The sequence below is a fragment of the Aurantimonas sp. NFXS3 genome (genome assembly GCF_049132005.1).
Classification (GTDB): domain Bacteria; phylum Pseudomonadota; class Alphaproteobacteria; order Rhizobiales; family Rhizobiaceae; genus Aurantimonas; species Aurantimonas coralicida.
Window position 1 is genome coordinate 904,139 of the sequence record NZ_JAGDDZ010000002.1, and the last position, 55,990, is coordinate 960,128.

Annotated in this window: 52 protein-coding genes and 1 pseudogene (2 of these 53 cut by a window edge); 32 read left to right on the forward strand and 21 right to left on the reverse strand. The window is 68.3% G+C overall.

Annotated elements, in window-relative coordinates; genetic code table 11:
• From J3367_RS09440 to J3367_RS09455, 4 genes are all read right to left on the reverse strand, one after another.
• Window positions 1-251: the beginning of an esterase-like activity of phytase family protein gene (locus J3367_RS09440; protein WP_024349878.1), read on the reverse strand. 772 nt of this gene lie to the left of the window's left edge; the window shows 251 of its 1,023 coding nt (coding positions 1-251); it begins with the start codon at window positions 249-251; its stop codon lies off the left edge, out of view.
• A complete protein-coding gene (gene cobT / locus J3367_RS09445) occupies window positions 251-2,161 on the reverse strand; it encodes a cobaltochelatase subunit CobT (RefSeq protein WP_421460752.1) in 1,911 nt (636 codons plus the stop codon). Before cobT ends, J3367_RS09440 begins: the two co-directional genes overlap by 1 nt.
• A gap of 6 nt (window positions 2,162-2,167) precedes the next feature.
• Window positions 2,168-3,154: a cobaltochelatase subunit CobS gene (cobS, locus tag J3367_RS09450; protein ID WP_024349880.1), complete on the reverse strand. Its 987-nt coding sequence runs from the start codon at window positions 3,152-3,154 to the stop codon at window positions 2,168-2,170.
• Window positions 3,155-3,316: 162 nt separating this feature from the next.
• On the reverse strand, window positions 3,317-3,946 hold the full coding sequence (locus J3367_RS09455) for a J domain-containing protein (protein WP_009210722.1): 630 nt from the start codon (window positions 3,944-3,946) through the stop codon (window positions 3,317-3,319).
• Between the two features lie 142 nt (window positions 3,947-4,088).
• Here J3367_RS09455 and J3367_RS09460 point away from each other — a divergent pair, with 142 nt between their 5' ends.
• A complete protein-coding gene (locus J3367_RS09460) occupies window positions 4,089-4,391 on the forward strand; it encodes a BolA family protein (protein ID WP_024349881.1) in 303 nt (100 codons plus the stop codon).
• A gap of 377 nt (window positions 4,392-4,768) precedes the next feature.
• Here the strand turns inward: J3367_RS09460 and J3367_RS09465 are convergent.
• The 3 genes and pseudogenes from J3367_RS09465 to J3367_RS09475 all read right to left on the reverse strand — a co-directional run.
• Window positions 4,769-6,025 (reverse strand): annotated as a pseudogene (locus J3367_RS09465) (HlyC/CorC family transporter); the annotation flags it as partial.
• Window positions 6,022-7,179 (reverse strand): 3-dehydroquinate synthase, encoded by a 1,158-nt coding sequence (gene aroB / locus J3367_RS09470; RefSeq protein ID WP_421460755.1) that lies wholly within the window; start codon window positions 7,177-7,179, stop codon window positions 6,022-6,024. The gene aroB and the pseudogene J3367_RS09465, both read right to left, overlap by 4 nt.
• Window positions 7,176-7,757 (reverse strand): shikimate kinase, encoded by a 582-nt coding sequence (locus tag J3367_RS09475; RefSeq protein ID WP_024349884.1) that lies wholly within the window; start codon window positions 7,755-7,757, stop codon window positions 7,176-7,178. Before J3367_RS09475 ends, aroB begins: the two co-directional genes overlap by 4 nt.
• Window positions 7,758-7,927: 170 nt before the next feature.
• On the opposite strand from J3367_RS09475, the gene J3367_RS09480 reads away from it, so the two are divergent.
• From J3367_RS09480 to J3367_RS09495, 4 genes are all read left to right on the forward strand, one after another.
• On the forward strand, window positions 7,928-8,098 hold the full coding sequence (locus J3367_RS09480; RefSeq protein ID WP_169513621.1) for a hypothetical protein: 171 nt from the start codon (window positions 7,928-7,930) through the stop codon (window positions 8,096-8,098).
• Window positions 8,095-9,081, forward strand: coding sequence for a site-specific tyrosine recombinase XerD (locus J3367_RS09485; RefSeq protein ID WP_024349885.1), 987 nt, complete (start codon window positions 8,095-8,097; stop codon window positions 9,079-9,081). Before J3367_RS09480 ends, J3367_RS09485 begins: the two co-directional genes overlap by 4 nt.
• A 180-nt stretch (window positions 9,082-9,261) precedes the next feature.
• Window positions 9,262-10,212: an acetyl-CoA carboxylase carboxyltransferase subunit alpha gene (locus J3367_RS09490; RefSeq protein ID WP_024349886.1), complete on the forward strand. Its 951-nt coding sequence runs from the start codon at window positions 9,262-9,264 to the stop codon at window positions 10,210-10,212.
• Between the two features lie 346 nt (window positions 10,213-10,558).
• Window positions 10,559-11,506 (forward strand): L,D-transpeptidase family protein, encoded by a 948-nt coding sequence (locus J3367_RS09495; protein WP_306302715.1) that lies wholly within the window; start codon window positions 10,559-10,561, stop codon window positions 11,504-11,506.
• A gap of 270 nt (window positions 11,507-11,776) precedes the next feature.
• Here the strand turns inward: J3367_RS09495 and secA are convergent, their stop codons facing one another.
• Window positions 11,777-14,506: a preprotein translocase subunit SecA gene (secA, locus tag J3367_RS09500; RefSeq protein ID WP_024349888.1), complete on the reverse strand. Its 2,730-nt coding sequence runs from the start codon at window positions 14,504-14,506 to the stop codon at window positions 11,777-11,779.
• Window positions 14,507-14,810: 304 nt separating this feature from the next.
• Between secA and J3367_RS09505 the strand changes: the two genes are divergently transcribed.
• The 7 genes from J3367_RS09505 to J3367_RS09535 all read left to right on the forward strand — a co-directional run bounded on the left by J3367_RS09505 (window position 14,811) and on the right by J3367_RS09535 (window position 20,422).
• Window positions 14,811-15,695 (forward strand): peptidylprolyl isomerase, encoded by an 885-nt coding sequence (locus tag J3367_RS09505; protein WP_244495381.1) that lies wholly within the window; start codon window positions 14,811-14,813, stop codon window positions 15,693-15,695.
• 16 nt (window positions 15,696-15,711) lie between these two features.
• Window positions 15,712-16,959 (forward strand): bifunctional glutamate N-acetyltransferase/amino-acid acetyltransferase ArgJ, encoded by a 1,248-nt coding sequence (argJ, locus tag J3367_RS09510; RefSeq protein ID WP_024349890.1) that lies wholly within the window; start codon window positions 15,712-15,714, stop codon window positions 16,957-16,959.
• Window positions 16,940-17,728: a GNAT family N-acetyltransferase gene (locus J3367_RS09515; protein ID WP_421460759.1), complete on the forward strand. Its 789-nt coding sequence runs from the start codon at window positions 16,940-16,942 to the stop codon at window positions 17,726-17,728. The genes argJ and J3367_RS09515 overlap by 20 nt, the downstream gene beginning before the upstream one ends.
• Window positions 17,725-18,138 (forward strand): (deoxy)nucleoside triphosphate pyrophosphohydrolase, encoded by a 414-nt coding sequence (locus J3367_RS09520; protein ID WP_009210710.1) that lies wholly within the window; start codon window positions 17,725-17,727, stop codon window positions 18,136-18,138. Before J3367_RS09515 ends, J3367_RS09520 begins: the two co-directional genes overlap by 4 nt.
• A gap of 136 nt (window positions 18,139-18,274) precedes the next feature.
• On the forward strand, window positions 18,275-18,586 hold the full coding sequence (locus J3367_RS09525; protein WP_024349892.1) for a hypothetical protein: 312 nt from the start codon (window positions 18,275-18,277) through the stop codon (window positions 18,584-18,586).
• A gap of 157 nt (window positions 18,587-18,743) precedes the next feature.
• Window positions 18,744-19,670: a class I SAM-dependent methyltransferase gene (locus J3367_RS09530; RefSeq protein WP_024349893.1), complete on the forward strand. Its 927-nt coding sequence runs from the start codon at window positions 18,744-18,746 to the stop codon at window positions 19,668-19,670.
• Window positions 19,667-20,422 (forward strand): pseudouridine synthase, encoded by a 756-nt coding sequence (locus J3367_RS09535; protein ID WP_421460762.1) that lies wholly within the window; start codon window positions 19,667-19,669, stop codon window positions 20,420-20,422. The genes J3367_RS09530 and J3367_RS09535 overlap by 4 nt, the downstream gene beginning before the upstream one ends.
• Before the next feature lie 157 nt (window positions 20,423-20,579).
• Here the strand turns inward: J3367_RS09535 and J3367_RS09540 are convergent, their stop codons facing one another.
• Entirely contained in the window at window positions 20,580-20,813 is a 234-nt protein-coding gene (locus J3367_RS09540; protein WP_024349895.1) for a tautomerase family protein, read from the reverse strand.
• Between the two features lie 164 nt (window positions 20,814-20,977).
• On the opposite strand from J3367_RS09540, the gene J3367_RS09545 reads away from it, so the two are divergent.
• A complete protein-coding gene (locus J3367_RS09545) occupies window positions 20,978-22,525 on the forward strand; it encodes a winged helix-turn-helix domain-containing protein (protein WP_024349896.1) in 1,548 nt (515 codons plus the stop codon).
• A gap of 48 nt (window positions 22,526-22,573) precedes the next feature.
• Here J3367_RS09545 and J3367_RS09550 read toward each other — a convergent pair whose 3' ends face one another.
• Complete coding sequence (locus tag J3367_RS09550) at window positions 22,574-23,470, reverse strand: methyltransferase domain-containing protein (RefSeq protein WP_024349897.1); 897 nt, start codon at window positions 23,468-23,470, stop codon at window positions 22,574-22,576.
• 162 nt (window positions 23,471-23,632) lie between these two features.
• On the opposite strand from J3367_RS09550, the gene J3367_RS09555 reads away from it, so the two are divergent.
• From J3367_RS09555 to J3367_RS09570, 4 genes are read left to right on the forward strand one after another with little or no spacing between them, the layout of a single operon-like run.
• Window positions 23,633-24,382, forward strand: a complete 750-nt coding sequence (locus J3367_RS09555) for a ComF family protein (protein ID WP_024349898.1) — start codon at window positions 23,633-23,635, stop codon at window positions 24,380-24,382.
• A gap of 40 nt (window positions 24,383-24,422) precedes the next feature.
• Window positions 24,423-24,680, forward strand: a complete 258-nt coding sequence (gene grxC / locus J3367_RS09560) for a glutaredoxin 3 (protein WP_024349899.1) — start codon at window positions 24,423-24,425, stop codon at window positions 24,678-24,680.
• A gap of 59 nt (window positions 24,681-24,739) precedes the next feature.
• Window positions 24,740-25,618: a carbon-nitrogen hydrolase family protein gene (locus J3367_RS09565; protein WP_024349900.1), complete on the forward strand. Its 879-nt coding sequence runs from the start codon at window positions 24,740-24,742 to the stop codon at window positions 25,616-25,618.
• Window positions 25,615-26,091, forward strand: a complete 477-nt coding sequence (locus tag J3367_RS09570) for a DUF1178 family protein (RefSeq protein WP_024349901.1) — start codon at window positions 25,615-25,617, stop codon at window positions 26,089-26,091. The genes J3367_RS09565 and J3367_RS09570 overlap by 4 nt, the downstream gene beginning before the upstream one ends.
• Window positions 26,092-26,124: 33 nt before the next feature.
• Here the strand turns inward: J3367_RS09570 and J3367_RS09575 are convergent, their stop codons facing one another.
• Both J3367_RS09575 and ubiG read right to left on the reverse strand, forming a co-directional pair.
• Window positions 26,125-26,475 (reverse strand): hypothetical protein, encoded by a 351-nt coding sequence (locus J3367_RS09575; RefSeq protein ID WP_009210701.1) that lies wholly within the window; start codon window positions 26,473-26,475, stop codon window positions 26,125-26,127.
• A gap of 144 nt (window positions 26,476-26,619) precedes the next feature.
• Window positions 26,620-27,369, reverse strand: a complete 750-nt coding sequence (gene ubiG / locus J3367_RS09580; protein ID WP_024349902.1) for a bifunctional 2-polyprenyl-6-hydroxyphenol methylase/3-demethylubiquinol 3-O-methyltransferase UbiG — start codon at window positions 27,367-27,369, stop codon at window positions 26,620-26,622.
• A 254-nt stretch (window positions 27,370-27,623) separates the two neighbouring features.
• Between ubiG and J3367_RS09585 the strand changes: the two genes are divergently transcribed.
• The 6 genes from J3367_RS09585 (at window position 27,624) to clpB (ending at window position 37,610) form a co-directional block, all read left to right on the forward strand.
• Complete coding sequence (locus tag J3367_RS09585) at window positions 27,624-28,877, forward strand: aspartate kinase (RefSeq protein ID WP_024349903.1); 1,254 nt, start codon at window positions 27,624-27,626, stop codon at window positions 28,875-28,877.
• 256 nt (window positions 28,878-29,133) lie between these two features.
• On the forward strand, window positions 29,134-31,335 hold the full coding sequence (gene ptsP, locus J3367_RS09590; protein WP_373279273.1) for a phosphoenolpyruvate--protein phosphotransferase: 2,202 nt from the start codon (window positions 29,134-29,136) through the stop codon (window positions 31,333-31,335).
• An 83-nt stretch (window positions 31,336-31,418) separates the two neighbouring features.
• The gene (prfA, locus tag J3367_RS09595; RefSeq protein WP_024349905.1) at window positions 31,419-32,498 is read left to right on the forward strand and encodes a peptide chain release factor 1; all 1,080 of its coding nucleotides are present in this window, start codon (window positions 31,419-31,421) and stop codon (window positions 32,496-32,498) included.
• Complete coding sequence (prmC, locus tag J3367_RS09600) at window positions 32,491-33,387, forward strand: peptide chain release factor N(5)-glutamine methyltransferase (protein ID WP_024349906.1); 897 nt, start codon at window positions 32,491-32,493, stop codon at window positions 33,385-33,387. The genes prfA and prmC overlap by 8 nt, the downstream gene beginning before the upstream one ends.
• Before the next feature lie 356 nt (window positions 33,388-33,743).
• Complete coding sequence (locus J3367_RS09605) at window positions 33,744-34,712, forward strand: DUF4167 domain-containing protein (RefSeq protein ID WP_051141529.1); 969 nt, start codon at window positions 33,744-33,746, stop codon at window positions 34,710-34,712.
• Between the two features lie 273 nt (window positions 34,713-34,985).
• Window positions 34,986-37,610, forward strand: coding sequence for an ATP-dependent chaperone ClpB (gene clpB, locus J3367_RS09610; protein ID WP_024349908.1), 2,625 nt, complete (start codon window positions 34,986-34,988; stop codon window positions 37,608-37,610).
• Window positions 37,611-37,683: 73 nt separating this feature from the next.
• Here the strand turns inward: clpB and J3367_RS09615 are convergent, their stop codons facing one another.
• Window positions 37,684-38,055 (reverse strand): PRC-barrel domain-containing protein, encoded by a 372-nt coding sequence (locus J3367_RS09615; protein ID WP_024349909.1) that lies wholly within the window; start codon window positions 38,053-38,055, stop codon window positions 37,684-37,686.
• Window positions 38,056-38,333: 278 nt separating this feature from the next.
• On the opposite strand from J3367_RS09615, the gene J3367_RS09620 reads away from it, so the two are divergent.
• The 3 genes from J3367_RS09620 to J3367_RS09630 all read left to right on the forward strand — a co-directional run bounded on the left by J3367_RS09620 (window position 38,334) and on the right by J3367_RS09630 (window position 39,575).
• On the forward strand, window positions 38,334-38,669 hold the full coding sequence (locus J3367_RS09620) for a hypothetical protein (protein ID WP_024349910.1): 336 nt from the start codon (window positions 38,334-38,336) through the stop codon (window positions 38,667-38,669).
• A 26-nt stretch (window positions 38,670-38,695) separates the two neighbouring features.
• Window positions 38,696-39,055 carry a hypothetical protein gene (locus J3367_RS09625; RefSeq protein WP_024349911.1) on the forward strand — a complete coding sequence of 120 codons (360 nt, stop codon included), beginning with the start codon at window positions 38,696-38,698 and terminating at the stop codon, window positions 39,053-39,055.
• 79 nt (window positions 39,056-39,134) lie between these two features.
• Window positions 39,135-39,575: a hypothetical protein gene (locus J3367_RS09630; protein ID WP_024349912.1), complete on the forward strand. Its 441-nt coding sequence runs from the start codon at window positions 39,135-39,137 to the stop codon at window positions 39,573-39,575.
• Between the two features lie 55 nt (window positions 39,576-39,630).
• Here the strand turns inward: J3367_RS09630 and J3367_RS09635 are convergent, their stop codons facing one another.
• Window positions 39,631-39,870: a DUF3297 family protein gene (locus tag J3367_RS09635; RefSeq protein WP_024349913.1), complete on the reverse strand. Its 240-nt coding sequence runs from the start codon at window positions 39,868-39,870 to the stop codon at window positions 39,631-39,633.
• A gap of 322 nt (window positions 39,871-40,192) precedes the next feature.
• On the opposite strand from J3367_RS09635, the gene J3367_RS09640 reads away from it, so the two are divergent.
• The 5 genes from J3367_RS09640 (at window position 40,193) to J3367_RS09660 (ending at window position 46,506) form a co-directional block, all read left to right on the forward strand.
• Window positions 40,193-41,668, forward strand: a complete 1,476-nt coding sequence (locus J3367_RS09640) for a L,D-transpeptidase family protein (RefSeq protein ID WP_024349914.1) — start codon at window positions 40,193-40,195, stop codon at window positions 41,666-41,668.
• Between the two features lie 73 nt (window positions 41,669-41,741).
• Window positions 41,742-42,644, forward strand: coding sequence for an alpha/beta fold hydrolase (locus J3367_RS09645; protein WP_421460769.1), 903 nt, complete (start codon window positions 41,742-41,744; stop codon window positions 42,642-42,644).
• Window positions 42,645-42,851: 207 nt separating this feature from the next.
• Complete coding sequence (egtB, locus tag J3367_RS09650) at window positions 42,852-44,120, forward strand: ergothioneine biosynthesis protein EgtB (RefSeq protein WP_024349916.1); 1,269 nt, start codon at window positions 42,852-42,854, stop codon at window positions 44,118-44,120.
• Between the two features lie 2 nt (window positions 44,121-44,122).
• On the forward strand, window positions 44,123-45,079 hold the full coding sequence (egtD, locus tag J3367_RS09655; protein WP_024349917.1) for an L-histidine N(alpha)-methyltransferase: 957 nt from the start codon (window positions 44,123-44,125) through the stop codon (window positions 45,077-45,079).
• 167 nt (window positions 45,080-45,246) lie between these two features.
• Complete coding sequence (locus J3367_RS09660) at window positions 45,247-46,506, forward strand: NAD(P)/FAD-dependent oxidoreductase (protein ID WP_024349918.1); 1,260 nt, start codon at window positions 45,247-45,249, stop codon at window positions 46,504-46,506.
• A 25-nt stretch (window positions 46,507-46,531) separates the two neighbouring features.
• Here the strand turns inward: J3367_RS09660 and J3367_RS09665 are convergent, their stop codons facing one another.
• The 7 genes from J3367_RS09665 to J3367_RS09695 all read right to left on the reverse strand — a co-directional run bounded on the left by J3367_RS09665 (window position 46,532) and on the right by J3367_RS09695 (window position 53,224).
• On the reverse strand, window positions 46,532-46,900 hold the full coding sequence (locus J3367_RS09665; protein WP_024349919.1) for a YbaN family protein: 369 nt from the start codon (window positions 46,898-46,900) through the stop codon (window positions 46,532-46,534).
• 168 nt (window positions 46,901-47,068) lie between these two features.
• A complete protein-coding gene (locus J3367_RS09670) occupies window positions 47,069-48,283 on the reverse strand; it encodes a CaiB/BaiF CoA transferase family protein (protein ID WP_024349920.1) in 1,215 nt (404 codons plus the stop codon).
• A complete protein-coding gene (locus tag J3367_RS09675; RefSeq protein ID WP_024349921.1) occupies window positions 48,283-49,065 on the reverse strand; it encodes an enoyl-CoA hydratase/isomerase family protein in 783 nt (260 codons plus the stop codon). Before J3367_RS09675 ends, J3367_RS09670 begins: the two co-directional genes overlap by 1 nt.
• 4 nt (window positions 49,066-49,069) lie before the next feature.
• Window positions 49,070-50,350, reverse strand: a complete 1,281-nt coding sequence (locus J3367_RS09680; RefSeq protein ID WP_024349922.1) for a TRAP transporter large permease — start codon at window positions 50,348-50,350, stop codon at window positions 49,070-49,072.
• Window positions 50,347-50,880: a TRAP transporter small permease gene (locus J3367_RS09685; protein ID WP_024349923.1), complete on the reverse strand. Its 534-nt coding sequence runs from the start codon at window positions 50,878-50,880 to the stop codon at window positions 50,347-50,349. The genes J3367_RS09680 and J3367_RS09685 overlap by 4 nt, the downstream gene beginning before the upstream one ends.
• Window positions 50,881-50,990: 110 nt before the next feature.
• Window positions 50,991-51,962, reverse strand: coding sequence for a TRAP transporter substrate-binding protein (locus tag J3367_RS09690; protein WP_024349924.1), 972 nt, complete (start codon window positions 51,960-51,962; stop codon window positions 50,991-50,993).
• Between the two features lie 65 nt (window positions 51,963-52,027).
• Window positions 52,028-53,224, reverse strand: a complete 1,197-nt coding sequence (locus J3367_RS09695) for a pyridoxal-phosphate-dependent aminotransferase family protein (protein ID WP_024349925.1) — start codon at window positions 53,222-53,224, stop codon at window positions 52,028-52,030.
• A gap of 158 nt (window positions 53,225-53,382) precedes the next feature.
• On the opposite strand from J3367_RS09695, the gene J3367_RS09700 reads away from it, so the two are divergent.
• Window positions 53,383-55,990: the 5' portion of an FAD-binding and (Fe-S)-binding domain-containing protein gene (locus tag J3367_RS09700; RefSeq protein WP_024349926.1), read on the forward strand. 497 nt of this gene lie beyond the right edge of the window; 2,608 of the gene's 3,105 nt are visible here — the first part of the coding sequence; its start codon is at window positions 53,383-53,385; the stop codon falls past the right edge of the window.

Genomic DNA, 55,990 nt, shown 5'->3' on the forward strand with positions numbered 1-55,990 from the left:
GCGAGGAAGCGGCTGCCGCCGTCGCGGAACCGGAAGGCGGACAGGCCCATCAGCCGGCTGTCATCGGACCAGAAGGAAAAGCCGCCGACGAAGTCGAGCGCGCCGAAGCGGACGCGGTCGGAGTTCTTGTCGAACCGCGCGACGGGCTTGGCAGCGATGTCGAGGCCGCTGCCCGCGGCGACGGGCGCGGTGGTGGCCAGGAGGAGGGCGCAGAGCGCCGTGGCACTGATGCGCCGGCTGCGCCCGCCCATCAGCGTCCGGCGCCGCCTGCACGGCGCCGCTGTCCGCGCCGGCCGCCGGCCTTCTCGTCCTCGAAGAGATCGGCGAGCTGCTCGGTCATGGCGCCGGCCAGTTCCTCGGCATCGACGATGGTCACGGCGCGCCGGTAGTAGCGGGTGACGTCGTGGCCGATGCCGATCGCCAGGAGCTCGACCGGCGAGCGGGTCTCGATCTGCTCGATGACCGCCCGCAGATGCCGTTCGAGATAGTTGCCGGGATTCACCGACAGGGTCGAATCATCCACCGGCGCGCCGTCCGAGATCATCATCAGGATGCGGCGCTGCTCGGGCCGGGCGAGAAGCCGGTTGTGGGCCCAGATCAGCGCCTCGCCGTCGATGTTTTCCTTCAGCAGCCCCTCGCGCATCATCAGGCCGAGATTGCGCCGCGAGCGGCGCCACGGCGAATCGGCGGATTTGTAGATGATGTGGCGCAGATCGTTGAGGCGGCCGGGCTTCTGCGGCTTGCCGGCCTTCAGCCAGGCCTCGCGCGCCTGCCCGCCCTTCCAGGCGCGGGTGGTGAAGCCGAGCACCTCGACCTTGACGCCGCAGCGCTCCAGCGTGCGCGCCAGGATGTCGGCGCAGGTGGCCGCGACGGTGATCGGACGGCCGCGCATGGAGCCGGAATTGTCGATCACCAGCGTCACGATCGTGTCGCGGAAGTCGGTGTCGCGCTCCATCTTGAAGGACAGCAGCTGCATCGGGTCGATGACCATCCGGCTGAGCCGGGCGGGATCGAGATAGCCTTCCTCCAGGTCGAAGTCCCAGGAGCGGTTCTGCTGGGCCATCAGGCGGCGCTGCAGCCGGTTGGCCAGCCGGCCGACGACGCCCTGCAGGGTCGAGAGCTGCTTGTCGAGAAAGGCCCGCAGCCGATCGAGCTCGGCCTCGTCGCACAATTCCTCGGCGCCGATGGTCTCGTCGAAGGCCTGGGTGAAGACCTTGTAGTCGCTGTCGAGATTGAAGCCGTGCTGCGACTGGTTGGGGCGCCGCGACTCGCCCGGCGTCTCGGTGTCCTGGCTGTCCTCGTCGGAGGGATCGTCGGCGGTCGCCTCGGAGGATTCGGCCTCGGCCGCCTCCTGGTTCTCGCCTTCGCTCTCGTTCTCCTGGGCCTCGGCCTCGTCGGTGCCGCTCTCCTTCTCGGAGCCGCCCTCGTCGGAATCGCGGGTCTGGTTGTCGCCCTGCTCTTCCTCGCTGTCGGTGTCGTCGCTCTCGTCCTCGTCGCCGAGGCTCTCGGCCATCTCCAGCGAGACCAGCATGTCGCGCATCGCCCGCGCAAAGGCCTGCTGGTCGCCGACAGTCTCGCTGAGCCGGTCGAACTTCGCGCCGGCCTTCTCGTCGATGAAGTCGCGCCACACGTCGACCAGCGCCTCGGCGCTGGGCGGGATCGGGCGGCCGGTCAGCTTCTCGCGCACCATCAGCGCCACCGCGTCCTCGATCGGCGCCTCGGCGCGGTCGGTGACGTCGGCGAGGTTGGAGCGGAAATACTTGTCCTCGAGCATCGTCGCGAGATTGTCGCCGACGCCGCGCATGGCATTGGCGCCGATCGCCTCGCAGCGGGCCTGCTCGACGGCGTCGTAGACGGCGCGGGCGCTGCGGCCGTCGGGCGACAGGCTGGAATGCAGCCGCGAATCGTGGCGCGCCTTGCGCAGCGCCATGGCGTCGGACAGGCCGCGGGTGACGCCGAGATCGGTCTTGGAGACGCGCTTGGGCAGGTCCGGCAGGCGGGCGCGCTGGCCGCTGAGACCCGGACGCTCGGAGGCGTAGGTGACCTCGAGCTCGGCATCGCCGGCGATCGCCCGCAGGCAGCCGGCGACGGCGCGCCGGAACGGCTCGCTATCGGCCGGCTTGCGGTCCACAGGACGCGTGTTGTCGCCGATCTTGGCCATGGCCGCCTAGTCCAGAACGAGGTTGGCGGCGCTCTCCGGCAGTTCCTCGCCAAAGGCGCGCTGGTAGAACTCGGCGACGAGCGGGCGCTCCAGATCGTCGCACTTGTTCAGGAAGGTGAGCCGGAAGGCAAAGCCCAGATCGCCGAAGATCTCGGCATTCTCGGCCCAGGTGATCACCGTGCGCGGGCTCATCACCGTCGAGAGGTCGCCATTGACGAAGGCCGAGCGGGTGAGGTCGGCGACGCGGACCATCTGGGAGACGGTCTCGCGGCCTTCCTTGGTGGCGTAGGTCTTGGCCTTGGACACGACGATCCCGACCTCGTGGTCGTGGGGCAGATAGTTCAACGTCGTGACGATGGACCAGCGGTCCATCTGCGCCTGGTTGATCTGCTGGGTGCCGTGATAGAGGCCGGTCGTGTCGCCGAGGCCGACGGTGTTGGCCGTGGCGAACAGGCGGAAGGCCGGATGCGGGCGGATGACGCGGCTCTGGTCGAGCAGGGTCAGCCGGCCGGAGGATTCCAGCACCCGCTGGATGACGAACATCACGTCGGGGCGACCGGCGTCGTATTCGTCGAACACCAGTGCGACGTTGTTCTGGTAGGCCCAGGGCAGGATGCCGTCCTTGAACTCGGTGACCTGCATGCCGTCGCGCACGACGATGGCATCCTTGCCGACGAGATCGATGCGGCTGACATGGCTGTCGAGATTGACGCGCACGCAGGGCCAGTTGAGGCGGGCCGCGACCTGCTCGATATGGGTCGACTTGCCGGTGCCGTGATAGCCCGAGACCATGACGCGCCGGTTCTTGGCGAAGCCGGCGAGGATCGCCAGCGTCGTCGGCTTGTCGAACAGATAGTCCGGGTCGATCTCTGGGACGTGCGGGTCGGACGCGGAAAAGGCCGGGACCGTCAGGTCGCTGTCGAACCCGAAGGTGTCACGCACCGAGACCGTGGTATCGGGCAGGGGGGCCACGTGATGTTCCGCTGCACTCATACTACCTCCAACGGTCCGGCGGCTCTCCGGCGAGCCTCGGGGACCAAGTCATCACTGTCGGTTTGCGGGCGAGAGGGCGGGGCCCCGACGGGCTCCGCGATCATCGCCGCATGGCGTTTGCGCACGCTGGTTTTCGGGGTGGCCGGCGCGTTCCCCTCGCGCTTAGCAAAAACCTGACTGTTTCAAAAGTTTGTAGGCCTGGATCACTTCGCGCAGCTTGTCCTCGGTGCCGCGGTCGCCGCCATTGGCATCGGGATGCAGCTGCTTGACGAGTTGTTTGTAGCGCGTGCGGATCGCTTCGCCACTCGCCTCGTCGGTGAGGTCCAGCGTCTCGAACGCCTTGTGCTCCAGCGAGCGGACCTTGGGGCGCCGCGGCTGCGGGCGCCCGCCACCCTCCTCCGGGAACAGGTCGAAGGGGTCGCGCATGCGGCTGTTCCAGCGCTTGGCCCGCGCGGCGCTGGCCGCCTTGGCGCCGTTGCCGGCGGCCGTGCCATTATGCCCCATGGTCCATGTCGGCCGGTGGCCGGTCATGGAATCCTTGAGGTGCTGCTGGATGTCCTTGTCGTTCAGACCGGAGAAATAATTGTAGGACTTGTTGTACTGGCGCACGTGATCGACGCAGAAATGCAGGTACTGCCCTTCGTGATCACGGCCCATCGGCGCCTTGTAGGAGCCCGGCTCGTTACAGCCTTCCCACGCGCAGACTTCGGCCCGGCGTGGCTCCGCCTTGCCCTTGGTCTTGCGCTTCCCCTTGACGCGGATCGCATCGAAATATTCGGAGTCGAGTTTCATCGCGTCCAATAATGGTGCCCGGGACCGGTGCGGACAAGAATTGACATCCCGGAAAAAGCCCGAAAATGCAGAGGGTCCGCCTGCTTCGCGCAAGCTTCGCTTGGCGCGGTGCGGCGACCGCTACTACAGGAGAGTGACTGCCATGAACACCAGGGCGACAATCGAGACCAAGCTGGCCGAGGCGTTTGCGCCGGAGCATCTGGAGATCATCGACGAGAGCCATCTGCATGCCGGTCACCACCACGCCGACAGCGACCATCACGCGACATTCGACGGATCGGGCGAGACGCATTTCCGGGTGCGACTCGTGAGCGCGGCCTTTGCCGGCCAAAGCCGGGTGGCGCGCCACCGCGCGATCAACCGGGTGCTGCAGGACGAGCTGGACGCCGGCGTCCATGCCCTCGCCATCGAGGTTTCGGCGCCGGGCGAGGCGCGTCGCCGCTGAGCGCGGGCCGGCAAAGCGGCGAGCGCGGCGCCTGACAGGAGACCCGACGCCCGGTGCGCCCGCCTGATACCGGCAGGCTGTGCCGCTCAGTCGCGGCGCGTCGCCTCGGGATCGGAGACCGTATCGGCGGCGTCGGACGAGGCGGGCATGTCGTCGGTGTTCGTCAGGTCGGCGTCGACCGGGCGCGGTCCGGGCGACCATTCGTCCCGATCCGCCGTTTCGGTGACGACCTCGCCAGTCTCGAAATCCGTCGCGTCCGGCTCGATCGTCTCGATGCCGTAATCGTAATCGTCGATCTCCGGCTCCAGCACGGGCGCGACCTCGCCGCTCGCCAGGGCATGATGGCCACCCTTCTTGGGCGGAACCAGGATGGTGGCCGGCCGGATGCGCAGCTTGGCGATGCGGTTCTTCTCGCGCTTCAGGACAGTGAAGCGCTTGTGGAAGAAGGTGAAGGCCTGCCGCTCTTCCGGAATCGTCTGGGTCTCGTGGATGACCAGCCCGGCGATCGTCACCGCCTCCTCGTCCGGCAGGTTCCAGTCCAGCGCCCGGTTGAGATCGCGGATCGGCACCTGGCCGTCGACGATGACCGAGCCATCCGCCTCGATCTTGACGCCCTGCATGTCGACATCGTGCTCGTCGGCGATGTTGCCGACGATCTCCTCGAGAATGTCCTCCAGGGTGATCAGGCCTTCGACCTCGCCATATTCGTCGACGACGATGGCGAAATGGGTCTTGCGGCGCAGGAAGGCGTTGAGCTGGTCCTGCAGCGTCGTCGTCTCGGGCACGAACCAGGGCTGGGCGCAGATCTTGAGGATGTCGACCTTGGCCGGGTCGTTGTCGACCTCGTGCAGCGCCCGCAGGATGTCCTTGGCATGCACCACGCCGACGATGTTGTCGTAATGGGTCCGCCAGACCGGCATGCGGGTATAGGGGCTTTCCAGGATCTGCCGCACCACCTCGATCGGCCCGTCATCGACATTGACCTGCCGCATGGCGGTGCGGTGGACCATGACGTCGGAGACCTCCAGCTCGTGCAGGTCGAGCAGGCCGCCGAGCCGGTTGCGGTCAGCATTGACCAGCGAACCCTCGCGGTGGAGCACCTCGACGGCGCCGCGCAGTTCCTCGTGGGCGGTCAGGAGCGAGGCGCCGGATTCGAGACTCACCCCGAACAGCGCCAGGATGCGGCGGACGATCCAGTTGACCACCCGGGTCAGCGGCCCGAGCAGCGCCACCACCCAGCTCACCGGCCGCGAGACGGCCAGCGAGAAGCCGTCGGGCCGGGCGATCGCCGCGGATTTCGGCAGCACTTCGCCGAAGATCACCACGATGACGGTCATGCCGATCGTCGCGTAGACGACGCCGGCCTGGCCGAACAGGCCGAGAAAGGCCGTGGTCGCCAGCGACGAGGCGAGGATGTTGACGAGGTTGTTGCCGATGAGAAGGGCGCCGATCAGCCGGTCCTTCTTCTCGATCAGCGTCTGGACGAGCGTGGCGCGGGCGTCGCCATTCTTCTCGTAGCTCATCAGCCGGGCCCGCGAGACCGCGGTCAGCGCCGTCTCCGAGCCCGAGAAGAAGGCGGAGATGGAGACGAGGACCAGGACGATGCCGAGGAGAATCCAGAGGGTCACGCTCATCGGGTCAACTCTTCAGTCAGGAAGGCCTCGACGGCGGCCGGGTCGACGTCGCTGGCGATGAAGGCCTGGCCGATGCCGCGGGTGAGGATGAAGGTGAGGCTGCCGCGCCGGACCTTCTTGTCCTGACCGATGCCGGCCATCAGCGTCGCCACGTCGAGCGGCGCACCGGGAATCTCGGCAATGCGTGTGGGCAGGCCGACGGCGGCGAAATGCGCCGCGCAGCGCTCGGCATCGGCGGGCGGGCAGAGGCCGAGCCTGGCCGAGAAGCGATGCGCCAGGACAGTGCCGATGGCGACGCCCTCGCCATGGACGAGGCGCTTTGCGTCGTAGCCGACCGCCGCTTCCAGCGCGTGGCCGAAGGTGTGGCCGAGATTGAGCAGCGCGCGGCTGCCTTCCTCGCGCTCGTCGGCGGCGACGACGGCGGCCTTGGCGATGCAGCTCTGGCGCACCGATTCGACCCGCTCCGGCCCGCCGGTGAAGATCGCCTCGCGGTTGGCGTCGAGCCAGTCGAAGAAGTCCGGCCGGTCGATCAGCGCCATCTTGGCGATTTCCGCGTAGCCGGCGGCGAACTCGCGCGGGCTCAGCGTGTCGAGGAGGGCGGTGTCGGAGAGGACGAGGGCCGGTTGGTGGAAGGCGCCGATCAGGTTCTTGCCGCGCGGCGAATTGATGCCGGTCTTGCCGCCGACGGAGGAATCCACCTGCGCCAGCAGCGTCGTCGGCATCTGCACGAAGCCCATGCCGCGGCGCACGATGGCGCTGGCGAAGCCGGCGAGGTCGCCGATCACGCCGCCGCCGAGCGCGATGACCACGTCGCCGCGCTCGAGGCGGGCGCCGATGATCTGGTCGACGACGTCGGTGAGCTGCGCGAAGGACTTGGTCGTCTCGCCGGGCGGCACGACGATCTGCACGTGGTCGATGCCGGCGGCCCTGAGCGCAATGGACAGCCGCTCGTAATGCAGGCCGGCGACCGTCGCGTCAGTGAGGACGGCGGCGCGCACGCCGGGCAGGCGCCGGGCGATCTCCTCGCCGGCGACGTCGATCAGGCCGGGGCCGATGACGATGTCATAGCCGCGGTCGCCGAGCTCGACCCTAACATGGCTGCGGGGCGCGGCCGGCGCGTCGGTGGTGGCAGGGGCGGCGGGAACACTGCTCATCGGTCGGTCTCCGTGGCGAGGTGGCGGTCCAGCGCCTCGATGATTTCCTGGGCGATCACGTCCCGCTTCACGTTGCGCGTCGGGATGGTGATGTCGGCTTCGGCATAGATGGGATAGCGGGTCTCGATCAGGCCGCGCATCACGGCGCGCGGATCGTCCTGCTTGAGCAGCGGGCGGTTGGCCCGGCGCCGGACGCGATCCATCAGCGTGTCGAGATCGGCCTTCAGCCAGACGGTGATCGCCGACTGCTGGAGAAGGCTGCGGGTCTCCTCGTGCATGTAGGCGCCGCCGCCGGTGGCCACGACCTGCGGGCCCTCGCCGATGAGGCGGCCGACGACGCGGGCCTCCAGCGCCCGGAACTCGGGCTCGCCATAGGCCTCGAACAGCTCAGGGATCGACATGCGCGAGACCAGCTCGATCTCGTGGTCGGTGTCGTGGAAGGGCAGGTCGAGAAGCGCCGCGACCCGGCGTCCGACCGTGGTCTTGCCGGCGCCCATCAGGCCGACGAGGGTGACGGAACGCGTGCCCAGGCGGTCCTGGATGGTGTCGGTTCCGCCCGATGGCAATTCGCTTCTCATTGCGCCTTTCGCAGCCGTCCCACCCTTGCCGTATGCAAACATGAGGAAATCTTAAAGTTCGCCGTTTACCCCGTCAGGGGCTGCCCGTCTCGCTTGCGTTGCGTCCCGTTCGCGTTAGAAGCGGGCGATTGCAAGGGACGCCCACACCAAGGTGAGTTCGCCAGACCGCGATGCCGACACTCGTCCGCCTCCTGACGACGCTCCTGATCCTTGCGGCCATCATCTACGGCATCATGGCGGCGCTCGTCTACTTCGTCGATCCGACCCGCCGGGAAACCACCGTCGAGATTCCGATGCCGTCCACCGAGCCCGCCGGCACGGGCGGCGGCCTGCGGCCATGAGCCCGGCGCCGGCCCCCGGCGCGCCCGCCGCCACGGGGCTTTCGGCCCGCGAGGGCGCCGACATCGAGACCTTCCTGGAGATGATGGCGGTCGAGCGCGGCGCGGCCGACAACACCGTTGCCGCCTATCGCCGCGACCTCGAGGACGCCAGCGGCTTCATGGCCGGGCAGGGCGGCTCGCTGATGACCGCCACCACCGAGGACATCCGCGCCTATGTCGGCCGGCTCGCCGCCCGCGGCTTTGCCGAGACCAGCCGCTCGCGCCGGCTGTCGGCGCTGCGCCAGTATTACCGCTTTCTCTATGTGGAGGGCCGGCGCGGCGACGATCCGACCGGTCCGATCGAGGGCGCCCGCCGCAAGCGGCCGCTGCCCAAGGTGATGAGCGAGGACGAGGTCGACCGGCTGCTCGACCGGGCCGCCGCCGAGGCGGTCGATCCCGAACAGTCGCCCGCCCGGCTGGTGCGGGCCGCGCGCATGCATGCGCTGGTCGAACTGCTCTACGCCACCGGCATGCGCGTCTCCGAACTGGTCAGCCTGCCGCGGGCCGTGCTGCGCGGCCGCCAGCGCATGATCGTCGTGCGCGGCAAGGGCGACAAGGAGCGCATGGTGCCGATCGGCGAGGCGGCGCGCGATGCGCTGACCCGCTTCGCCGAGGCTATGAAGCTCGCCGGCGTCGGCGAGGAGGGGCGCTGGCTGTTCCCGGCCCTGTCGGAGACCGGCCATCTGACCCGCCAGGCCTTCGCCCGCGACCTGAAGGCGCTGGCCGCCCGCGTCGGCATTCCGGCCGAACGGATCTCGCCGCATGTGCTGCGCCACGCCTTCGCCAGCCATCTCCTGCAGAACGGCGCCGATCTGCGGGCGGTGCAGGAGCTGCTCGGCCATGCCGACATCTCGACCACCCAGATCTACACCCATGTCCTGGAAGAGCGGCTGATCCGGCTGGTCACCGACCATCATCCCCTGTCGGACGAGAGCCGGCATTGATGCGCCGCACGGTTTTCTTGACAAGGGTGCGGCGCATGGCCAGTTTCCGCCGCAACACAGACGTTGCGCCGCGGGCGGGGCGCATGCGGGCCAGACCCACGTGCGCCGCGCGCCCTGCGGTCAGTCGGCCGTCGCGTCCGGTCGCCAAAATCTCGAAGGACGGCTCGACGCCGCGCACCCATGCATAATTATCTCGATTTCGAAAAACCCGTCGCCGATCTCGAAGGCCAGATCCTGGAACTCAAGAAGATCGAGGGCAAGGACGCCGTCGACGTCACCGACGAGATCCAGCGGCTGGAGAAGCGCTCCCGCGAGGCGCTGGCCGATCTGTATCGCAAGCTGACGCCGTGGCAGAAGACCCAGGTCGCCCGCCATCCCGACCGGCCGCACTGCCTCGACTACATCGCTGCCCTGATCACCGACTTCGTGCCGCTGGCCGGAGACCGCTTCTACGCGGAAGACCACGCCATCATCAGCGGCTTCGGCCGCTTCGACGGCCAGTCCGTCGCGGTCATCGGCCAGGAGAAGGGCTCCGACACCCAGACCCGCCTGAAGCACAATTTCGGCATGGCCCGGCCCGAGGGCTACCGCAAGGCGGTGCGGGTGATGGAACTTGCCGAGCGCTTCCAGATCCCGGTGCTGACCTTCGTCGACACCGCCGGCGCCTATCCGGGCATCGGCGCCGAGGAGCGCGGCCAGGCCGAGGCGATCGCCCGCTCCACCGAGGCCTGCCTCAATCTGCGCGTGCCGATGGTCTCGCTGGTCATCGGCGAGGGCGGTTCGGGCGGCGCCATCGCCATCGCCACCGCCAACAAGGTGCTGATGCTCGAGCACGCCATCTATTCGGTGATCTCGCCGGAGGCCGGCGCCTCGATCCTGTGGCGGGACGCGACCCGCGCCCGCGACGTGGCGCAGGCGATGAAGATCACGGCGCAGGATCTCGCCGGCTTCGGCATCATCGACGGCATCGTCGAGGAGCCGCTGGGCGGCATCCACCGGGCACCCGCCGAGGGCATCGCGGCCGCCGCCGAGCGCGTGCGCGCCGCCTTCGCCGAACTGGCCGAGCTCGACGGCGACGGCCTCCGCCGCCAGCGCCGCGAAAAGTTCCTCGCCATCGGGCGGAATCTCTAAAGCCTGTTGCCTGGCGGCAACGCCCTCCCGTTCCCTTGGGCTTCAAGCTCTGCAAGGATGCTCCCGGACGACGTAAGGTGAGGGGCGAAATCAACGCAGCCTGTCGTCGTCCGGCCTGTCGTCGGCAATCGATCTAATTTTGAACATTAACGATTGCTTAACGACGGTTGCGGCAGAACGGGGAAAGGCATGCGACGGGATATCCGACTGGGATATGGCCGCCGCGATGGTCCGGGCGCTTCGCAGGCGCCGGTCCGAGTGGGGACGGCCGATGTGCCGTCAATGCGATGGGGATGAGGGGATGTTGTTTCGACGCCTCGTGACGGCCGCCGCGCTTGCGACAGCCATGTTCGCAGTTTCCGCCTGCCAGTACGAAGATCTGCTGCCCGCCGAAGCGCCGCTGCCGGCCGCTCTCGTGCAGGCGATCAAGTCCAACGGGATGGGCGTCAAGTCGCCGATCCTCGTCCGCCTCTACAAGGAAGAGTCGGACCTCGAGGTCTGGAAGCAGAAGACCGACGGCACCTACGCGCTCCTGAAGACCTACGAGATCTGCGCCTGGTCCGGGAAGCTCGGCCCGAAGAAGAAGGAAGGCGACCGTCAGGCGCCAGAGGGCTTCTACACGGTGACGCCGGCGCAGCTGAACCCGAATTCCAATTTCCATCTCGCCCTCAACATGGGCTATCCGAACACCTATGACCGGGCCAATGGCCGGACCGGCTCGCATCTGATGATCCACGGCTCGTGCAACTCGTCCGGCTGCTATGCCATGGACGACGAGCAGGTGCAGGAAATCTATTCGCTCGCCCGCCATTCCTTCGAGGGCGGCCAGCGCGCCTTCCAGATCCAGGCCTATCCCTTCCGCATGACGCCGAAGAATATGGCGCGGCACCGCAATTCCGAGCATTACGACTTCTGGAAGATGCTGAAGAAGGGCTCGGACTATTTCGAGATGACCCGCCAGCAGCCCAATGTCGGCGTCTGCGACCGCCGCTACGTCTTCGACCAGAGCGCCGAGACGGTCGCCGGCCTGTCGGCCACGGGCGCTTGCCCGGACTTCTCCCTGCCGGCGCAGGTCGTCGCCAAGGTGGAAGCCGACCATGCAGAGGAGGAGAAGATCGCCTCGAGCTTCTCGCCGAGCGACTTCGCCGAGACCTCGACCTTCAGCTACCGCACCGGCCAGCCGATCACGCCCGAGGCCTATGCCCAGGAGCAGCATCGCCGCGAGGGCTATGACCGCGAAGGCAACCGCGTCGGCGGCGGTGGCGGCTCGATCTTCTCGAGCTTCCTGAAATAGCGCAGCCGGACGGCGGCGGGGCGATCAGGCCCTGCCGAACCATCCGGTTTAGGAAAAGCCCGCGGCATCCGTCGCGGGCTTTTTCGTGTTCGGGCAGGAGCCGCAGGGCCATTCGGAGGCGCGGCCACGGTCGGTGAGAGCGGGCTGCCTGGTGGGGTCTGTACCGCGACCCTCACGGCGACGCGCGCCCCAGCGCAAGACACACAAGGCACGAAAAAGGCCGCCGGACCTTTCGGATCCGGCGGCCTCGATGTGTCGCTGCGGTCTGCCTCAGACGAAGGCGCCGTGGCAGTGCTTGAACTTCTTGCCGGACCCGCAGGGGCAGGGCTCGTTGCGGCCGACCTGGCCCCAGCTGTCCGGGTTCTCCGGATCGCGGCGCAGGCCGTCGGCGGCGGCCGGGGTGAAGTTGGCGGTCAGCCGCGCGGCGCCATCGCCCATCTCGTCCACGCCGGTCGTGGCGTCGACATGATGCGCCTCCATCGGCGGGACCTGCGGCGCCGGCTGGCGCTGCTCCGGCTGGACGATCTCGACCCGGGTGAGCTGCGAAGTGGTGCGCTCGCGCAGATTGCCCAGCATCGCCTCGAACAGCTCGAAGGATTCCGACTTGTACTCGTTCAGCGGATCGCGCTGGGCGTAGCCGCGGAAGCCGACGACCGAACGCAGATGGTCGAGATTGACCAGATGCTCGCGCCACAGGGCGTCCAGCGTCTGCAGGACGATGTTGCGCTGGACATAGGTCATCACCTGCGGGCCGAAGCGCTCGGCCTTCTCGGCGGCGGCGCGGTCGGCATGCTCGCGGATGCGCTCGCGGATGTCGTCCTCGGCGATGCCTTCCTCGTTCGCCCATTCCGTGATCGGCAGGTCGAGATTGAGGTATTCCAGCGTCTCCGCCTTCAAAGCCTCGGTCTCCCACTGCTCGGGATAGGCCTTTTCCGGAATGTGACGCGAGACGATGCCCTCGATCGTGGCGTGGCGCATGTCCGCCACGGCCTCGTCGAGTTCCTCGGAATCCATCAGCTCGATGCGCTGCTCGAAGATGACGCGACGCTGATCGTTCATCACGTCGTCGTATTTCAACAGGTTCTTGCGGATGTCGAAATTGCGCGCCTCGACCTTCTTCTGGGCCTTTTCCAGCGCCTTGTTGATCCACGGATGGACAATGGCCTCGTCCTCCTTGAGACCCAGCTTGGTCAGCATCGAATCCATGCGGTCGGACCCGAAGATGCGCATCAGGTCGTCCTGCAGGGACAAATAGAACTTGGAGCGGCCCGGATCGCCCTGGCGGCCGGAGCGGCCGCGCAGCTGGTTGTCGATGCGCCGGCTTTCGTGGCGCTCGGTGGCCAGCACGTAGAGGCCGCCGGCCTCGATGGCGATTTCCTTCAGCCGCTTGATGTCGGCCTTGATGGCCTCTTCCCTGGCGGTGCGCTCCGGTCCCTCGGCCATGTCGGCGAGTTCGCGGTCGATGCGCATCTCGGCATTGCCGCCGAGCTGGATGTCGGTGCCGCGGCCGGCCATGTTGGTGGCGATCGTCACCGCGCCCGGCACGCCGGCCTGGCTGACGATATAGGCCTCCTGCTCGTGGTAGCGGGCGTTGAGGACCTGGAAGTCCTTGAGCCCATCCTTGCGCAGGCGCTCGGCCAGAAGCTCGGACTTCTCGATCGAGGTCGTGCCGACGAGGATCGGCTGGCCGCGCTTGGCGCAGTCCTGGATCTCGCGGCTGATCGCCCGGAACTTCTCCTCGACCGTGCGGTAGACCTCGTCGTCCTCGTCGATGCGCTGGATCGGCAGGTTGGTCGGGATCTCGATGACGTCCAGGCCGTAGATGTCGCCGAACTCGGCCGCTTCCGTCTGGGCCGTGCCGGTCATGCCGGCCAGCTTGTCGTACATGCGGAAATAGTTCTGGAAGGTGATCGAGGCCAGCGTCTGGTTCTCGGGCTGGACGGTCACGCCTTCCTTGGCTTCCAGCGCCTGGTGCAGGCCTTCCGAGAAGCGGCGGCCCGGCATCATGCGGCCGGTGAACTCGTCGATGATGACCACTTCGTCGTTGCGCACGATGTAGTCCTTGTCGCGCTGGAACAGCGCGTGGGCCTTCAATGCGTTGTTGACGTGGTGGACGATGGCGACGTTCTCGATGTCGTAGAGCGAATCGCCGACGAGATGGCCGGCGGCCTCCAGAAGCCGCTCCAGCTTCTCGGTGCCGTCCTCGGTGAAGGTCACCGTGCGCTGCTTCTCGTCGATGTCGTAGTCGCTCTTGTCGAGCTGCGGGATGAACCCGTCGATCGTCATGTAGAGCTCGGACCGGTCGTCGAGCGGACCGGAGATGATCAGCGGCGTGCGCGCCTCGTCGATGAGGATCGAATCGACCTCGTCGACGATGGCGTAGCGATGGCCGCGCTGGACCATCTGGCTGCGCTCGTACTTCATGTTGTCGCGCAGATAGTCGAAGCCGAGCTCGTTGTTCGTCGCGTAGGTGACGTCGCAGGCATAGGCCGCGCGGCGCTCCTCGTCGGACATGCCGTGGACGATGATGCCGACGGTCAGGCCGAGGAAGCGGTAGAGACGCCCCATCCATTCCGCGTCGCGGCGGGCGAGGTAGTCGTTGACGGTGACGACGTGGACGCCCTTGCCCTCGAGCGCGTTCAGATAGACGGCGAGGGTGGCGACGAGGGTCTTGCCTTCGCCGGTCTTCATCTCGGCGATGGCGCCCGAATTGAGCACCATGCCGCCGATCATCTGGACGTCGAAATGGCGCATGCCGAGGGCACGCTTGGCGCCCTCGCGCACCACGGCGAAGGCCTCGATCAACAGATCGTCGACGGTCTTGCCGGCGGCGATCTCGCTGCGGAACGTCTCGGTCCGCGCCCGCAGCTCGTCGTCGGTGAGGGCGGCGATGTCGGCTTCGCGTGCCGCGACCGCCTTGACCCGGGCGTCGTAGCGTCGAACGACCCGGTCGTTCGCCGAACCCAACAACTTACGGGCGAGCCCGCCAATACTGACCATAACCGGTCCTTCCAAAAGATATCGCACCGTCGATGCCGTGGCCGGCTTGCAGGCCGATGCCACCGATCCTACCAACTTGCAGAATTTCGGGAGGCTTCAAACTTTGCGGAAGTCGGCTGGACTTTCGGTTGGCGCGAGAGATAAGAGGGGGCCAAACCGATGTCAACGGCGCGCCCGGGAGGCGACCGCGCCGTCGAGGCGGGACGAACAGAAGCGGCTGCATCTCTTGCCGCAGGCACCTTCGGCCCTCTCTCCCGTTCCCTCGGACTGCCCATCCAACGCTATCGCAAGGACGTTCTTTGCCATGAACACCGCTTTTCGTTCGACCCTTCTGGCCGGCGCGCTGGTCTTCGCCGCATTCGGCACCGCTGCCCATGCCGCCGACGAGGACGTCGTCGCCCGGGTCGGATCGGAAGAGATCACCGAGCGCGACCTGAAGGCGGCCGCGGCCGAGGTCGGCGAGCAGTTCGCCCGCCTGCCGGCCGACCAGCGCAAGCTCGCCGTCCTGTCGGCGCTGATCGACATCAAGGTGCTGGCTCGCCAGGCCGAGGCCGAGACGCTGCAGGACGATCCCGAGGTCGCCGCGCAGATCGACTTCCTGCGCGAGCGCACGCTGCACAACGCCTATTTCGCCCGCAACGGCGTCGCCAACATCACCGAGGAGGAGCTGAAGGCGCGCTTCGACAAGGAAGTCGCGGCGATGCCGGCGACCGAAGAGGTCCATGCCCGCCACATCCTCCTGAAGACCGAGGAAGAGGCCAAGGCGGTGATCGGCAAGCTCGACGGCGGCGCCGACTTCGTCGAGCTCGCCAAGGAAAGCTCCACCGGTCCGTCGGGCCCCGAGGGCGGTGACCTGGGCTTCTTCAGCGCCGGCCAGATGGTGCCGGAATTCGAGAAGGTGGCCTTCACCATGGAGCCGGGCACCTACACCAAGGAGCCGGTCCAGACCCAGTTCGGCTGGCACGTGATCAAGGTCGAGGAGAAGCGCGAGGCGCCGAAGCCCGAATTCGACGCGGTGAAGGACCAGGTCCGCCAGGTCGTGCTGCGCGAGAAATATATGGGCCTCGTCCAGAAGGCCCGCGACGAGCTGCCGGTCGAATATGTCGACCCGGCGATGAAGAGCCAGGTCGAGGCGCTGGAGAAGTCGATGGATCCCGCGGCCGCTCCGGCCGCGCCCGCCGAGCAGTAAGCGGTCGGCGATCCCCATGGCCCAGTCCACCCCGGTCTCGCCTCTCGCCCCCACGGAACTGGCTGCGCTGCCGCCGATCGACGGCATGCGCATCGCCACGGCCGCGGCGGGGATCAAGTACAAGGGGCGCACCGACGTCCTGATGATGGTGTTCGACGCGCCGGCCGCGGTCGCGGGCGTCTTCACCACCTCGCGCTGCCCGTCGGCCCCGGTCGACCATTGCCGGGCAAGCCTTTCCGGCGGCACGGCGCGGGCCGTCGTGGTCAATTCCGGCAATGCCAACGCCTTCACCGGCCGCCGCGGCCGGCAGGCGACGGAGGCGACAGCCGAGGCCGCCGCCGACGCCGTGGGTGCGACGCCGCGCGAGGTGTTCCTGGCCTCGACCGGGGTGATCGGCGAGCCGCTCGACGCCCACAAGTTCACCGGCCTGCTGGCAGGTCTTGCGGAAACGGCGGGCGCCGATGGCTGGCGCTCTGCGGCCGACGCGATCATGACCACCGACACCTATCCCAAGCTCGCCACTCGCCAGGTGGCGATCGACGGGGTGACGGTGACGATCAACGGCATCGCCAAGGGCGCCGGCATGATCGCCCCCGACATGGCGACGATGCTGTCCTTCGTGGCGACCGACGCGGCGATCGCCGCGCCGGCCTTGCAGGCGATGCTCACGGAAGCCGTCGCGCCGAGCTTCAATTCGGTGACGGTGGACAGCGACACCTCGACCTCCGACACGCTGCTGCTGTTCGCCACCGGCGCGGCCGCGGCGCGCGGCGGCGCTACGATCGAGACCGCCGACGATCCGCGGCTCGACGGTTTCCGCGTGGCGCTGAGCGAGCTGCTTCTCGATCTCGCCCGGCAGGTGGCACGGGACGGCGAGGGCGCCCGCAAGGAGATCCAGGTCACCGTCGAGGGCGCGACCAGCGACGCGGCGGCCAAGCGCATCGCCCTGTCGATCGCCAATTCGCCGCTGGTCAAGACCGCCGTCGCCGGCGAGGACGCCAATTGGGGCCGCGTGGTCATGGCCGTCGGCAAGGCCGGCGAGGAAGCCGACCGCGACCGGCTGGCGATCCATTTCGGCGACATCCGCGTCGCGGTCGACGGCGAGCGCGACCCGGACTATTCCGAAGACGCCGCGGCGGCCGTCATGCGCCACGCCGAAATCCCGATCCGGGTCGATCTCGGCCTCGGGCAGGGGCGCTGGACCGTCTATACCTGCGATCTCACCAAGGAATATGTCGCGATCAATGGCGATTACCGAAGCTGAGAAGATGCGGCAGCTGGCCGTGGTGCGACGCCTGGAGGCGGCGGGCTTTCGCGCCTGGCCCGCCTCCTCGACCGGGTTCGACGGCACCTGGGCGGTGCGCGTCACCGCCTCGTTCCCGGCCAAGCGGCTGAACTCCGTCAATCCGCTCGACCCGTCCGACAATTCCGACATTCCTTCGCGCCTGCAGCGGGCGGCCAAGACCTTTGCCGAGCATCGCCGCTCGATCATGGTCCGCCAGTCGCCGCTGGCCCCGCCCGACCTCGTCGCCCATCTCGACGAGAAGGGCTGGTCGCGCTTCGACGAATCCCTGGTGATGACCGCCGATCTCGACAGTCTCGACCTCGCCGGGCAGGTGGATCGCATCCCGATCCGCGACATGAGCCGCTATGTCGAGGCGAGCCTGGCGGTACATGAGCGCGCGGCCGCACTGCGCTCGGGCCTGACCGGGGTGCTGGAATCGATCCGCCCGCCGACAGGGCTGTTCATCCGCGAGAACAAGGACGGCTCGCCGGTCGCCGTGGCGCTGGCGATCCACGACAACGATCTGGCCGGCCTGCTCGACGTCGCCGTGCACCGCACGGAGCGCCAGCGCGGCGTCGGCCGCGACCTCGTCAAGACGGCGCTGCGCTATACCGCCCACAAGGGCGCCAAGACCGCCTGGGTACAGGTCGAGGCCGACAATGCGGCCGGGCTGTCGCTCTATCGTTCGCTCGGCTTCAACGAGGCCTATCGCTACGTCTACCGCGCCCCGCCGGGCGGCGGCGCGTGAGCGGGCCGGGGCAGCGCCTGCTGCTGGTCGTCGCCTGTGCGCTGGTCGATTCCGACGGCCGCATCCTCATCGCCGAACGGCCCGCCGGCAAGGCGCTGGCTGGCCTGTGGGAGTTTCCCGGCGGCAAGCTCGAGCCGGGCGAGACGCCCGAGGCGACGCTGATCCGCGAACTGCGCGAGGAACTGGGCATCGAGACGAAGGCGGCGTGCCTGGCGCCGCTGACCTTTGCCAGCCATTCCTATGACGACTTCCACCTCCTGATGCCGCTCTATGTCTGCCGGCGCTACGAGGGCATCGCCATGCCGCGTGAGGGCCAGCGGCTGAAATGGGTCCGGCCGGCACAATTGCGCGACTATCCGATGCCGCCGGCCGACGAGCCGTTGATCCCGCATCTGATCGAACTGCTCTGAGCCGTCCCGCCGGGGCTTCGGCGGGGAGGTGGCGCGGCCCAAGACCGGGTGCACTGTGGCGCGCATCGCCGGCTTAAGGGCTCCTTCACCATCCACTGGCATGATCGGACCCTCACTTCCGCCTTGCGAGGGGACCATGCGCACGATCGACAGGCACGAAGATCGGATCGAGGAGCCGGCGTCGGACATCCCGGCGGCAGGCACCGGTCTGTTCCGTGCGACACTGCTGTTCGGCGCTCTGGCGGTGTTCCTGTCGCTGCTGGTGCCGCCGATCGCCGAGCGCAGCGCCAGCTATGTGGCCGGCGACAATCGTCCCGATCTCGACATGATGGCGACGGGCTCCGTCGCCAAGTCCAGCGAATACACGCTCCGCCGCAGCGTCCTGCAGCCGGCCGATGCCGCGCCTTGCGTGATCTACGCCGACGGCCGCCGCCTCGGCAGCTGCTGAGGGCATTCGGCGCGCAGGCGAGAGGCACGCCGCAGGGACGGTTGGACACCTTCGCCATGCTTTCGATGCGATCCGGCCGATCCAGGCCCGTACCGCCAGCGCGGTTCTGTCGCCAAACCGCTTTTTGCCGGGGCGGCAAAGCTGCTATGGCACGGCGGTGACGAAACTTGATCCTTCCCCCTCGCCGCGCAGCGCCGTCTATGGCGCGCCGCTTTCCAGTCTCGTGGACGTGCCGGCCGGCGCCGTGCAGCTGTCGCCGCTGCGGCCCGGCGCCGAGGCGCTGGAGGCCCAGCCCGATGCGGCCTTCGCCGAACTGGTGATCGCCGCGCCCCCCGGCTCGATCGAGCGGCGCTTCGTGCTGGCCCATGCCCTGCGCACGTTGGCGCCCGGCGGCGCGATGACGGTGCTGGCGGCCAAGGACAAGGGCGGCCAGCGACTGCGCGGCGAGCTGGAAGCCTTCGGATGCGAAATCGCCGAGCATTACAAGTCGCGCCAGCGCGTCTGTTCGCTGGTGCGGCCGGAGACGCTGCACGGCCTGGAAGACGCCATCGCGGCGGGCGCGCCCGTCACGGTCGAGGAGATCGGGCTGCGCTCCCAGCCGGGGATCTTCTCGTGGAACCGGGTCGATCCGGGAACCTCGCTGCTGCTGCGCCATCTGCCGAAGCTCGCCGGCCGCGGCGCCGATCTGGGCGCCGGTCTGGGCGTCCTGTCGCAGGCCGTCCTGGCGTCCCCGGCGGTCGAGGAACTGACGCTGGTCGAGATCGACCGCCGCGCCGTCGAGGCGTCGAAGGTCAACGTCACCGATCCGCGGGCACGCTTCGTCTGGGCCGACGCCCGCGAAACGGCGCTGGGCGATCTCCACTTCATCGTCTCGAACCCGCCCTTCCACAGCGAGGGGATCGAGGATCGCGGGCTCGGCCAGGCCTTCATCACGGCCGCGGGGCGGATGCTGCGCCGCTCCGGCACGCTGTATCTCGTGGCCAACCGGCACATGCCCTATGAAGAGGTGCTGCGAACCAGCTTCAGGAGCGTGAAGCCGCTGGCCGACGAGGCCGGCTACAAGATCTTCGAGGCGCGCAAGTGAGCAAGACGCCGACATCGCGGCTCGACCGGCTGCTGGCCAATATGGGCTACGCCTCGCGGCGCGAGATCCAGATGCTGGCGAAGAACGGTCGCATCCGGCTCGACGGCGCCGCCTACCACGACGCCGACAAACGGATCGCGCTGACGCCCGATCTGGAGGCGCGGCTGGTGGTCGATGGCGAGGCGCTCGATCCCTTGCCCGGCTTCGCGCTGATGCTGCACAAGCCGCTCGGCGTGACCTGCTCGCACAAGGAGGCGGGACCACTGGTCTACGATCTCCTGCCGCAGCGCTGGCGCCGGCGCGACCCCGCCATCTCGACGGTCGGCCGGCTCGACAAGGAGACCTCCGGCCTCCTGCTGATGACCGACGACGGCAAGCTCCTGCATCGCATCATCTCGCCGAAGCGCCATGTCGCCAAGCGCTATCGCGTGCATCTGGCCCGGCCGATGACCGGCGACGAGGCCGCGCTATTCGCCGCGGGCACGCTGATGCTGGAGGGCGAGGAGAAGCCGCTGGCGCCGGCGGAGCTGGAGGTCGTGGGACCGCAGGAGGCGGTACTCAAGATGCACGAGGGCCGCTACCACCAGGTGCGCCGGATGTTCGCGGCGACGGGCAACCATGTCGAGGCGCTGCACCGCGAATCCGTCGGCGGCCTGAGCCTGCCGGCCGACCTCGCGCCCGGCGCGATCCGCCGGCTGGACGACGCCGATCTCACCGCGATCTTCGACGGCGGAGCCCGGAGCGGCGGCTGATCGCTGCGCGGGGGCAGGGCGGATCGGCGCCGCGCCCACCCCCAGGGGAGCAGGCAGGCCCGCGCCGGTATGATCGCATTCCGCGCTCCGACCCTGGCATGCGAGGACAGCACCGCCGGAAGCGGTGCCGTCCTGTCATGTCCGGCGTCGTCCTGCGTCAGGCGTGTTCGAGCGCGCTCGCGGACTGCATCGCCAGGATGTCGTTGGTCGTGATCGCCTTGCCGCCGATGCCCCATTCGCCGCTGGCCAGCTCCTGGATCCGGACCCAGGTGACGCCGCGCATCGCTTCGCCCTCGATCCTGACCATGGCATCGGTGACCGTTTCGATCATCTCCTTCTTCTGCTCCGGCGTGAAGACGCCCTTGATGAGTTGAATATCGACAAGCGGCATATCCGTTCTCCATTGCTTGAGGTCGGCTGCAGTCGGACCGGGCCGACCCATACGGCTTAGCGCGCGCCGCGAGCCGATGCTGGAAGGCGGCGTGGAGAGCGCCCGGAGATTTCGTGGAGATGTGCTAGGCTCCCGCCGGGTTACGCTGCCCGCAAGGCAGGTCGATGCGATACGTCTTCGAACCGTTCGAACTCGAGCCCATGAAGGGCGAATTGCGACGCGACGGCCAGCCCGTCGCGGTGGAGCCGCAGGTCTTTGCCCTGCTCCTGCTTCTCGTCGAGAATTCCGAGCGCATGGTCTCCAAGGAGGAGATCGTCGAGAAGATCTGGGACGGACGGGCCGTGTCCGACGCCGCGGTGTCCAGCCGGATCAAGTCGGCCCGGCGGGCGCTGGGCGACGACGGACGCCAGCAGCGCCTGATCCGCACGCTGCACGGGCGCGGCATCCGCTTCGTCGGCGAGGTGGCGATCGTCGTCGCGCCGCCGGCTGCCGCCGACCCGGTGGACAGCGCGACACGCGGCCTGCCCGCGGGCCGGCCGTCGATCGCCGTGCTGCCGTTCCGCGCGATCGGCACGCCGGGGGCCTATGGAGCCATCGGCGAGGCGGTGGCGCATGATCTGATCGCCTCGCTCTCAAGGCTGCGCTGGCTCGACGTCATCGCCCGCGGCTCGTCCTTCCGGTTCCGCACGCCCAAGGTCGATGTCGACGAGATCGGCCGCCTCCTGAATGTCGGCTATTGCCTCTCGGGGATCGTCGAGATCTTCGGCTCTTCGATCACGATCATCGTCGAACTGGTCGACACGCGCAGCGGCAGCATCCTGTGGGGCGATCACATCGATGCGAAGATCGACGACGTGCATGCCGTGCGGGCGAGGGTGGTGGCGGAGGTGGTCGCCGCCCTGGAGGTCCGGATCCCGCTGAACGAGGCCAGCCTGGCGACCCTTTCGGGCCCGGAGAACCTCGACGCCTGGGCGGCCTACCATCTCGGGCTGAAGCATCTCTATCGCTTCAATCGACAGGACAATGCGGCCGCAACGAACCTGTTCGCCCTGGCGATCGAGAAGGAGCCGCGCTTTGCACGGGGATATGCGGGCCTGTCCTCCGCCAATTTCCAGGGGGCGTTCCTGCGTTATGGCGACCGCAAGCACGACCGGGCCGAGGCGCGGCGATGTGCCGAGCGCAGCGTCGAGCTGGACCCGGTCGATCCCTTCGCGAATTTCGCCCTGGGCCGGTCGTTCTGGCTGGCGGGCGACATCGACGCCAGCCTGCCCTGGCTCGACCGGTCGACCGAGCTCAGCCCCAATTACGCGCAGGGTTTCTATGCGCGGGCATGGGCCGATACGATCACCGAACGCAATCTCGACGGCAGCGACAATGTCGATCGCGCGCTGGCGCTGAGCCCGCTGGACCCGTTCCGCTATGCCATGCTCGGGACCTGGGCGCTGATCTGCCTCAGCCGCAGCCAGACCGCCGAGGCGGCGGTCTGGGGCGATCGGGCGGCGCGGGCGCCCGGGGCCCATGTGCTGATTGCCCTGATCGCGCTGGTGGCGCGCGAGTTGAACGGCGACAGCCGGGAAGCGGCCGCCTGGGCGCGGGATGTCCGCAACCGGCGCAGCGGCCTCTCGCGTGCGCATTTCTTCGCCGCCTTTCCCTACAAGGAGGGATCGTTGAAGCGCGGCATCGCCCACGCGCTTCGGCAACACGGCTTCTAGAAGGACGCCATCCTCGAAGAGTGTCCGCGCCCGCGACGCCGTCGCCGCCTACAGCTTGTCGGAGCGATCCTTCAGGGCGTCGGCAAGGCTTGCCCTGGCGCTGCCGGGCTTGAGGGGCTTCTGCTGGCTTTCATGCGGGCGCCAGCCGGAAAGGTAGATGATGTCGAAGGTCGCGCGGATGCGCCCGTCCGGATCGGAGAAGCGTTCGGCGTAGATTTCGGCGGCGCGCAGGAACAGCCGGCGCGAGGCGGGGCGGCGGGAGCGCTCGACCAGCATGTTGGCCATGCCCATGGCGCGCAGATCGGCCATCAGTTCGAACAGGGAATCGTAGCGCACCGTCAGCCGGTCCTGGTCGGTCACCGGCAGGGCGAAGCCGGCCCGCTGCAGGAGACCGCCGGCATCGCGCACGTCGGCGAAGGGCGCGACGCGCGGCGACACGCCGCCGAGGAGTTCGGCCTCCGCCGCAAACAGCGAGGCGCGCAATTCGTTGAGCGTGCCGCCGCCCAGAAGCGCGCAGAGGAAGAGCCCGTCGGGCTTCAGCGCGCGCCGCAGCTGCACGAGGGCGCCGGGCGTGTCGTTGGTCAAGTGCAGCGACAGGGTCGAGACGATCAGGTCGACGCTCTCGGCGGCCAGCGGCAGCATCTCCTCGTCGCCGACGACGGCCATGGGGCTGTCGCCGAGAAGGGCGGGCAGGCGTTCGATGCGCAGGACGCGGCCGGCCTGGCCGCCCTGTTCCAGAAAGCGCGCCATCTCGCCGGTATGGCCGCCGAGATCGACGGCGGTCTCGAACTTGCGGTCGACCAGCGACAGCCGGTCGGCGAGTTCGGCGGCGATGGCCTTCAGAAGGAAGCGCGGGCTGTCGGAGGTCGCGGCCGCGTGCCAGCGCCGGCGGCGGCGGTCGAGGAGCGCCCGGTCGAAGACGATGTGGTCGGGAGCGTCGGGCATGGGGTTCTCGGCTTCGGTCAATCTGGTCGGGCGCGGCGACAGGCGCTTGTAGCTTGTCGCAGGTGGAGTATCGTCAAGCACAGGGAGGCGCGACCGGCTTCGCGTATCGAGGAGGAAGCCGATCCGCCCTGCGGGCACTGCGCACCAGGGACGGGCGGAACGATGAGCTTATTCAGGCGCGGTTCGGCGGCGATCACCGGCTCCCTCGGCCGGCTGCTCTTTCCGCCTGTCTGTCCCGGCTGCCAGGCGGCGGTCACCGGTTCCGGCACGGTGTGCTGCGCCTGCTGGCCGAAGCTGCGTTTCATCGAACGTCCCTATTGCGAGGTTCTCGGGCTACCCTTCGCCTATGATCTGGGCAAGGGGTTCCTCTCGGCCGAGGCCATCGCCGAGCCGCCGCCCTTTGCCCGGCTGCGTGCCGCGGTGCTCTACGAGGATCTGGCGGCGCGCCTCGTCAGCTCGCTGAAATATGCCGACCGCACCGATCTGGTGCCGCTGATGGCCGGCTGGATGAGCCGCGCCGGGGCCGAGCTGATCGCCGATGCGGAGGTCGTCGTGCCAGTGCCGCTACATCCCGGCCGCCTGTGGCGGCGGCGGTTCAACCAGTCGGCGGAGATCGCCCGGCTGGTGGCGCGCGGCGCCAAGCTGTCCTTCTCGCCGCTGTCGCTGAAGCGGGTGAAGGCGACGCGCAGCCAGGTCGGGCTCGGTCCCGCCCAGCGCCGCGCCAATGTCCGCGGCGCCTTCCAGGTGGTGGAGACCCGCCGCGACGAGCTGGACGGACGCCGGGTGCTGCTGGTCGACGACGTCTATACGACCGGCGCCACCGTCGCGAGCGCCACCCGGGCGCTGAAGCGGGCCGGGGCCCGCGACGTCGACGTGCTCACCTTCGCAAGGGTTGCGACCGGCACCGAGTGAAGCCATATGCTGGTCCTCAACCAGCTGGGAATGACACTCCATGCCGAATGTGACGATCTACACCCGACAGCTCTGCGGTTTCTGTTCGCGCGCCAAGCAGCTTCTCGACCAGAAGAACGTAGCCTACGAGGAGAAGGACGCCTCGTCCTCGCCGCAGCTGCGCCAGGAAATGCGCGAGCGCGGCAACGGCGCCGCCACCTTCCCGCAGATCTTCATCGGCGACACCCATGTCGGCGGCTGCGACGAGCTCTACGCCCTGGAGCGCGCCGGCAAGCTGGACCCGTTGCTGGCCGCCTGACGGGGCGCCAGCCTCGGGATGGCCAGCCTTGGGAAGGCAAGCCTCGTGAAGGACATGCCATGACGACGTTTCGCGCCGCGGTTCTGCAGATGCGCTCCGGCCGCGAGCCGGCCGACAACGCCGCGGCGCTGGACGCGCTGGTGGCCGAGGCGGTCGCGGGCGGTGCGCATTACGTCCAGTCGCCGGAGATGACCGGCATGCTGCAGCGCGACCGCGCGGCGCTGATGGACCGGCTGCGGACGGAAGACGACGATCTCCTCGTGGCCACGGCCAGCGGCCTTGCGCGGCGCTACGGCATCCATCTGCATCTCGGCTCGATCGCCGTGGCGCTCGAGGATGGGCGCGTCGCCAACCGGGCGCTGCTCTTTGCGCCGGACGGCCGGCGTGTTGCGCGCTACGACAAGATCCACATGTTCGACGTCGATCTCGACAATGGCGAGAGCTGGCGGGAATCGCGCACCTATCGCCCCGGCGGCGCCGCGGTGCTGGCCGATCTCGCCTTTGCCGACGGGACAGCGCGGCTCGGCTTCGCCATCTGCTACGACATGCGCTTTCCGCATCTCTTCCGTGAGGAGGCGCTGGCCGGCGCCGAGATCCTGACCGCGCCCGCGGCCTTCACCCGCCAGACCGGCGAGGCCCACTGGCATGTGCTGCTGCGCGCCCGCGCCATCGAGAACGGCGCCTTCGTCATCGCCGCCGCGCAGGGCGGCCGCCACGAGGACGGACGCGAGACCTATGGCCATTCGCTGATCGTCGATCCCTGGGGCGCGGTGGTCGCGGAGGTCGAGGGCAACGAGCCGGGTGTCGCCTTCGCCGATATCGACACGGCGGCCGTTGCTGCCGCGCGCGGCAAGGTTCCGAACCTGAAGAATGCCCGCAGCTTCACCGTCGGCGATGCCGAGGTCGCGGTGACCGGTGCCCGCGAGGCGGCCGAGTGATCAGTTTCGCGCTGCGCTGTCAGCCCGCCTCTCATGCCTTCGACGGCTGGTTCCGCTCCGGCGAGGATTTCGAGCGCCAGGCGGCGGGCGGGCTGGTGTCCTGCCCGGTCTGCGGGTCGACGGATGTGTCCAAGGCGCTGATGAAGCCGGCGGTCGCCAAATCCGGGCGGCAAAGCGCGGCAGGCGATCGGGCGCAGGCGGTGGCCGAGGGACCGGCGGCGCCGGCCGAGGCCCGCTATGCCGGCGGCGATGCGGCGGCGGTCTATGCCAAGCTGCAGGCGATCGCGCGGGAGCTGCGCGCCAAGTCGGATTATGTCGGGCCGAAATTCGCCGAGGAAGCGCGCCGCATCCATTACGGCGAGAGCGAGAAGCGCCAGATCTACGGCGAGGCGTCGCCGCAGGAGGTCAAGAGCCTCGGTGAGGAAGGGATCGCGGCGCTGCCGCTGCCGCCGCTGCCCGAAGACAAGAACTGACCGAAGCCGGGAACTGAAGACCGCCTGTCGGCCTCAGCCGCGTGCGGTCCGCGCCAGGGTCACGCCCTTGTGCCGCCGCGGGCCGCCCTCGCCATCCTCGAACAGGCCCTGTTCGGTGGCCTGGCTGTAGAGAAGGTCGCCCTTGGCACCGGCAATGGTCCGCAAATCCGCCAGTTCGCACAGCGCGGTGATCTGGAAGGCGAGGCCGCGCAGATGCACGCGATTGTAGCAGAAGAAGGCGAGGCGGGCGCGGGTCGGCCCCGGGATCTCGCGGATCAGCGCCTGCTTCGTCGCGTCGTCGGAGCGCAGCAGGAGGGCCAGGATCTCCAGATGGACAGGACAGTTGGCCTCATTGGGAATGCTGTCTGATCTCGGCGATACCATGACGTCCTCTTGGGTCTCTACACGTGCTGGTTCTCAGCTCCATGATGCATGCCTCGGTGCGCTCACGACGCCCGCAGGACGAGCATCGCATTCGAGCCTTGTCTCCAGCTTGAACACGGATCCGTGAGGCCGGCTCCGCGCCCCTCAGGCCGAGGGGCGGCGGGCGAGGACCATGTAGTTGACGTCGGTGTCGCGCGACCGCTTCCAGGCGTCGGCGAGCGGGTGATAGACCACGCCGACCTCGTCGATCATCGACAGCCCCGCCGCCTCGACCGGATCGCCGATCTCCTTCGGCCGCACCAGCCGCTCATATTGATGGGTGCCCTTGGGCAGCCAGCCGAGCACGTATTCCGCGCCGATGATGGCGAAGGTCAGCGCCTTGAAGGTGCGGTTGATGGTGGCGACGAAGAGCAGCCCGCCCGGCTTCACCATCGCCGCGCAGGAGGTCAGGAAGAGGTCGACGTCTGAGACGTGCTCGACGATCTCCAGCGCCAGCACCACGTCGAAGGTCTCGCCGCCTTCGGCGATCGCCTCGGCGGTGGTGGCGCGGTAGTCGATGGCAAGCCCGCTCTCTGCGGCGTGCAGCTTGGCGACCTCGATATTCGTCTCCGAGGCGTCGGCGCCGACGACCCTGGCCCCGAGCCTGGCCATCGGCTCGCAGATCAGCCCGCCGCCGCAGCCGATGTCGAGCACCGACAGGCCGTCGAAGGGCTTGTCGGAGGACAGGTCCAGGTCGAAATTCATCGCCAGCTGCTCGCGGATATATTCCAGCCGCACCGGGTTGAACTTGTGCAGCGGCTTGAACTTGCCGACCGGGTTCCACCATTCCTGGGCCAGGCGCGAGAATCGCTCGACCTCGGCCGCGTCGATCGTCGTTCCGTCGGGTGCGCTCATCTCGTCCTCGTTGCCTGTCGTGGTGGTTCGGCATGTTCGCTCCGGCCGGCCAAAGTCAAGCGTGGCGGCGCGGCGGAGGCGATGCGAGATGGTGTCCGCAAGCCGCGGCGACATTGCGGTTTGAGGTCGCATCGGCTAGGGAACCCCCGCCCGCCGCGTGCTGGGTCCTTCGGACATGTCCGGCCGTTTCGCGACGCCGGACCGTTCGGGGTCAGTTCACCAGACATCTTGTCGAACCACCGAATGCCGATCCCATGGCCCGACTCGTCCTCAAATTCGGCGGCACTTCCGTCGCCGACGTCAACCGCATCCGCAATGTCGCGCGTCATGTGAAACGCGAGGTCGACGCGGGCCACGACGTGGCCGTGGTCGTCTCGGCGATGTCGGGCAAGACCAACGAGCTCGTCGGCTGGTGCCGCGAGGCCTCGCCGATCCACGATGCGCGCGAATATGACGCCGTGGTGGCGTCCGGCGAGCAGGTGACGGCCGGCATCCTGGCGATCACGCTGCAGGCGATGGGCGTCAATGCGCGCTCCTGGCAGGGCTGGCAGGTGCCGATCCGCACCGACGGCGCCCATGGCGCCGCCCGCATCCAGGAGATCGATTCGTCGGAGATCGTGCGGCGCTTCGCCGAGGGGCAGGTGGCGGTGCTCGCCGGCTTCCAGGGCATCGCGCCCGACAACCGCATCGCGACGCTCGGGCGCGGCGGTTCGGACACCTCGGCCGTCGCGGTGGCCGCGGCGATCAAGGCCGATCGCTGCGACATCTACACCGACGTCGACGGCGTCTACACCACCGACCCGCGCATCGAGCCGAAGGCCCGGCGCCTCAGCCGCATCTCCTTCGAGGAAATGCTGGAGATGGCCTCGCTTGGCGCCAAGGTGCTGCAGGTGCGCTCGGTGGAACTGGCCATGGTCCACAAGGTGCGGACCTTCGTGCGTTCTTCTTTCGAGGACCCGGACGCGCCCGGCATGGGCGACTTCGACAACCCGCCGGGGACCCTCATTTGCGACGAGGATGAAATCGTGGAACAGCAGGTCGTCACAGGCATCGCCTACGCCAAGGACGAGGCGCAGATCTCGCTGCGCCGGGTCGAGGACCAGCCGGGCGTCGCCGCGGCCATCTTCGGGCCGCTCGCCGAAGCCGGCGTCAATGTCGACATGATCGTCCAGAACATCTCCGAGGCCGGCACCTCCACCGACATGACCTTCACGGTCCCGGCCGGCGATCTCGACAAGGCGACCGCCGTCCTCGAGAAGGCCAAGACGGAGATGCGCTACGACGCCATCCAGAGCGAGCAGGGCCTGACTAAGGTCTCAGTCATCGGCGTCGGCATGCGCAGCCACACCGGCGTTGCCGCCACCGCCTTCAAGGCGCTGGCCGATCGCGGCGTCAACATCCGCGCCATCACCACGTCGGAGATCAAGATCTCGATCCTGATCGACGGCGACTACACCGAACTGGCCGTGCGGGCGCTGCATTCGGTCTACGGTCTCGACAAGGCATAGACCTTAAGGGTCGCCGGACTGCCGGCCTTGCGTGCCGGCGTGACGGGCGCGCAACCGGGCCGCGAAGGGGAAAACCTATTGCTGCCTTCCGATTGGGTTCTGTCGGGGCAGCTTTATGTGATCTGATACGGGGAAGGGGATCGCGCGGCCGACCGGAATCATCCGGGCGGGCGTCGGCCACCTGGAACGGGACATCGCGTTGAACAGAAGCGACATGTCAGGGCCGCGCGTTCTCATGCGCCGCATCCGGGAGCTCATGGTCGAGCCTCTCGACCCGCAGTCGCGTCTCGACCAGATTTCCCGCCTGATCGCCCAGAACATGGTGGCCGAGGTCTGCTCGCTCTACGTCCTGCGTGCCGACGGCATTCTGGAACTCTATGCCACCGAGGGCCTGAACCCTGGTTCGGTCCATCTCGCCCAGCTGAAACTCGGCGAGGGCCTCGTCGGCACGATCGCCGCGACGGCGCGGCCGCTGAACCTGCCGGAAGCTCAGAAGCATCCGGCCTTCACCTATCTTCCGGAGACCGGCGAGGAGATCTACCACTCCTTCCTCGGCGTGCCGATCCTGCGCGCCGGCCGCACGCTCGGCGTGCTGGTCGTCCAGAACAAGGCGGCACGGGTCTATCGCGACGAGGAATCCGAGGCGCTGGAAACCGTCGCCATGGTGGTCGCCGAGATGATCGCCGCCGGCAGCCTGGAAGGCCTGTCGCGGCCCGGCGTCGCCCTCGACCTGTCGCGCTCGGTCTCGTTCACCGGCGTGCCGCTGTCCGACGGCATCGGCCTTGGCCGGGTGATCCTGCACGAGCCGCGCGTCGTCGTGACCAACCTCTTCAACGAGGACATGGAGATCGAGGTCGAGCGCCTGACCAAGGCGCTGGGCGTCCTGCGGCTGTCGATCGAGGACATGCTGTCGCGCCGCGAGGTGGCCGGCGAGGGCGAGCACCGGGCGGTGCTGGAAGCCTATCGCATGTTCGCCCACGACCGCGGTTGGGTGCGGCGGCTGGAAGAGGCGGTGCGCAACGGCCTGACCGCGGAAGCTGCGGTGGAAAAGGTCCAGAGCGACATGCGGGCGCGCATGATGCACATGACCGACCCCTATATCCGCGAGCGGCTGCACGATTTCGACGATCTCGCCAACCGGCTGCTGCGCCAGCTGATCGGCCATGACGGGCAGGCGACGCCCGACGACGCGATCATCGTCGCCCGCTCCATGGGCGCGGCGGAATTGCTCGACTATCGCCGCGAGCAGATCCGCGGCCTCGTGCTGGAGGAGGGCGCGGCGACCAGCCACGTCGTCATCGTCGCGCGGGCCCTCGGCATTCCGGTGGTCGGCCAGGTCAAGGGTGCGGTCTCCATGTCGGAGAGCGGCGATTCGGTCATCGTCGACGGCGAGGATGGCGGCGTGCATCTGCGCCCGCAGCCCGATCTGGAAGCCCTGTTCTCCGACAAGGCCAAGTTCCGCGAGAAGCGCCAGGAGCGCTACCGGTCGCTGCGCGACATGGCCTCGGTCAGCCGCGACGGCGTCAAGATCGACCTGCAGATGAATGCCGGCCTGCTGGTCGACCTGCCGCAGCTCGACGAGGCCGGCGCCGAGGGCATTGGCCTGTTCCGCACCGAGCTGCAGTTCATGGTCGCCTCCACCATGCCCCGGGCCAGCGACCAGGAACGGCTGTATTCGGCGGTGCTGGACGCGGCCGGCGGCCGGCCCGTGACCTTCCGCACCCTCGATGTCGGCGGCGACAAGGTGCTGCCCTATCTGAACCAGTTCCCTGAGGACAATCCGGCGCTGGGCTACCGGGCGCTGCGCCTGGCGCTCGACCGGCCGGGCCTGATGCGGACCCAGCTGCGGGCGCTGCTCAAGGCGGCGGCCGGCCGGGAATTGCGGGTCATGTTCCCGATGGTGACCGACGTGTCGGAGCTGCATCTGGCGCGCGACCTGATCAGCCGCGAATACAAGCACCTGACCCGCTTCGGCCATGTCATGCCCGAGCGGCTGAAGATCGGCGCGATGATCGAGGTGCCGGGCATCCTGTTCCAGCTCGACGAGGTGATGCAGCTGCTCGACTTCGTGTCGGTCGGGTCGAACGACCTGTTCCAGTTCTTCAACGCCGTCGATCGCGGCAATGCCCGCGTCGCCGACCGCTTCGACGATCTGTCGCCGGCCTTCCTGCGGGCGCTGAAGCTGATCGTCGATGCCGGCATCCGCCATTCGGTGCCGGTGACCCTGTGTGGCGAGATGGCCGGCCGGCCGCTGTCGGCGATGGCGTTGATCGGCCTCGGCTTCCGGTCCATATCCATGGCACCGCCCTCGATCGGGCCGGTGAAGGCGGCGATCGTCGAGATGAATGTCGGCCGGGTGACCGAGCTGGTGACCGCCTATCTCGACGGCAGCCATCCGTCGGATGCGCCGCGGCGGGCACTGGTCGACTTCGCCAAGGCGCAGGGCATTCCGTATTAGCTGATCCGGCCCGCCGACCCGGATCACCGTCGCGACCTCGCGCAAGAGGGCGCATCCTCTTCCCCGCACCTGTTCAGGACCACATGGCGACCCTGCCGAAATCCAGCCTCGACGAAATCCTCAACCGCTTCGCGCTGCTCGAGCACGAGATGTCGAAGGGGCCGGAGCACGAGGTCTATACCAAGCTGGCCGCCGAATATTCCGGGCTGGAGGAAGTGGTCGCGGCCATTCGCACCTATCAGAAGGCCGAGCAGGAACTGGCCGAGGCCCGCGCGATCCTCGACGAGCCGGCGGCCGGGCGCGACATGCGCGAACTGGCGGAAATCGAGATCGACGAGCTGAAGGAACGGCTGGAGACGCTGACCGCCGAGATCCGCATCCTGCTGCTGCCCAAGGACGCCGCCGACGAGAAGGGCGCGATCCTGGAAATCCGCGCCGGCACAGGCGGCTCGGAGGCCGGCCTCTTCGCGGGCGATCTCTTCCGCATGTATCAGCGCTATGCCGAGATGAACCGCTGGAAGGTCGAGATCATCTCGGCCAGCGAGGGCGAGGTCGGCGGCTACCGCGAAGTGATCGCCGCGATCCGCGGCGTCGGCGTGTTCTCGCGGCTGAAGTTCGAATCCGGCGTCCACCGGGTGCAGCGCGTGCCCGAGACCGAATCGGGCGGCCGCATCCACACCTCGGCGGCCACCGTCGCGGTGCTGCCGGAAGCCGAGGACATCGACGTCGAGGTCAAGACCGAGGACATCCGCATCGACACGATGCGCGCCTCGGGCGCCGGCGGCCAGCACGTCAACACCACCGATTCGGCGGTGCGCATCACCCATCTGCCCACCGGCATCGTCGTGACGTCGTCGGAAAAGTCCCAGCACCAGAACCGCGCCCGCGCCATGCAGGTGCTGAAGGCCCGGCTGTTCGACATGGAACGCCAGCGCGCCGACGACGAGCGCTCAGCCGCCCGCAAGAGCCAGGTCGGCTCCGGCGACCGCTCCGAGCGCATCCGCACCTATAATTTCCCGCAAGGCCGCGTCACCGACCACCGGATCAACCTGACGCTCTACAAGCTCGACCGGGTGATCGAGGGCGAGATGGACGAACTGGTCGATGCGCTGGTCGCCGACCATCAGGCGCATCTCCTGGCCGCCGTCGGCGTCGATGCTTGACGAGCCGGGCGGGCCGACGCTCGGCGACTGCCTGCGGGACGGGCAGGCGCGGCTGCGCGCCGCCGGCTGCGACACGCCCGATCTCGACGCGCGGCTGCTGCTGGCGGAGATCTGCGACCGGCGCCCCGGCGAGGTGCATTCGGCGTCGGGCGCCGTGGTGTCGGTGGCGGACGCGGCCCGCTTCGACGCGGTCCTGGCGCGGCGGGCGGCCGGCGAGCCGGTGCACCGCATCATCGGCCGGCGCGCCTTCTACGAGCATGACTTCCTGCTGTCGCCCGAAACGCTGGAACCGCGGCCAGACACCGAGGTGCTGGTGGAGGAGGCCCGCAAGGCGATGGCGGCGATCGTCGCGCGGGACGGTCGCTGCGTCTTTGCCGATGTGGGCACCGGCACCGGCGCCATCGCGGTCTCGCTGCTGGCGCTGTTCGCCGAGGCCGAGGCCGTCGCGCTCGACATTTCGGACGGGGCGCTTCAGACCGCGCGGCGCAATGCGATCGCCGCCGGCGTCGCCGACCGGATGCACACTGTGCGGGCGAACTATCTCGACGCGATCGCGGGACCGCTTGAACTCGTCGTGTCGAATCCCCCATATATTCCGCACGACGATATCGCAGCCCTGTCGCGCGAGGTGCGTGACCACGACCCCCTGCTCGCCCTCGATGGCGGCGCGGACGGGCTCGATGCCTATCGCGCGCTGGCGACGGGCGCCCGCCGGATCGTGCGGTCGCAGGGCCTGGTGATCGTCGAGATCGGCGTCGGCCAGGAGGGCGACGTGGCGGCGATCTTCGCGGCCGAAGGTTTCATCCTCGATGCGGCGACCCGGGACCTTGGCGGCGTGATCCGGGTCCTGACCCTGCGGCTGGCGATCGGCGACGCGGGTCCGGTGTAACCAAGTTTCCAGCCGGCGCCGCAATCGCAGGGTATGCAGACAAAAAACACTTGTGGCAGTGCGGTTTCCCCTCTAGGGTCTGACGAATACGGAACATCCGAGGGGGACATCCCTCAGGCAGCGCCGCCAGGCGACCCGAGGAATGCTCGTGGTGACCGGTAGGTCGTCCGTACAAGCCGGCGCGAGGGTATCGCCAGCCACAACCGACAAAACCTCTAGTTGGCGGCATTGCTGCGGCAGGCTGCACCTTGAGCAGACGCGTGATCCGCGTCTTTGGGCAACAGCCATACCGGCACGACCGGTGCATCCAAAAAGACAGGAAGTTCATGAGGCCAGGACAGCAGCAGAAAAACCGTATGCGCGGACGCGGTCGCAAGGGCCCGAACCCGCTTTCGCGTGGCTACGAGTCGAATGGCCCGGACGTGAAGATCAGGGGCACCGCCCAGCATATCGCCGAGAAATACTCGACCCTGGCGCGTGACGCCTCGGGAGCCGGCGACCGTGTCATGGCCGAGAACTATCTGCAGCACGCCGAGCACTACAATCGCATCGTGGCGGCGGCGCAGGCGCAGTTCCAGCCGCGCGACGATCGCGACAACCGCGACGATTCCAGCGACGACGACGACGACGATCAGCAGGACAACTCCAGCTATCGCGACGACCGGGACGACCGCGACAACGACGCGGACGGCGAGCGCAACCGGGGCAATCGCGACAACCGCGACGGCAACCGCAGCCGCGACCGCGACAACAACCGGGATCGCGACGGCAACCGCGACCGCGATGGCAACCGCAATCGCAACCGCGACGACAACAGCCGCGGCAACCGCGACAATCGTCAGCAGGACGACAATCGCGGCAATCGCGATCGGCGTGACCGGTCCGAGCCGAACGGCACCGGCCCGCAGCCGATGGTCGCCGAAGAGGCGGACCGCGGGTCCTCGCAGGGCGACGATCGCCGCGAGCGCCCGGCGCGCGGCGAGGCCAATGGCAGCGACGCCGACGGCCGCCGCAGCGAGACCGTATCCTCCGACGAGCAGAACGAACGGCCGCGTCGCCGCGCCCGCACCCGTCGCCCGCGCGACGAGGATGGCGTGACGAACGAGGCGGCAGCACCCGCCGCACCGGCACAGGCCGCCGATGCCGGCGAGAGCCCCGCGACGGCGGCAGCGCCGTCCGATGCGCCCGAGGCGGATGCCGCACCGGTGAAGCGCCGTCCCGGACGGCCGCGTAAGAAGAAGCCGGAAGACGGCGCCGATGGCGAGACCAAGGCCGGCGGCGACAACGACGCCCTGCCGGACTTCCTTTTGGCCTCCAACGGCTGAGCCGACCGGGCAACCGATCCGCGAACGAGACAAAGGGCGCTGCGAGCTTCGCGGCGCCCTTTTTCGTGGGCGCTCCCGGGTGTGACCGACCGGCGCCTTGATCTGGCGCATGGCGGCGGGCGAAACATTTTTGCAACAGTCGTGCGTCTGGCCCTTCCGGGTGAGTTGCGCCTCACCCATATATTCAGCGGGCGGCCTGCCGGAACGGGGGCCGGACTCCAGGAACGTGCGGACGACGCCTGCGGGGTGGTTCGCCGATAGGAGAAGCGATCCATGAATATCGAGAAATACACCGAGCGCGTTCGCGGCTTCATCCAGGCCGCACAGACCCAGGCGGTCTCGCGCGATCACCAGCAATTCACGCCCGAGCACCTGCTGAAGGTCCTGATCGACGACGAGGAAGGCATGGCGGCCGGCCTCATCGAGAAGGCCGGCGGACGGCCGCAGGAGGTCCGGATCGCCGTCGAGGCGGCCCTCGACGCCATGCCGAAAGTGTCGGGCGGCGGCTCGCAGATGTATCTCGCCCAGCCGCTGGCGAAGATCTTCGCCACCGCCGAGGAGATCGCCAAGAAGGCCGGCGACAGCTATGTCAGCGTCGAGCGCCTGCTCCTGGCCATGACCATCGAGAAGGCCGCCAAGACCGCGACCATCCTCGCCAATGCCGGCGTGACGCCGAACGGGCTGAACGCGGCCATCGAGTCGTTGCGCAAGGGCCGCACCGCCGACAGCGCCTCGGCCGAGAGCGGCTACGACGCCCTGAAGAAATACGCCCGCGACCTGACGGCGGCTGCGCGCGAGGGCAAGCTCGACCCGGTGATCGGCCGTGACGACGAGATCCGCCGCACCATCCAGGTCCTGTCCCGGCGCACCAAGAACAACCCGGTGCTGATCGGCGAGCCCGGCGTCGGCAAGACCGCCATCGCCGAAGGCCTGGCGCTGCGCATCGTCAATGGCGACGTGCCGGAATCCCTGCGCGACAAGCAGCTGATGGCCCTCGACATGGGCTCGCTCATCGCCGGCGCGAAATATCGCGGCGAGTTCGAGGAGCGGCTGAAGGCCGTCCTGTCCGAGGTGACGGCCGAGGCCGGCAACATCATCCTGTTCATCGACGAGATGCACACGCTGGTCGGCGCGGGCAAGGGCGACGGGGCGATGGACGCCTCCAACCTGCTGAAGCCCGCCTTGGCGCGCGGCGAGCTGCACTGCGTCGGCGCGACGACGCTCGACGAGTATCGCAAGCATGTCGAGAAGGACCCGGCGCTGGCCCGGCGCTTCCAGCCGGTCTTCGTGAGCGAGCCGACCGTCGAGGACACGATCTCGATCCTGCGCGGCCTGAAGGAGAAATACGAGCAGCACCACCAGGTGCGCATCTCCGACAGCGCCCTGGTGGCGGCGGCGCAGCTGTCGAACCGCTACATCACAGACCGCTTCCTGCCCGACAAGGCGATCGATCTGGTCGACGAGGGCGCGGCGCGGCTGCGCATGCAGGTCGATTCCAAGCCCGAGGCGCTGGACGAGATCGACCGCCGCATCATGCAGCTTAAGATCGAGCGCGAGGCGCTGCGCCGCGAAAGCGACGACGCGTCGAAGGACCGGCTCGAGCGGCTGGAAGGGGAATTGGCCAATCTGGAGGAGGAATCCGACCGGATCACCACGACCTGGCAGGCCGAGAAGTCGAAGCTCGGGCTTGCCGCCGACCTGAAGAAGCGACTCGACGAGGTCCGCAACGAACTGGCCGTCGCCCAGCGCAAGGGCGAGTTCCAGCGGGCCGGCGAGCTCGCCTATGGCGAGATCCCGCAGCTCGAGGCGCAGCTCAAGGAAGCCGAGGCCCAGGACGGGGCCGGCACCGCCGGCTCGATGGTCGAGGAGACCGTCACCGCCGACCACATCGCCCATGTCGTCTCGCGCTGGTCGGGCATTCCGGTCGACCGGATGCTGGAGGGCGAGCGCGACAAGCTCCTGCGCATGGAAGACGCGCTGCAGACGCGCGTCGTCGGCCAGGGCGAGGCGGTGCAGGCGGTGTCGAAGGCGGTGCGCCGCGCGCGGGCCGGGCTGCAGGACCCGAACCGGCCGATCGGCTCGTTCATCTTCCTCGGGCCCACCGGCGTCGGCAAGACCGAGCTGACCAAGTCGCTGGCCGCCTTCCTGTTCGACGACGAGACCGCCATGGTGCGGCTCGACATGTCGGAGTTCATGGAGAAGCACTCGGTCTCGCGGCTGATCGGCGCGCCTCCGGGCTATGTCGGCTACGAGGAGGGCGGCAGCCTGACCGAGGCGGTGCGGCGGCGGCCCTACCAGGTGGTGCTGTTCGACGAGATCGAGAAGGCCCATCCGGACGTCTTCAACGTGCTTCTGCAGGTGCTCGACGACGGGCGGCTGACGGACGGGCAGGGGCGCACGGTCGACTTCCGCAACACGATCATCATCATGACCTCCAATCTGGGGGCGGAATTCCTCACCGCCCTGCGCGACGACGAGGATGCCGAGGCGGCGCGCGACCAGGTGATGGACGTGGTGCGGCGGGCCTTCCGGCCGGAATTCCTCAACCGTGTGGACGAGACCATTCTCTTCCACCGCCTCCATCGCTCCGAGATGGGCGCGATCGTCGACATCCAGATGAAGCGGCTCGACCAGCTTCTGGCGGATCGCAAGATCCGGGTCGAACTCGACGAGACCGGCCGCGAATGGCTGGCCGAGCGGGGCTACGATCCGGCCTATGGCGCGCGGCCGCTGAAGCGGGTGATCCAGCGCGAGGTGCAGGATCCGCTGGCCGAGAAGATCCTGCTCGGCGAGGTCCGCGACGAGAGCGTGATCAAGATCGCCGGCGGCGGCGACCATCTGATCTTCCACGTGGTCGGCTCCAAGGCCGGCGCACCGGGAGACCGGGTCGCGGCCTGACGGGCTCCGGAGCGAAGATGAAAAAGGGGCGGTCCGTCGGGCCGCCCCTTGTCGTTTCAGCCCTGGCGTCGCGTCAGATATAGGCGGGACGCCAGTAATCGTCGATGCGCTGGCCGGTGTCGGGATCGTTCCAGCCCGGGGAAGCGTCCGGGGCAAAGCGCGGTGCGCCTTCAAGCTGCTCGCGGGTGATGCCGACGACATAGCCGCCCTGCCGCGCGTCGTATTTCAGGACGTGCCAGGGCAGCGGATGATAGTCCTCGCCGATCCCCAGGAACCCGCCGAAGGACAGGATGGCGTATTTCACCTGGCCGTCGCGCTTGCCGATGACGAGGTCCTGGATATGGCCGAGATGGTCGCCGTCGGTGTTGTAGACCGCGGTGCCTTCCACCCGGCTCGCCTCGATATTGTTGATGCCGACCTCGTTGTCGGTCTCCTCGCTGGCCATGATATGGCGGCCTTCGGTCGATGACATGATCGTTCTCCATCCAAACGTCTCGTCGGCGCAACGGCTTCGCGCAAGGCGCGGTTCCGGGAGGTCATGCGCCCCGCGCGCCGCCCTGCGGCGAGGGGGACGAAACGCCCGAAGATTGGGACGGCCAGACAAGAATGGCGATCGGGGCCATCTTTCTCAGCGTCATGGCCGGGCGTATGGTGATGGCGGGCGCGTGATCGCCCGCGCACGCCCGCCGGGCGAGGCGCCTCGTCCGTTCAGGATACCCGAAAATGCAGTTCTGTTTCCGTCCCGTCCTCGCTGCGGCCGTCGGCGCGGTGTGTCTTGCCGCCGTATCCGCCCATGCCGAGAACCGTGACGTCACCGTTACCAACGCCACCAGCGTCGCGATGATCGAGTTCTACGCGTCCAACACCGGGACGAATGCCTGGGAGGAAGACATCCTCGGCGTCGACGTTCTGGAGCCGGGCGAGGCGGTGCTGGTGACCGTCGATGACGGGACCGGCGCCTGCATGTTCGACTTCAAGGCCACCTTCAGCGACGGCACCGACGCCACAAAGGCCGGCGTCGACGTCTGCGAGATTTCGGAATTCGATTTCACCGACTGATCGGTCGGGTTTTGGGAGAAACCACGATGTGGACGTCCATACGCAGTCTGACACTGGCCGCCGTGCTTCTGGCCGGCGCGGCACCGGCCCTCGCCGACCCGTCCGGCCACTACACCATCGCCGGCACCAATCCGGACGGTTCGACCTACGATGCCAGCGTTCTCGTGGCCAAGGTCGGGGACACCTTTACCCTGACCTATACGCTGCAGGACGGCACCAAGCTGCAGGGCACGGGGATCGGCGACGATGACGTCATGGCCATCGGCTATCTCCAGGATGGCGAGAGCGGCGTCGCGCTGATGTACCGCGAAGGCGGGAAATGGATGGGCGTGTGGAGCTATATCGGCGCCAAGACGCTCGGGACCGAGGAATGGCGGCCGCAATAGCGAAGGCCACGAAACGCTTCGGCGGGGCCGCGCATCACCCGTGCGGTCCCGCCGGACTCATCGCAAAGGGAGTTGCGGGATGACGAAACGGTTCTGGTCCCTGTGCCTTGCCGCGCTGTTGATGACCGCGCCGGCGTTCGCCCAGAGCCACGAAGAGGTCTCCGCCCGGATCGAGGCGCTGCAGGGCGATGCCGCGGGATTTGCCGAGGCCTTCGACCTTCTGACCGAGGCGATGCGCTACGGCGATCCGATCACCGTGGCGCAGCTTGCCGAGTATCCGCTGACGGTCCGCGCCAATGGCGAGGAATACGAACTGATCGAAGCCCAAGACCTCGTCGACAATTACGACCGTCTCGTCATGGCGGAGACGCAAGCGATCGTCGCGGACCAGGATTTCGCGGACCTCTTCGTCAATGCGGAAGGGGTGATGTTCGGAAACGGCGAGATCTGGATGGCGTCCGTCTGCGACGACAATGCCTGCAGCCGGACCCATTGGGCGATCATCGCCATCAACAACTGACCGGCCGGCGCCGCGCGCCCTGTGGCCCGGCTTGTCCGGAACCGGCCGGATGCGGTCAGTCTTCCTTGAGATAGACCTCGACCGGGCCCTTCAGCTTGATGGTCAGCGGCTGGCCACGGCGGTCCTTCGCCTTGCCGGCCTGGACGCGGATCCAGCCTTCGCTGATGCAGTATTCCTCGACATTGGTGCGTTCCTCGCCCTTGAACCGCACGCCCACGCCCCGCGTCAGCAGGTCGGCGTCGTGGAACTCGCTGGACGGGTCGGAAGACAGCCGGTCGGGAAGGGTGTCGCTCATGGTCGTATCCTGATGTTGGCGCTGGCGCGCATGTGATGCCCGCACATAAACGCTTGCGGCCGCGCGCCCAAGTGGGGACCGGCAAAACGACGCTCCGCGGCGGTCGATCCTGAGGCGACGGACGCGTTTTCTTCAGAATGACTGACACTTGCGTGAGGTTTCGCCATTTTCATGTCCGGTTCATCCGCCATGTCGGATAGTGCGGGATAAAGGCCTGGAGAGCAGGATCCGCGTCCGGATGGTCGTCCGGCGGTGGATGCGACGGGGCGTCCCGGCGGTGCATGGTGCGCCGGCGGGACCAGGCTGTGCTGGAGAAAGCAAGATGAAGCCTATCGTGGCACTCTGTCTGTCGACGCTTGCGCTGACGACCGCGGCGACCGGGGCGCAGGCCCAGTCGGGCGAGATCCGTCTGGCCCAGGGATACGACCAGTATGGCGACGTCGCCGAGGTCTATGTGGACGAGAGCGGTCGCCGGGTGGTGATCGATTCCACCGGCCGCATCATCGCCATCGAGGAGCCGCGCCGCGAGCGCTTTCGCGAGCGCCGGGCGCGCTTCGGCGAAAGGGGCGGCGCCATCATTGACGCGCCGCCGCCGCCGGGCGTGACGCTGGAGGGCCGCGTCGATTTCGGCCCGCGCTCGGCCGATCCCTATGCCGATGACGGCTACGACCGCGAGCGCGATTACGGCCCCGATCCGGTCTATCGCGACGAGCCCCGCTATGACGGGCCGATCGAGGCCGCGCCGCTGCCGGACGCCGGGAGCGAGCCGCGCCGCGAGGCCGAGCTTCCGCCCGTCCAGGGCCCGGACTATCCGGCCGATGGCGCCGCCGACACCCAGACCAGCGTCGACGATCTGCTGACCGATCCGGGCGCTATCGGCACGGCGCCGGCCGAAGGCCGCACCATCACGGAAACCGATCCGGCCCCGCCGGTCGAGGCGCCGAAGGGCAAGAACGCCGAGGCGGAGATCGCGGCGCTGCAGATCCTGCTCGACCGCGCCGGCATGTCGCCGGGCGTCATCGACGGCCGCATGGGCTCGAACGTCAACAAGGCGGTCGCCGCCTATGAGGAGAAGTTCGGCCGCAGCCTGCCCACCGGCGACGCCAAGGCGCTGGCCGAGGAACTGGACGCCACCGGCGGGCCGGCGATCACCACCTACGAGATCACCGCCGAGGACGTCGCCGGTCCGTATGTGGCGGCGATCCCGTCCGACTACGGCGAGAAGGCGCAGCTACCCGAGATGAGCTTCGAGCGCGTCTCCGAACGGCTGGCCGAGCGGTTCCACATGGACGAGGAGTTCCTGCGCAAGATCAATCCGGGCGCCGATTTCGATCGGCAGGGCACCCGCATCAAGGTCGCGGCGACCGGCGAGAACGTGAAGGGCGAGGTCACCAAGATCATCGCCGACAAGGGCCGCGAGCAGGTGCGCGCCTATGCGGCCGACGGCAGCCTGATCGCCGCCTATCCCTCGACCATCGGCTCGTCCGACACGCCGTCCCCGTCGGGCGTCGTGCAGGTCAACCGCATCGCCTTCGATCCGAACTACACCTACAATCCGAAGGTCAATTTCAAGCAGGGCTCCAACGACAAGGTGCTGACGATTCCGCCGGGCCCGAACGGTCCGGTCGGCACGATCTGGATCGCGCTGTCGAAGCCGACCTACGGCATTCACGGCACGCCGGAGCCGTCCAAGATCGGCAAGACCAACAGCCATGGCTGCGTCCGCCTGACCAATTGGGACGCGACCGAACTCGCCAAGATGGTGAAGCCGGGCGTGACCGTGGAGTTCGCCGAATAGGCACGATCCTGACGACGGCGCCGGGGCGGGCGGGCAGATCGCCGCTCCGGCCGTCCGTCGGCGGGCCTTCGGCATGACGGCGATCTCCCTCGACGACACCAAAGCACCCGCCGCAGCCAGTGCGGCGGATGGCCTGTCCGCGCCGCATGGCAGAGCCGACATCGGCGACATCGCCATCGTCCATGACGATCACCCGGCGCAGGGGGCGGCCGATGGCGTGCCGGTGCTGCTCCTGCATGGCGCGGTGCAGACGCGGGCGGTCTGGGCCGGGCAGGTGCAGGCGCTCGCCGACCGGCATCGCGTCATCGTGCCGGATCTGCGCGGCCATGGCGCAACCCCGCTCGGCCAGGAGCGTCTGACCATCGACCGCATGGCGATCGATAGTCTGGCGCTCATCGACCGTCTCGGCATCGACCGCTTTGCCGTCTGCGGCGTTTCGCTGGGCGGCATGGTGGCGCTGGAGATCGCGGCCCGCGCGCCGGACCGGGTGACCGCGCTGGTTCTCGCCAATACGCCCCGCTCCCTGTCGGGCATTGGCTGGGTGCGCCGGCTCGTCGACTGGCTCGACCCGCAGCGCCTGCTGCACCCGACGTTCCACCTCCTCGGCCAGGCCCGCACGGCACGGATCGGCCTGGCGCTGGCCGCACGCCTCGTCGGGCCGTTCTGGGTCGGACGGGACGCGCGGCGGCATTTCATCGCCGGCTTTCGGGCGATGTCGCCGGACGCCATCGTCGCCACCTATCGCGCCATCGTCGAAAGCCGGCCGCTGGATCTCGGCCGCATCCGCTGCCCGTGCCTGGTCATCGACACGCTGCATGACGCGACGACGATTCGCGAACAAGCCGCCGATATCGTCGCCGAGGCGCCCAATGCCAGGAGCGTGGTGCTGGAGGCCGGCCATGTCGCCAATCTCGACAATCCGGCCGTCTTCAACCGCGTCCTCGCCGAGTTCCTGGCATTGCCCGGCCGGAACTGACCGCTGCGGCATAGTGCCCGCCGCCGGCCCTCGAGCCACCGGAAGCGCCGCAATGGCGGGGCCGCAGGGTCGTTGGCCGGCTCGATAGATAAGACGTGATCGTCGTTGTCGGGTCATGGACGAAAGCTAGGTCTTCTCGAACGCGGTTGTCCGGCGGCCCGCCTTCAGGGCGAACCGGCGGCCGGAACCAGTTCGAAGAGGTTCGACATGGCCCATGTTTCCCGCAAATCGCTGACCGACGTCTCCGCGCTCGCGGCCCGCTACCGTGCAGTGCGCGAGGACAGCCGTGCCCTCGGCGCACCGCTGTCGGACGCCGACGCGACCGTCCAGTCGATGCCCGACGCGAGCCCTGCCAAATGGCATCTGGCCCACACGACCTGGTTCTTCGAGACCATGGTGCTGAAGCCGAATCTCGCCGGCTACGAGGTCTTCGACGACAGCTACAACTACCTCTTCAACTCCTATTACGAGACCATCGGCGAGCGGCAGCCGCGACCGCGGCGGGGCATGATCACGCGGCCGGCGCTGGACGAGATCTTCGCCTATCGCGCCCATGTGGACGCGGCGATCGAGACGCTGATGGAGCGCGGCCCGGCACCGGATGTCGCCGAGCTGATCGAGCTCGGCTGCCATCACGAGCAGCAGCATCAGGAATTGCTGCTGACCGACATTCTGCATCTCTTCGACCAGAGCCCGCTGAAGCCGGCCTATCGCGACCCGCAGCCACTGGGCGTCGCGGCCGATCCGGGCGAGGCGCGCTTCATCGGTTTCGACGGCGGCATCGTCGAGATCGGCCATGACGGCGACGGCTTCGCCTTCGACTGCGAGGGGCCGCGCCACCGCGCGCTGCTCGAACCCTACCGCCTGGCCGACCGGCTGGTGACCAATGGCGAATATCTGGCTTTCGTCGAGGATGGCGGCTACCGCGATCCGCTGCTGTGGCTGTCGGCCGGCTGGGGGACGATCCTCGGCGAGGGCTGGACCAGGCCTTTCTACTGGCACGAGCGTGACGGCGAGATGTGGACCATGACCCTGCGCGGCGCGCAGCCGCTCGATCTGAACGCGCCGGTGACGCATCTCAGCTATTTCGAGGCCGACGCCTTCGCGACCTGGGCCGGCAGGCGCCTGCCGACCGAGTTCGAATGGGAGAATGCCGCGGCGAGTCTGCCGGTCGAGGGCAATTTCGCCGGGTCCGGCCGGCTGCGGCCGAAGCCCGCGGCGCCGGGCGAGGGCCTGCGCCAGATGTATGGCGACGTGTGGGAATGGACGCGCAGCCCGTTCTCGCCCTATCCGCGTTTCAAGCCGGTCGAGGGGGCGGTCGGCGAGTATAACGGCAAGTTCATGTGCGGCCAGTTCGTGCTGCGCGGCGGCTCCTGCGCCACGCCGGAGAACCATATCCGCACGACCTACCGCAATTTCTTCCCGCCGGACGCGCGTTGGCAGTTCTCCGGCCTGCGCCTCGCCGAGGACGCGTGAGCATGCTGGACCGCATCGACACGCTGGCCCAGCAGCGCGAGGCCTTTCGCGCCGACGTTCTCGACGGCCTGTCGCGCACGCCCAAGACCCTGCCGAGCCGCTGGCTCTACGACGACCGTGGCTCGGAGCTCTTCGAGGAGATCACAGCGCTGCCGGAATATTATCCGACGCGGACCGAGACCGGCATCCTGAAGGAGAAGGCCGGGGAGATCGCCGCGGTCTTCGGTCCCCGGGCGGTGCTGATCGAGTATGGCGCCGGCGCCGGCATCAAGACCGAGATCGTGCTGGGGGCGCTGGAAGCTCCGCGCCTCTATGTGCCCATCGACATCTCCGGCGATTTCCTGGAAGCGTCGGCCGAGCGGATCAGGAAGCGGTTTCCGGGCCTTGCCGTGGAGCCGGTGGTCGCCGACTTCACCGCCGAATTCGACCTGCCAGGGGACCTGCCCCGGGACGGGCGCCGGGGCGGGTTCTTCCCCGGCTCGACCCTCGGCAATCTCGGCCGCAGGGAGGCGCTGGCCTTTCTCGCCCGGATGCGCCGACATGTCGGAGCAGGCGGCGTTGCCGTCATCGGCGTCGATCTGAAGAAGGACATCGACACGCTGCTGGCCGCCTATGACGACGCGGCCGGCGTGACGGCGGCCTTCGACATCAACATACTTGAGCGTATGCAGCGGGAGCTGGGCGCCGACCTGCCGCTCGACAATTTCGCCCACGAGGCGCGCTGGAACGGCGAGGCCTCGGCCGTCGAGATGCACCTCGTCGCCCGCGACGCCTGCACGCTGACGGTGGCCGGCCGTTCCTTCGCCTTCGAGGCGGGCGAGACGATCCACACCGAAAGCTCGCGCAAATACGATGTCGAGGCCCTGGCCGGGATGGCCGACGAATCCGGCTGGTCGCTGGACAAGGTCTGGACCGATCCGGACGGCCTGTTCGCCCTCGTCAGCCTGTCGGCGGTCTAGACCCTCCGACGCCCGACCTGCGCCGCCCGTCCTGCGGCGTCCTGTTCACTGACCGACGCCCGGCTCGACCGCCGGGCGTCTTTCGTCGTAGACCCGCCTCCGGGGCAGGCTCGTGGCCGCGCGGTCGTCGGAGCGCCCCTTGGACGAACCATGACAGGACGCGGGACATGAGCGGCGAACGCATCGTCATCGTCGGCAGCGGCCAGGCAGCGATCCAGCTCGCGGCCAGCCTGCGGCAGGAAGGCCATGAGGGGCCGATCACCCTGATCGGCGACGAGCCGGGTCTGCCCTATCAGCGGCCGCCTTTGTCCAAGGGCTACATGAAGGAGGGCGATCCCGAGCGCCTGGTCCTCAAGCCGCAGAGCTTCTTCGAGCGCAACGCCATCACTTTGCTCGACGCCACCCGCGTCGCGTCGATCGACCGCGCGGCCCGCACGGTGGCCACCGACGACGGCGCCAGCCATGGCTACGATCATCTGGTTCTGGCCACCGGGGCCCGCAATGTGCGCCCGCCGATCGCCGGCGGCACGCACAAAGATGTCGTGGAACTGCGCACGCTCGCCCATGCCGAGACGATCCGCCGGCGCCTGGCCGACACGCGCCACGCCATCGTCGTCGGCGGTGGCTTCATCGGGCTGGAATTTGCCGCCATGGCGCGGCTTGCCGGGGCAGAGGTGACGGTGCTGGAGGCCGCCGACAGGCTGATGGCCCGCGCCGTCTCGCCGGCGATCTCGGACTTCGTCCTGGAGCACCACCGCGCCGCGGGCATCGCCATCCGGCTCGGCGCCAGGGTGGCGCGCATCGACGACGACGAGACCGAGCGGGTCGTCGGCGTGACGCTTGCCGATGGAACGGGCATCGAGGGCGACCTGGTTCTCGTCGCGACCGGCGTTGCGCCGAATGGCGAACTCGCGGCCGAGGCCGGGCTTGCGGTGTCGAACGGCATCGTTGTCGACGAGACGCTCGCCACCGACGATCCGGCGATCTCGGCCATCGGCGACTGCGCCTCGGTGCCGGGGCCGCTGGGCACCCATCTGCGACTGGAATCGGTGCAGGCGGCGATGGACCAGGCGCGCCATCTGGCGAAGCGGATCGTTCACGGCACGGCGGCGGCCTATCATGCGGTGCCGTGGTTCTGGAGCGACCAGGGCGCGCTGAAGCTGCAGATCGCCGGGCTGACCAGCAGCGCCGATTGCTTCGAGACGATCCGGCAGGAGGATCTGGTCACGGTGATTGTCGGCTATCGCGAGGGGCAACTCGCCTCGGTGGAGACCATCAACGCCCCCGGCGAGCACATGGCCGCCCGCAAGCTGCTCGGCCGCGAGGCGCCGATCAGTGCCGACGAGCTGCGCGACAGCGGCTTCGACCTGCGGGCGCTGGGCAAGGGGCAGGCGGGATCACGCGATCGCAGCGTCGCCTCGGCCTGAGCGGCACGGATCGAGCGCTTTGCGTCTACCGGCCTGAGGGCCGCGTCAGGATGTAGACGCTGACGCTGCCCATGATCAGCGCCAGGCTGACGAGGACGAGCGGGTGGCCGACGGTCACCCATGCCAGCACGAAGGACGCCAGCATCGCGGTGACCGCGGCGATCTTGGCCCGGCGCGGGATGATCCGGTGTTTGCGCCAGGCGACCAGCGTCGGCCCGAAGCGCGGATGCGCCTCCAGCCGGCGGGCGAGATCGGGATGCGAGCGGGCAAAGCACCAGACCGCCAGGAGCAGGAAGGGCGTCGTCGGCAGCAGCGGCAGCACGACGCCGAGCCCGCCCAGCACGACGCAGCTGTAGCCGAGAACCAGATAGAAGGGCTTGGCGAAGGGTCGCATGACGGCGCCAGAACAGGATGACCGGGGAGCCGGTTCGCCGACCGCTACGGGCGGTGTGCGTCCCGTGGGGGGTGATCCGTTGCGAGCTAGCCTTAGTACCGTCAACGTCAAGGCGCGCGCCGCGAGCCTCAAGGCCGCCGCGCGCTGTTGTCGTTTATCTTCTTGCGGTCAGCCCGCCTTTGAACTGCGGACCGCGCCGGAGCCGAGCATGCGGTCGATCTCGGCCGCGTCGTAGCCGGCTTCGCGCAGCACCTCGGCGGTGTGTTCGCCGAGCAGCGGGGCCGGGCGGGTGACGCCGCCGGGCGTGTCGGAGAACTTGATCGGCAGGCCGATCGCCTTCACCCGGCCGGCGGTCGGATGCTCGGTCTCCACCACCATCTCGCGCGACAGGGTCTGCGGGTCCTCGTGCATCTCCGAGATGTCGAGGACCGGGCCGGCCGGCACGCCGGCGGCTTCCAGCTGCGCCAGCCATTCGGCCGAGCTGCGCTGCGAGAAATGCCCGTTGAGGATCTCCTCCAGCGCCGGCAGATTCTGCATGCGGCCGTGATTGTTGGCAAAGCGCGGGTCCGACGCCAGCTCCTCGGCGCCGATGACGGCGAGCATGCGCTCCCAGTTCTTCTGGTTCGCTGCGCCGAGATTGATCCAGCCATCGGCGGTCCGGAAGGCCTGATAGGGCGCGTTCAGCGGATGCGCCGAGCCGAGCGGGCCGGGCGAGGCCCCGGTGGCGAAGGCGATGGCCGACTGCCAGTAGGTGTGGGTGATGCCGGCCTCGAACAGCGAGGTGTCGACCTTCTGGCCCTCGCCGGTCTGCAGCTTGCGGGCATAGGCGGCAGCGCAGCCGAGCGCGCCGAGGATGCCGGCGGTGATGTCGGAGACCGGGGCGCCGGACTTCACCGGCGGGCGGCCGGGGCCTTCGCCGGTGATCGACATCAGGCCGCTCATGCCCTGGGCGATCAGGTCGAAGCCGCCGCGATTGGCATAGGGGCCGGTGCGGCCGAAGCCGGAGATCTCGCAATAGATCAGGCCGGGATTGACCGCCTTCAGATCCTCGTAGCCGAGCCCGAGCTTCTCCATCGTGCCCATGCGGTAATTCTCGATGACGACATCCGCCGTCTCCAGCATGCGCCGCAGCACCGCCTTGCCGTCTTCGGACTTCAGGTCGAGGACGATGCCGCGCTTGTTGCGGTTCATCATCATGTAGGCGGCGGATTCGCCGTTGATGTCCGGCGGCAGGAAGCGCCGCGTGTCGTCGCCGTCGGGCTTCTCGACCTTGATCACGTCGGCGCCCATGTCGGCCAGCATCATGCCGCAGACCGGGCCGGCCATGATATGCGCGAGCTCGATGACCTTCATGCCGTCGAGCGGGCCTTTCGCCTGTGCCATTACTGGCCTTTCCATTCCGGTTTGCGCTTGCCGAGGAAGGCTTCCATGCCTTCCTTGAAGTCCTCGCTCATATAGGCCTGCACCACGAGGTCGCGGTCGTCGGCCTCGGCGCCCTGGACCCGCAGGCGGCGCAAGGCCTCCTTGGTGGTCGAAAGCGTCAGCGGCGCATGGGTGGCGAGCAGTGCCGCCAGTTCTTCGGTGCGGGCGATCAGCGCCGCGTGGTCCGGCACGATCTCGGCGATCAGCCCGGCATTCAGCGCCTCTTCCGCGCCGACGAGGCGGGCGGTGAAGATGATCTCCTTGACCCGGCCGGCGCCCATCAGTGTCGACAGCCGCGACAGATTGGCGATGGACAGGCAATTGCCCAGCGTGCGGGCGATCGGGAAGCCGAACTTCAGGTCGGCGGTGGCGATGCGGATGTCGCAGGCCGCCGCGATGCCCGCGCCGCCGCCGGTGCAGGCCCGCGCGATCGCCGCGATGGTGGGAACCGGGCAGGCCTCCACCGCGCCGAGGACGACGTCCATCCGGTGCTCGTAGTCGAGGGCGTCCTGCTCCGTGTCGAAGCCGCGGAACTGGGTCATGTCGGTGCCGGCGGCGAAAGCCTTGTCGCCGGCGCCGGTGACGACGAGGCACTTCACCTCGCCCCCCAGCGTCGTCTCGCGGCAGATCTCCGCGAGACGGTCGTACATGGCGAAGGTCAGGGCGTTGCGTGCCTGGGGCCGGTTCAGCGTGATCCAGCCGATCCCGTCGCGGACCTCGTAGAGGAGTTCGTCGGTGCTCATGGGTCTACCTGTAGAAATATTCGACGAGGAACATCGGGACTGCCGGCACATAGGTGCACAGGAACAGGACGAACAGCAGCACCCCGACAAAGGGCAGGTTCGCCTTCGACACCTCCCATATGTTGGCCTTGGCGATCGAACAGGCGGTGATCAGCACCGAAGCGACCGGTGGCGTCTGCTGGCCGATGGCGAGGTTCAGCGTCACCACGAGGCCGAAATGCACCGGGTCGATGCCGGCCTGCTGGATCAGCGGGACGATCACCGGGACGACCAGAATGATCGCCGCGGCCGAGTGCAGGAAGAACCCGATGACCAGGAAGAAGACGTTCAGGATCAAAAGGATCAGGTACTGGTTCGAGGTGATGTCGAGGATGCCCTCGGCCAGCTGCTGGGGCACGCGCGCCTGGGTGAGATAGCTGCCCATCAGGATCGACGCGGCGACCAGGAGCATGACCACGGCGGTCTGGATGCCGCCTTCCAGCATCGCCTGCTTGAGCTGGCCCCAGTCGACCTCGCGGTACCAGATGCCGACCAGGATGGCCGCCACGACGGCGATGCCGGCGCCCTCGGTGGCGGTGACGAAGCCGCCGAAGATGCCGCCCAGGATGATGACCGGCAGGGAGAAGGTCGGCAGCGCCTCGACGAAGGTCGTGCGCAGCCGGCGCAGGTTGAAGGCCTCCTCCATCGGCAGATTGTATTTCACCGCATAATAATAGGCGACGCCCATCAGGCCGGCGGCCCCGATCAGGCCGGGGACGACGCCCGCGACGAACATCTGCTCGATGCTGGTGCCGGCGGCGACCGCATAGAGGATCATCGGGATCGAGGGCGGGATGATGATGGCCAGCGAGGCCGACGACGAGGTGATCGCCGCCGCGAAGGGGGCCGGATAGCCGCGCTTCTTCATCTCCGGAATGATGATGGAGCCCATCGCCGCGACGTCGGCCACGGCCGAGCCGGAGATCTCGGCGAAGAACAGCGAGACGCCGACATTGACCATGGCAAGGCCGCCGCGCACGAAGCCGATGACGGCCGAGACGAAGGCGATCAGCCGTCGCGTGATGCCGGTGGCGTTCATGATGGCACCGGCCAGGACGAACATCGGAATGGCGATCAGCGAGAAGGAGCGGGCGCCGTTGTACATGTCGAGGGCGATGGTCACCAGCGCGGCGCCGCCGTCGCTGATGAAGATCGCCAGGACGGCCGCCAGCGCCAGCGCGACGGCGATCGGCACGTTGATGCACACCATCGCGACCAGCGCGAGGAAAATGACGAACATCATCATGGATGCTGGCCCTTCTCAGGAGTTTCACCATGCGCCAGTGGCGCATGCTCAACGGAGCGTCCGGCCATGACGTCGCGCCAGTAGTCGGGGAAGCTGAGCAGTTCGGCGACGATGAAGAGGATGGCGCCGATCGGGATGATCGACTGGGTGAGGGCGACCGGCACCCAGGTCAGGCTGACCAGGGATTCACCCTCGAGAATGTTGAGGACCTCGAGACCCGACCAGGCGAGGAGCACGAAGAACAGCAGCACCAGCCCTTCGGCGAAGAGCATGGCGACCTTGCGCGCCGATGGCGGCAGCGACAGCAGCACGTCGTCGAAACCGATATGGCTGCGCTTCAGAGCCGCCAGCGCGGCTCCGTAATAGGTGATCCAGGCCAGCAGGACGCCGGCGATCTCGTCATACCAGGAGAGCGAGGCGCCCATCTTGCGGTAGATCACCGCCGCGACCACGACGGTCGTCAGCCCGACCATCAGCGCGATGACCACCCATGTCAGGAACTCGCCGAGGATTCTCGCCAACTGGCGCATAGGGCCTCCCGCGTCGCGCGGACGCAGCTTTCATCGTCGATTTCAGGGAGAAGGGTGCCGGCCGAGGGATCGACCGGCACCTGTCAGGATGATCGCAAGCCGGTGAAGGCTCAGGACCCGGAGGCGAGGGCCTGGATGTCTTCGACCAGCTTCTGGCCGCCTTCGACCTGCGTGCCGAATTCCTCGTAGATCGCCTTGGATGCGGCGATGAACGCGTCCTTGTCGGCCTCGTTCACGGTGACGCCGGCTTCCTCGATCTTGCTGATCAGCTCGTCGTCCATCTGCTGCGAACGCTCATAGGCGAAGTCGCTGGCCTGGGTGGCGCAATCCTGGATCGCCGTCTTCAGCTCCTCGTCCCAGCCGTCCCAGTTGCGCGAGGAGGTGGCGAGATAGGCGGGCGAATAGACGTGCCCGGTCATCGACAGGTACTTCTGCACTTCCTGGAATCGGCCCGAATAGATCTGGGCGAGCGGGTTCTCCTGGCCGTCGATGACGCCGGTCTGCAGGGCGGTGAACACTTCCGAGAAGGCCATCGGCGTCGGGTTGGCGCCGTAGCTCTGGAACATCTTCACGCGCCACTCGCCCTTGGGGACGCGCAGCTTGATGCCTTCCAGATCGGCCGGGACGTTGATCGGCTTGACGTTGTTGGTCACGTTGCGGAAGCCGTTTTCCCAGAATCCCAGGATCTGGTAGCCGCGGCCGGCGGCGGCATCGACGAAGGTGTCGCGCATTCCGTCGCGGACCTTCTTCATGTGGTCGCGGCTCTTGATGAGATACGGCATCTCGAAGACGCCGAAGGTCGGCGACACCGAGCTCATCACCGACGAGGGGATGGAGAAGTCGATCTGGCCGAGCTTCAGCTTCTGCAGCATCTCCTCGTCATTGCCGAGCTGCGAGGAGCCGTAGACCTCGACGGTGGCCTTGCCGGACGCGGCGACGCATTCGGCGAATTTCTCCGCTGTCGCCTCGTAGAGCGAGCCGGGGTCGCCGACATGGCCCAGATCGAGGGATTCCTGCGCGCCGGCCGCGGAGCCCATCAGGGCCACGGCGGCGACACCGAGCATCAAGGTGCGAATGTTCATTGGTTTCCTCCCAGTTTTCGTTTTGGGCAGCTCCTCAACCGCCCGGTGGTCGTTCTGCGTACCGCCTATTCCGCGGCCTGTCTCGCTTCGGCTGCGCCGGACTGTGCCAGCACGGCCATCGCAGCCTGAACGCCGCCTGCCTTGTGCGCCACCCCGGCGACCTGCAGACCCATCTCGACGCCTCCCAGCGTGCCGATCAGGGTCAGGTCGTTGTAGTCGCCGAGGTGGCCGATGCGGAAGATCTTGTCGGCAAGCTTCGAGAGGCCGGCTCCCAACGACATGTCGAAGCGCTCGAGAATGACCTTCCGCAATGCGTCGGCGCCCTTGCCCTCCGGCATCAGGACGGCGGTGAGCGCGCCCGAATGCTGGGCAGGGTCGGCGCAGAGGACTTCCAGCCCCCAGGCCTCGACGGCGGCGCGCGTCGCTGCGGCATGGCGCTGGTGCCGGGCAAAGACGTTGTCCAGCCCTTCCTCGTGCAGCATCTCGATCGCCGCATCGAGGCCGTAGAGGAGATTGGTCGCCGGGGTGGAGGGGAAGAACCCGTTGGGGTTCATCGCCAGCATCTCGTCCCAGGCCCAGTAGGAGCGCGGCAGCTTCGCCGAGGCCTGCGCCGCGATCGCCTTGTCGGAGAGCGCGTTGAAGGAGAGGCCCGGCGGCAGCATCAGGCCCTTCTGCGAACCGCCGACGGTGACGTCGACGCCCCATTCGTCGTGCCGGTAGTCGACCGAGCCGAGCGAGGAGATGGTGTCGACGAGCAGCAGCGCCGGATGGCCGGCGGCGTCGATCGCCTTGCGGACGTCGCCGACCGGCGTCACGCAGCCGGTCGAGGTCTCGTTGTGGACGACGCAGACGGCCTTGATCTCGTGGCCGCTGTCGGCCTTCAGCCGCTCGCCGATGGCCGCCGCGTCGGCGCCATGGCGCCAGTCGCCGGCAATGAACTCGGTGCGCAGGCCCAGCCGCTCGGCGAGCTTCTTCCACAGCGAGGCGAAATGGCCGGTCTCGTACATCAGGACGAGGTCGCCGGGGGACAGCGTGTTGACCAGCGCCGCTTCCCAGGCGCCGGTGCCCGAGCCCGGATAGATGACCACCGGGTTCTTGGTCTGGAAGATCGTGCGGATGCCGGTCAGGACGCGCTTGGCCATTTCCTGGAACTCGGGTCCGCGATGATCCATCGTCGGCATGTCCATGGCCCGCAGCACCCGGTCGGGCACATTGGTCGGTCCTGGAATCTGCAGAAAATGCCGGCCGGCTTTGTAGGTCACGATGGCGTCTCCCGGGGACCGCGACGCTTTGTCCGCCAGTCCGTTTCCTCGTCGCACGCTCTTGCCGACGTGCCTGTTTTCGGGTCCAATTGGATTATGAATTCATTATGCGTGTCAAGCGGCATTCTGCAGATCGCCGCCGGGAGGGGTCGACACAGATGGGGGAAATGATCCGGCCGGGCCTGAGCCGCCGGCTTGAGCGGGAAATTGCCGGCGAGGTTTATTTCGACCGCTTCAACCGCGGGCGTTACGCCACCGACGCCTCGATCTACCAGATCATGCCCGCCGGCGTGGTCGTCGCCCGCACCGGCGACGACGTGGCGGCGGCGCTCGACGCCTGCCGCGAGGAGGGCCTGCCGCTGACCATGCGCGGCGGCGGCACGTCGCAATGCGGCCAGACGGTCAATTCCGGCCTGATCGTCGACACGTCGAAGCATCTGAACAAGCTGCTGGAGCTGGACGTCGCCGGCCGGCGCGCGGTGGTCGAGCCGGGCATCGTCCTCGACGATCTCAACCGGCTCCTGAAGCCCCACGGCCTGTGGTTTCCCGTCGACGTCTCCACGGCGTCACGGGCGACGATCGGCGGCATGGCCGGCAACAATTCCTGCGGCTCGCGCTCGCTGCGTTACGGCACGATGCGCGACAACGTCATCGCCATCGACGCGATCCTCGCCGACGGCACCGCCGGCCGCTTCGCCCAGCTCGACCAGAATGCCGCGAACGAGCCGCCGCGCGAACTCGTCGCCGCCATGCTGGCGCTGGGCCGCCGCGAGGCCGGCGAGATCGCGGCGCGCTTTCCCAGGGTGCAGCGCCGGGTCGGCGGCTACAATCTCGACGCGCTGGTGCCCTCCGACGACCCGATCAACCTCGCCCATCTGCTGGTCGGCTCGGAAGGTACGCTGGGCATTTCCACCGCTATCGAGATCCGGCTGTCGCCACTGCCCAAGGCCACCAAGATCCTCGGCGCCTGCCACTTCCCGACCTTCCGCGCGGCGATGGAGGCGGCCCAGCACATCGTCGCGCTGAAGCCGACCTCGGTCGAGCTGGTGGATTCGACGATGATCGGGCTCGCCCGGCGCATCGACATGTTCCTGCCGGCGCTGGAGGCTTTCGTCGAGGGCGACCCGGCGGCGCTGCTGCTGGTGGAATTCGCCGATACGGCGGAGGAAAACGACGCCAGCATCGCGGCGCTGAAGGACGTGATGAGCGATCTCGGCTACGGCTTCGGCCGCGGCGGCGATCACGAGGGCGGCGTCGTGCCGGTCGCCGATCTGAAGCTGCAGGCGGCGATCGCCGAACTGCGCGCCGCCGGGCTCAACATCATGATGTCGATGAAGGAGGAGCGCAAACCGGTCTCCTTCGTCGAGGATTGCGCCGTGCCGCTGGAGCATCTGGCCGATTATACCGACCGGCTGACGGCGATCTTCGAGAAGCACGGCACCCGTGGCACCTGGTACGCCCATGCCTCGGAGGGCTGCCTGCACGTGCGCCCGGTCCTCAACGTCAAGCTCGACAACGACGTGAAGACCATGCGGGCGATCGCCGAAGAGGCCTTCGCCATGGTCCGCGAATACAAGGGCTCGCATTCGGGCGAACACGGCGACGGGCTGGTGCGCTCGGAATTTCACACCCAGATGTTCGGCGAGCGCATCGTCGCCGCCTTCGAAGAGGTGAAGACCGCCTTCGATCCGCACACGCGCCTCAATCCCGGCAAGATCGTCGCGCCGCCCAAGATGGATGACCGCAGCCTGCTGCGCTATCCGCCGGGCTACGCGGTGGACGAGATCCTGACGGCCTTCGACTGGTCTGCCTGGCCGGGCGCCTCCGGCGGCCTGCAGGGCGCCGTGGAGATGTGCAACAACAACGGCGCCTGCCGCAAATCGGCCGGGGCGGTGATGTGCCCGAGCTACCGGGTGACCCGCAACGAGCGCGACGTCACCCGCGGGCGGGCCAACACGCTGCGGCTGGCGATCTCGGGCCAGCTCGGCCCGGACGCGCTCGCCTCCGACGAGATGGCCGAGACGCTGAAACTGTGCGTCTCCTGCAAGGCCTGCCGCCGCGAATGCCCGACCGGCGTCGACATGGCCAAGATGAAGGCCGAGGTGCTCTACCAGCGCGGCAAGACCAACGGCTTCTCGCTGAAGGACCGGCTGATCGCCGACCTGCCGCGCTATGCGCCGGCCGCGGCCCGCATGGGCTGGCTGATGGGCCTGCGCGACCGCGTCCCGGCCTTCGCGGCCCTGTCGGAGAAGATGGCCGGCTTTTCCGCCCGGCGCTCGCTGCCGGCCTTCCGGAAGGACTGGTTCCGCGATGCCGAGGGTCATGTCGCAGGCGTGGCGGCCGGGGCGGGATCATCTGCCCGTCAGGGTACGGCCGCTCCGGCGGAGAACATCGGCGGGGCAGGGGACGGGATCGTCCTCAACCCGGAAGGCGCCGGCGGCGACACGGCGACAGTGAACCGCGCCGATCGGCGCGGCGTCGAGCGCACCGGCCCGGCGCCGCATCCGGGCCGGGTGACCGGCGTGGTCCTCTTCGCCGACACGTTCGACCGCTGGTTCGACCCGCAGGTGCTGCGCGCCGCGGTGAAGGTGCTGAAGGCGGGCGGCTACCAGGTCGAGACCGCCAGCCTCGGCCGCAACGAGCGGCCGCTGTGCTGCGGGCGGACCTATCTCGCCGCCGGCATGGCCGATCGCGCCAAGGCGGAAGCGCAGCGCACCATCGACGCGCTGCTGCCGCATGTGCGGGCCGGCAAGGCGATCGTCGGGC

Excerpts from the sequence above, each read along its gene's own strand:
- J3367_RS09585 (WP_024349903.1), top strand. The coding sequence starts at position 27,624 with ATGGCCCGACTCGTCCTCAAATTCGGCGGCACTTCCGTCGCCGACGTC.
- J3367_RS09515 (WP_421460759.1), top strand. The coding sequence starts at position 16,940 with ATGGCGATTACCGAAGCTGAGAAGATGCGGCAGCTGGCCGTGGTGCGA.
- J3367_RS09605 (WP_051141529.1), top strand. The coding sequence starts at position 33,744 with ATGCGCGGACGCGGTCGCAAGGGCCCGAACCCGCTTTCGCGTGGCTAC.
- J3367_RS09475 (WP_024349884.1), bottom strand. The coding sequence starts at position 7,757 with ATGAGAAGCGAATTGCCATCGGGCGGAACCGACACCATCCAGGACCGC.
- J3367_RS09680 (WP_024349922.1), bottom strand. The coding sequence starts at position 50,350 with ATGATGATGTTCGTCATTTTCCTCGCGCTGGTCGCGATGGTGTGCATC.
- egtD (WP_024349917.1), top strand. The coding sequence starts at position 44,123 with ATGCTGGACCGCATCGACACGCTGGCCCAGCAGCGCGAGGCCTTTCGC.
- prfA (WP_024349905.1), top strand. The coding sequence starts at position 31,419 with ATGGCGACCCTGCCGAAATCCAGCCTCGACGAAATCCTCAACCGCTTC.
- grxC (WP_024349899.1), top strand. The coding sequence starts at position 24,423 with ATGCCGAATGTGACGATCTACACCCGACAGCTCTGCGGTTTCTGTTCG.
- prmC (WP_024349906.1), top strand. The coding sequence starts at position 32,491 with ATGCTTGACGAGCCGGGCGGGCCGACGCTCGGCGACTGCCTGCGGGAC.
- J3367_RS09690 (WP_024349924.1), bottom strand. The coding sequence starts at position 51,962 with ATGAACATTCGCACCTTGATGCTCGGTGTCGCCGCCGTGGCCCTGATG.
- J3367_RS09460 (WP_024349881.1), top strand. The coding sequence starts at position 4,089 with ATGAACACCAGGGCGACAATCGAGACCAAGCTGGCCGAGGCGTTTGCG.
- J3367_RS09635 (WP_024349913.1), bottom strand. The coding sequence starts at position 39,870 with ATGAGCGACACCCTTCCCGACCGGCTGTCTTCCGACCCGTCCAGCGAG.
- J3367_RS09495 (WP_306302715.1), top strand. The coding sequence starts at position 10,559 with ATGTTCGCAGTTTCCGCCTGCCAGTACGAAGATCTGCTGCCCGCCGAA.
- J3367_RS09665 (WP_024349919.1), bottom strand. The coding sequence starts at position 46,900 with ATGCGACCCTTCGCCAAGCCCTTCTATCTGGTTCTCGGCTACAGCTGC.
- J3367_RS09645 (WP_421460769.1), top strand. The coding sequence starts at position 41,742 with ATGACGGCGATCTCCCTCGACGACACCAAAGCACCCGCCGCAGCCAGT.
- cobT (WP_421460752.1), bottom strand. The coding sequence starts at position 2,161 with ATGGCCAAGATCGGCGACAACACGCGTCCTGTGGACCGCAAGCCGGCC.
- secA (WP_024349888.1), bottom strand. The coding sequence starts at position 14,506 with ATGGTCAGTATTGGCGGGCTCGCCCGTAAGTTGTTGGGTTCGGCGAAC.
- J3367_RS09615 (WP_024349909.1), bottom strand. The coding sequence starts at position 38,055 with ATGGCCAGCGAGGAGACCGACAACGAGGTCGGCATCAACAATATCGAG.
- J3367_RS09505 (WP_244495381.1), top strand. The coding sequence starts at position 14,811 with ATGAACACCGCTTTTCGTTCGACCCTTCTGGCCGGCGCGCTGGTCTTC.
- J3367_RS09660 (WP_024349918.1), top strand. The coding sequence starts at position 45,247 with ATGAGCGGCGAACGCATCGTCATCGTCGGCAGCGGCCAGGCAGCGATC.
- aroB (WP_421460755.1), bottom strand. The coding sequence starts at position 7,179 with ATGAGCAGTGTTCCCGCCGCCCCTGCCACCACCGACGCGCCGGCCGCG.
- J3367_RS09675 (WP_024349921.1), bottom strand. The coding sequence starts at position 49,065 with ATGAGCACCGACGAACTCCTCTACGAGGTCCGCGACGGGATCGGCTGG.
- J3367_RS09685 (WP_024349923.1), bottom strand. The coding sequence starts at position 50,880 with ATGCGCCAGTTGGCGAGAATCCTCGGCGAGTTCCTGACATGGGTGGTC.
- J3367_RS09565 (WP_024349900.1), top strand. The coding sequence starts at position 24,740 with ATGACGACGTTTCGCGCCGCGGTTCTGCAGATGCGCTCCGGCCGCGAG.
- argJ (WP_024349890.1), top strand. The coding sequence starts at position 15,712 with ATGGCCCAGTCCACCCCGGTCTCGCCTCTCGCCCCCACGGAACTGGCT.
- J3367_RS09525 (WP_024349892.1), top strand. The coding sequence starts at position 18,275 with ATGCGCACGATCGACAGGCACGAAGATCGGATCGAGGAGCCGGCGTCG.
- J3367_RS09545 (WP_024349896.1), top strand. The coding sequence starts at position 20,978 with ATGCGATACGTCTTCGAACCGTTCGAACTCGAGCCCATGAAGGGCGAA.
- J3367_RS09485 (WP_024349885.1), top strand. The coding sequence starts at position 8,095 with ATGAGCCCGGCGCCGGCCCCCGGCGCGCCCGCCGCCACGGGGCTTTCG.
- J3367_RS09480 (WP_169513621.1), top strand. The coding sequence starts at position 7,928 with ATGCCGACACTCGTCCGCCTCCTGACGACGCTCCTGATCCTTGCGGCC.
- cobS (WP_024349880.1), bottom strand. The coding sequence starts at position 3,154 with ATGAGTGCAGCGGAACATCACGTGGCCCCCCTGCCCGATACCACGGTC.
- ptsP (WP_373279273.1), top strand. The coding sequence starts at position 29,134 with ATGGTCGAGCCTCTCGACCCGCAGTCGCGTCTCGACCAGATTTCCCGC.
- J3367_RS09490 (WP_024349886.1), top strand. The coding sequence starts at position 9,262 with ATGCATAATTATCTCGATTTCGAAAAACCCGTCGCCGATCTCGAAGGC.
- J3367_RS09630 (WP_024349912.1), top strand. The coding sequence starts at position 39,135 with ATGACGAAACGGTTCTGGTCCCTGTGCCTTGCCGCGCTGTTGATGACC.
- J3367_RS09670 (WP_024349920.1), bottom strand. The coding sequence starts at position 48,283 with ATGGCACAGGCGAAAGGCCCGCTCGACGGCATGAAGGTCATCGAGCTC.
- J3367_RS09555 (WP_024349898.1), top strand. The coding sequence starts at position 23,633 with ATGAGCTTATTCAGGCGCGGTTCGGCGGCGATCACCGGCTCCCTCGGC.
- J3367_RS09540 (WP_024349895.1), bottom strand. The coding sequence starts at position 20,813 with ATGCCGCTTGTCGATATTCAACTCATCAAGGGCGTCTTCACGCCGGAG.
- J3367_RS09640 (WP_024349914.1), top strand. The coding sequence starts at position 40,193 with ATGAAGCCTATCGTGGCACTCTGTCTGTCGACGCTTGCGCTGACGACC.
- clpB (WP_024349908.1), top strand. The coding sequence starts at position 34,986 with ATGAATATCGAGAAATACACCGAGCGCGTTCGCGGCTTCATCCAGGCC.
- J3367_RS09620 (WP_024349910.1), top strand. The coding sequence starts at position 38,334 with ATGCAGTTCTGTTTCCGTCCCGTCCTCGCTGCGGCCGTCGGCGCGGTG.
- ubiG (WP_024349902.1), bottom strand. The coding sequence starts at position 27,369 with ATGAGCGCACCCGACGGAACGACGATCGACGCGGCCGAGGTCGAGCGA.
- J3367_RS09455 (WP_009210722.1), bottom strand. The coding sequence starts at position 3,946 with ATGAAACTCGACTCCGAATATTTCGATGCGATCCGCGTCAAGGGGAAG.
- J3367_RS09550 (WP_024349897.1), bottom strand. The coding sequence starts at position 23,470 with ATGCCCGACGCTCCCGACCACATCGTCTTCGACCGGGCGCTCCTCGAC.
- egtB (WP_024349916.1), top strand. The coding sequence starts at position 42,852 with ATGGCCCATGTTTCCCGCAAATCGCTGACCGACGTCTCCGCGCTCGCG.
- J3367_RS09575 (WP_009210701.1), bottom strand. The coding sequence starts at position 26,475 with ATGGTATCGCCGAGATCAGACAGCATTCCCAATGAGGCCAACTGTCCT.
- J3367_RS09625 (WP_024349911.1), top strand. The coding sequence starts at position 38,696 with ATGTGGACGTCCATACGCAGTCTGACACTGGCCGCCGTGCTTCTGGCC.